Source organism: Paenibacillus sp. FSL R5-0470 (genome assembly GCF_037975205.1).
In the GTDB taxonomy this organism is placed as follows: domain Bacteria; phylum Bacillota; class Bacilli; order Paenibacillales; family Paenibacillaceae; genus Paenibacillus_AQ.
Genome location: NZ_CP150238.1, coordinates 634,385 through 692,055, shown reverse-complemented (window position 1 = coordinate 692,055; position 57,671 = coordinate 634,385). Strand labels below are relative to the sequence as shown.

Sequence of the window (57,671 nt, the reverse complement as noted above, 5' to 3'; positions counted from 1 at the left end):
GCAAGCTCTTCGGGGTTCGCAAACAGCGGTGGTAATTCAGCATCCGCTGCCCGATCCGCTGTAAAATCCACAGCCGCTATTCGCGCGATCCAGCCTGAAAGCGGCAAAATAGTAGGATCCGCTTCAGAGAGTGCTGATCCAATCGCTACGAAATACTGCGACCGCTCGGGGAAAAGAATATCTGACTCCGCAAGTTCAAGCGTCTCCGCAAAACGCTGACGCAGGGCTGGCAGGAAGGTTAGCGGTCCGCCAAGGAAAGCCACCCGTCCGCGAATCGGACGTCCGCAAGCGAGACCGCTGATCGTCTGATTAACAATACTCTGAAAGATTGAAGCCGCCACATCCTCCCGGCGGGCCCCCTCGTTTAGTAGCGGCTGCACATCGCTTTTGGCGAATACACCGCAGCGTGAAGCGATAGGATAGATTCGCTCATGCTTCTCTGCCAATGCGTTTAAGCCCGCTGGGTCGGTCTGTAGCAGTGATGCCATTTGATCAATAAATGCTCCCGTTCCTCCCGCGCAAGCCGTATTCATACGCTGCTCAATGCCGCCTCGGAGATAGATGATCTTGGCGTCCTCACCACCCAGTTCAATCGCCGTATCGCATTCTGGAATCAGCTCGCCAATCGCCTTTGTACAGGCGATCACCTCTTGAACGAACGGTACGCCTCCCAGTTTGGATAAAGATAAGCCCGAGGAACCGCTTACAGTAAGGGCTGCGCCTCTCTCAGGAAATCTGCTCTGTACATCAGATAGAAGAGAGAGGGCTGCTTTTTTTATATCGCTATAATGTCTTACATAGTCCTGATAAACAATAGTGTTACGCTCTATAACAACCACTTTCGCAGTAGTTGATCCGATATCAAGGCCAATACGCAGCATTATCACTACACCACCTCGTCTTGCTCCAAATTTGAAGCAATTATGAGGAAACTATATCATGACAACACCTTATGAAAGCTGTTAAAAATGTAACAGACTTTTACAAAAAGTTATTAACAAACTTTATGATTTGGAAATCCCTGCTATGGCAGATGCTACATGACCTTTCACTCGTACTTTCCGCCATTCTTCCACTAAGATCCCCTGCTCATCGATCAGAAAAGTAGAGCGTACAATGCCCATGAATTCTCTACCATAGAGCTTCTTAAGCTGCCATACACCGAACATTTCACTGACCTTATGATCCTCATCAGACAACAGTGGAAAGGGTAGACTGTTCTTCTCCGTAAATCTCATATGCGAAGCTAAAGGATCTGGACTGATGCCTAAAACAACCGCACCAAGCGTAGTAATCTGATCATGGGCGTCCCGGAATTCGCAGGCCTCCTGCGTACAGGCTGGTGTCATATTTTTAGGATAAAAATATAAAATGACCTTTCGGCCCAGGTAATCACTTAAACTAACCTCTTGCCCGTTGGAAGACGGAAGAGTGAAATGCGGTACTTTTTGTCCAATAGCTACTACGTTCAAGTTATATCCACTCCTTCTTGATATTGGAGGATCGAGCATGAATTGCGCGTATCCCCAAAAGAAATTATAATGTAGGGAATGTGAATGCGAAAGGAAGAACGAGAAATGCCACCTAGAAAGAAAAGGCACGCAAAGACTGGTAAGTCAAAAAAGAAACCGCTGCTTTGGACACTGGCCATTATACTCCTCCTTATTATCGGTGGAGCCATTTACTACTTTACATCCATCTACACTGAGCTTGGCAGCATGTCGAACACCGAGAATTCACCATTTAAGAATGCTGAAACTGTTGATGTCGACACGCCAGAACCTCCAAAATGGGAAGGTACAGAGCCTGTTAATATACTGCTAATGGGCGTAGATGCCCGCGGTGTCAAGAAGGGAGAAATTCCTCGTTCTGATACAATGCTCGTAGCCTCACTTGATCCCGTGAAGAAGAAAATCAGTGTATTCTCAATTCTTAGAGACACTTACGTTCCGATTCCAGATCACGGCGAAAAACGTATTAATTCAGCTATCATTTATGGACCTAACACGGCGATGCAGACTGTAAGCGATCTGCTCGGCATCCCGATTCAATATTATGTCTACACGGACTTCCAAGGATTCATCAAGCTAGTAGATGCCGTTGGTGGTGTAGATTATGAAGTCGAGAAAGATATGGTGTACAAGACCATTGCAGATGGTCCCGAGTATGACATTGATCTTAAAAAAGGATATCAGCATCTCGACGGTAATAAAGCTCTGCAATATGTACGTTTTCGACATGACGCTACCTCCGACTTCACTCGGACCGAGCGCCAGCGTGCTTTTCTCAAGGTTGTGGCTGACAAGCTGATCAAGACCACATCCATAATCAAGCTACCGAATATCCTGTCTCAAGTTACGCCTTATATCGAAACTAATCTGACAGTAAATGATATGTGGAAGCTTGCAACCGTTGGGTACGATAGTACCATGGGCGGTAGTGAGCAAATTCCGCCAATGGATCTGCTCAAAGAGGAAACTACAAGTGACGGATCGCAGGTTATAGGCATTCGCAGTGAGAAAAAATTAAAGGAATTTGTTCAGGATACCTTAAATGGCCCTGAGCCAACGCCTACACCTTCAAGTTCACCAGAGACTACTTCAAATAGTAACACTAGCGGAACCCAATAAAGATCTGACAAGCAACGTTCACAAGTAGACACTACAGGCAATGGTATAATACGGGCGGACAGCGGAAACACCGTTGTTCGCCCGTTGCCATGAGCACCAACAATCGAAAGGATGATCACATTATGAATCGTTCCACATCTGAGCAACTTTATCACGAAGCCCTTCAACATATCGTTGGAGGTGTAAATAGCCCTTCCCGCTCTTTTAAAGCCGTTGGAGGCGGAGCACCTGTATTTATGAAACGTGCCAGCGGATCTCACTTCTGGGATGTAGATGGCAATGAATATATCGACTATCTCCAAGCCTATGGACCGATCATTACCGGCCATGCTCACCCACATATAACGAAGGCAATTACCACTGCAGCTGAGAATGGTGTTCTTTACGGAACCCCAACAGAGCTCGAAATTAAGCTTGCTAAAATGCTTAAAGAAGCTATTCCGTCTATGGATAAAGTCCGGTTTGTCAATTCAGGCACAGAAGCGGTTATGACTACCATTCGTGTCGCTCGTGCTTATACAAAGCGCAGTAAAATCGTAAAATTCGCTGGCTGTTATCACGGCCACTCTGATCTAGTGCTCGTAGCAGCAGGATCCGGGCCTTCTACGCTTGGCATTCCAGATAGTGCCGGCGTTCCTAGCAGTATTGCACAGGAAGTAATCACTGTTCCGTTTAATGATCTGGAAAGCCTGCAAGAGGCACTAGAAAAATGGGGCGAAGATGTCGCCGCTGTAATGGTTGAACCGATCGTCGGTAATTTCGGTATGGTGATGCCGAAGCCCGGATTCCTCGAAGGGCTCTGTAAGCTGGCTCATGCTAACGGCTCACTCGTTATTTATGACGAAGTCATTACGGCCTTCCGCTTCCATTATGGTTCCACACAGACATATGCAGGACTGGATAACCATGAAGACATTACTCCTGACCTTACAGCACTCGGCAAAATCATCGGTGGCGGTCTACCGATCGGCGCGTACGGCGGACGTAAGCATGTGATGGAACAAGTAGCCCCACTAGGACCGGCATACCAAGCGGGAACAATGGCGGGAAATCCTGCTTCCATTTCCGCAGGGATCGCCTGTCTGGAAGTGCTGAGCGCAGAAGGCGTATATGATGAGATGGAACGGCTTGCGATCCGCCTTGTCGGCGGTCTTCAGGAATCCGCTGACCGTCATGGCATTCCACTGACGATCAACCGCATCCGTGGTTCATTCTCTACTCATTTCTGTAAGCATCCAGTTACAAATTACGATGAGGCACAGGATACAGATGGCGAATTGTTCGGTAGCTTCTTCCGTCACATGTTGAACCGAGGAATTAACCTCGCCCCTTCGAAATATGAAGCTTGGTTCCTAACGACAGCACATACCGATGCAGATATCGACGCTACGCTGATTGCAGCAGAAGAATCATTCCGCGCTATGGCGGCTGAGAAATAAGACGTTATTTACAGCCACTAAACATACTAAAACCTACCACCAAGCTTCTGGTGGTAGGTTTTTTTTGCATAGGCACTATTCGAAGTCAATTTGCTTGTCCAATATAATCTCTGTCATGGCAGGTCCAAACATTTGGTCTCCTCCGGGTATTAAGGCAAATTGAACCGTATCCAGATCCGCTGGCAGCGGTGGCGAGACCAAGAACTGCATTTGTGTATGAGCTCCTCCTCCGTGACCTCTATGCGGCTGGATTTCATAGGCTGCCTCACTCAAAATCTCCAATGATAGAGCCGGTCTAAGATGAACGTGCTCCACTGTTTCTTTTAAATACTTAATCTCCACAGTAACTATACTGAGCGTTTCATACTGCATAGCATGTGTAAGTGTATACTCGCAATCTTCGAGGACTGTCCGCTTCACAATTGGAAGTACGCCGAGCAGTAAACCGGGCTCTTCCCAATATTTCCGTCTGGGCACAGCCTCATTCAGACTGTGTATATACTGTACAATCTGAGAAGTGTCCATCTCGAATCTAGTTGACCATTCCTCAAGGAGCTCACTTTCGGGGGAGAACCGTTTTTTGCCTGTTATAGCTTTACGTTCCTGAATCAGAGTCAAAATATGCTCATCAATCTTCTTAACCTCATCATTGTATTCGTTGACCACGCCTCTTATTGGCATTCTACCCCAACCCATTTAATAACCTCCTTCTGATAATAAAGTTACTTTCTACCCATTAGCTATATGGTACCTCATGTGGATTAATTTGTAAAATATTCGAAATCTTTCAATCTTGCAGATAGCAAAAAAAAGCATGTGTCCCTCAGCTTTATGCTGCAAGACCACACGCTTTATGATTCAGAGATTTTCTTTTACTCGTACAAGTTACGGATTTCCACTCCCTGAGGAAGCTTGAATGGATTTTCCTTGTTGATTCGGTCGTAGAACATGATCCCATCGAGATGATCAATCTCATGCTGGATGATGATGGCTTGGTAGCCCTTAAATTTAAGGACCACTTCCTTCCCCTCAAGATCATATCCCTTTACCTTCACAGATTCATAACGAGGTACAAAACCATGCACCGGTCGATCAACGGACAGACACCCCTCGCTCTCCGGTAAGTACACCATGGTTAGTGAGTGACTGATGATCTTAGGGTTAACCCAAGCATGCTCTACAATCCTCCCTCTCTCGTCCGTAGAATACATCACGAACATACGCTTCAACAGTCCGATTTGATTCGCCGACAGACCTACGCCAGAGCGTAAATTGTATTCTTCGGAAATCTCCGGGTCCTGGCTGTTCTTCAGAAACTGAAGCATACATTGCAGAGTCTCACGATCCTCCTCCTGTAGAGGAAGCTCCACTGGTTGAGCTACTGTACGAAGTACGGGATGACCTTCCCGTACAATATCATCCATAGTGATGATATATTCAGCACTAAATTTTGAACTAGACAATATTCCATCCACCTTTGCCTTACGGGCTTAATTTAAAGTACCTATGATATATTATGCAGATTTATGGATTTATGAAAGCCGTTCGCAGTTTGCTACTATAATTAACATCAAATCCAAGTCCGGTCGCCAATGCGGCAAGGGGAAGATAAGTTTTATCTTCTTTGCCTACCTTTTGCAGAAAAGCAGGGGTATCAATGGCTACATTCTGTCCATTCACCTTAATAAATTTGCTACCGATCGTGATTACAACCGTCCGGCCACCGTATTCAATAGTCGCACTGGAGGTCTTATTATCCCACTTTCCGTTAGCGCCTACGGCATTTAGAATATCTTTAAGCGCCAAAAAGTTCTGACCATTCTTAAGGATGGGCTTATTCGGCGTATTTAACTCTACACCCTTTACAACAATCGACATCGGTAAAGTATCCGTAGCCATCGCCGCTACAGTGGGAATGCGGTATTCCCCCCATTGTAATTCAGCAAATACTTTTGCAATGGTCTCGTATCCAAGCTGCGTAGGGTGAAAATCCGCTTGTCCTGCCCCGATAATATGCGTGAGTGATCCCTCTGAGCCGGCAAACTTTGCCGCTACATGAGCTACTACTACCTTTGCTCCCTCTTGATTCATACTTGCAGCCACACGATCTGCCGAATCCGTAAATTTCGCTGCTGCGGTCATCAATTTAGTGTACATCGCACCAAGAGCGATCTTAGGAGCAGGCTGGTATTGGTCAGCCAATATAATTGTTGCTTGAGGATTTATCGCACGAATATTCTCAAGACTCGCCTTCACATTCGTATTGTAATCCGCTAGCTTCTGCTCCAGCTGAGATTCAAAATCTGTATCTGTCAGCTCCTTCACCTGTAAGAAAAGACGGCTTACATCATTCCCGCCAATTGTAATCGTAATCAGATCGGCTTCCTTCAGCTCTGATGCGATCTGCGGGGTTAACTTTACGAATTGGTCAATCCGCGGATCTGGAAGACCTGACTGAATACCTTCAGCGGTAATCGCTGAGCCGTCCTTGATGGCTCCAGTGTAATTACGTAATCCAGCAGTGGTCAATCCAAGAATACCATAATTGGTAAGCTCGCTCCGGCCATGATACCACCCCTGCTCCAGTAGTCGCTCCGCATAACCGTAAGGCTTGGTATTCACATCCGTCATTCCCGGCTCGTATCCGGCAGTAATCGAATCGCCAAGAGCTACGATGCGAAAGACATCCTGACTTGCATCTTGTGTTATAGACGTGTCAGCTGCATTTGCCGATCCGGCACCTACGCCAATCAGCACAGATAACAAAAGCATACTGCTTGTGCTAGCTGCTAAAATTCTTCTCCACTTACTTAGCATCGTATCCCTCCCAAAATGTTCTAATTCTCATTCTACCATCCCTGATAGCAACGCAAAAGAGCGGCCTCCCATATTCGGGAAACCGCTCTGAACATCACAATTATTATCACAGCTAGAAACGAATGTCTTATTCTTTATTTGAATCCTCTTGTGAATTCAAATGTTTCCCGGCACGTTCCAGATATTTATCATAACGATCGTCTAGTTCATGTCCAATCTTACGATACCGCAGCGTCTCCTCCACAATAGGATCCATTGTGGTCTGGATACGAATTTCATACTTCGGAGAGATCTCACGGATTTCTTTAGCTATACGGTCACCCTGTTCCATCTCACCATCAACCAACATTTCGCTTAGCTTGCGTTCCAGATCATCCTTCTCGCTCATGATGCATCGTCCTCCCTAAAGCTTATATCCTGTTGCTTCAGCATTCTTCAGTGACGAAACCAAGTATTCGTGAATATGACCATTACTTGCTACTATATGACGAGTGCCAATATCGTATGGACGCCCAAGCGTATCCGTAATTCTGCCCCCTGATTCAAGCACTAGCAGCACTCCTGCTGCGCAATCCCAAGGGCTTAAGCCTACTTCCCAGTATCCATCTACCCGACCTGCTGCCACATAAGCCAAGTGTAGAGCAGCTGAACCTCCTGCGCGAATACCACGAATCTGCGGAAGAATGCTCTGCAGTCCTGCCATATTTACAGGTTGCGCAAATTCACGGTCCGGCGGAAAGCCCATTGCAATCAAGCTGTCTCCAAAAACGTCCTCTGTAGAGACTGCGGTAGGAACACCATGCATGTAGGCTCCCTTACCTTTTTCTGCAACGAACATTTCATCACGAATCGGATCGTAAATTACCCCCACCGTTAATTCTCCACGAATCACTAAAGCAATGGAGACACAGTAAAAAGGAAATCCGTGTACAAAATTAGTCGTACCATCTACAGGATCTACAATCCACAGATATTCATGCTCACGAGCTTCTTCCAATGCAGCGGTTGCTGCTGCTGCTCCCGGGGAAACGCCTTCCTCACCGAGGATCGCATGATCTGGATAATGTGTCAGGATCAACCTGCGAATCATCTGTTCAACGCCTTTATCTACTTCCGTGACCAGATCCTGTGCCGATGTCTTTGTATTAAGTTCCTTCACCAGGCCCTGTCTGCTTTTTATCCATTCTCCTGCTTTGGCAGCAGCATTAATGGCTACCGCCGTATGTCCCTTGCTTGTTACTACATAGGGTTCACGTTCTTTCTTACCCTCTGGTTTTAAAGGACTCATATCTTCACTCCGCTTCCTTGAACATAATCGCCATTGGCATGAAATTTAAAGCAATCCTATTCACAATACCGTTCACTACGCCAAAACGTTCTCAAAGTTCCGCCATAAGGGATACCCATCTCTATGTTCCCTTGAATGTTAATCGTAATAAAGTTTCATTCAACGTACCCTATTTCAAGTTACATATCAAGTCATGATAGGGCCCGTATTCGGGACCTATCGCCTTATTTTCATTGTTTAAGGTTCGATATTCACACTTGCCCCATTTAATACAGAAATTCCGTTACCGGCATCAGCCAGCTCCTTCATTGCTTCCATCAATCCAAATAACGCACCATCTTTTAGTTTTGCCTCAATCATAACATCAATAGCAGGGGTATCTGCAGCTATCCGCTTTAAAAAAGCTACTAATGGCGCAGGCTCCACACCATCTGCATGGCTGCGTGGATCAGACGGACTGCGCGGACTAGATACATGAATCTTAGGCGGGAAAAGCTCTCCAGATGGAACATCCTTCTGTGCAAGCTCGCTCCGCCATGTCTGCTGAATGTCAGGCCACAGCTCCCAAGGGAGCTCTCCTTCATTATTCACCCATTGATGGTGAATATCCAGCACCATCGGCAGGCCTACGTTCTGGCAGACTGCCAGTGTCTCCGGGGCTGTGAAGGTCTTATCATCATTCTCCAGCGTAATACGTGCCTGCAGCGCTGCTGGTAGCTCGCGGAAATGCTTCTCAAACCGCTTGGCTGCCACCGGCTTGTCCCCATAGGCTCCGCCAATATGAATATTGTTCTTCGCCATAGCAGGAAGTCCCATGGCATTCAGCATGTCCGTGTGGTGCTGCAAATCCCGGATGGAACTTACTAGCACCTCAGGACGGGGTGTACTAAGCACTGTAAAGTGATCTGGATGAAAAGACACCCGCATCCCATGCTTTTTCACATATTGCCCCACTTCCGCGAATTCCTCAGCGAGCGCAGCAAACGGATTCCAATCCTGTAAATCAGGATGCGTCGCCAGAGGAATCAACTTGGAAGTGAGACGGTACACGAAGATGTCCGAACCCACATTATGCTTCATTAGTCGCAGCGTATTGTGCAGATTCATCCGAGCGAGGTTCTCCAAACGCCGAAGTGCCGCTTCACGGTCATCCAGCTTCTTGAAGGAGGCCATCGTCATAGTCTTGGATGGTGAGCAGTCTTTGATAACGGTGGACATCGCTACATATCCAAAACGGACAATCATCCCTGCGCTCCAAAAAACATTTCATCTGCTAGTGCAGTTTGCACTTTTGATTCTTCTTCATTCAATTTACGCACGAGTTCCATTTCGACCGCTGTAACCTCATGCCCCTGAAAATTAATCTCTGCGATCGAGGCTGAGATTTTGACGATCGCTACAGCTACATTCTCAGGTGTGTAGGCAATCACCTTCTGACCCGTCGGATACACGCGAAAGCCCTGCTTCACCATTTTGGTACGCCCATACTCCAGCAGCTCGTACAGCTCTTGTTCATTCTTGAACTTACAGACGGAATTGAATTCAGTTTGAAAACCCATATTTCGTCGCCCCTTTCCAGTCGGGATGAACCCGCTAGTAGCTTCAATTACTCGTTGTCATACTTAAGACCTTGTTTGAAATTATAGCGCTCTAAGGCTAACTCAATCATACGGTCTAACAGAGCTCTATAGGATACACCTGTCTCACGCCACAATAGCGGATACATGCTGTAAGGAGTGAAGCCAGGCATCGTATTCACTTCGTTAATTAGAATTTTACCATCCGATCTCCGCAGGAAGAAGTCCGCCCGGGTAATCCCGCTACCCTCAATCGCTCTAAAAGCGGTTATCGCGGACTCCCGCAAACGATCAGCAACTTCAGAATCTACTGACGCAGGAATCATCATTTGCGATTTACCGTCCGTATATTTAGCTGCGTAGTCATAATATTCTCCAGAAGAAACGATTTCACCCGGAACAGAGGCCTCTGGCTCATCATTTCCGAGCACACCGACCTCTACCTCACGAGCATCCACGAATTCCTCAATAATGACTTTGGTGTCATAACGGAAGGCGAAATCTATAGCTTTTACAAGACTTTCCTTATCAGAGGCCTTAGAAATACCTACACTTGAGCCCAGATTAGCAGGCTTTACGAATACTGGATATCCCAGTTTATCCTCTACACCCACAATCAACTCATGGCTTTTTCTTTTCCAAGCGCTGATGTTAAAATAACAATATTCACATTGATCCAGACCTGCATCAGCGAATAGCTTCTTCATAACAACCTTATCCATCCCTGCCGAAGAGGCAAGAACACCAGCCCCAATATAAGGAATATTCGCCATTTCGAACAACCCTTGAATTGTTCCGTCCTCGCCATACGTGCCGTGCAGCAGTGGGAACATAACGTCCACCGCTTTATCCGCACCGGATAGTCCACTAAATACTACATTCAGGGCTGTGCCCATATCTTCCGTTGCATCTGAAAGCTTGAGCTGCTCTACCTCACTATAAGGTGCCGATAACGTCTCTCCGACTTTCCACAAGCCCTGTTTTGAAATATAAAACGGGATAATCTCATATTTATCGTAATCAAATGAGTTCATCACGGCAAAAGCCGTCTGTAAAGATACCTCATGTTCTCCGGATTTGCCCCCGTACACCAGCCCTACGGTTAGTTTTGCGTTCCCCATACCTTTATAACCTCTTTCTGTCTTATAAATAGTCGTTAATATGAAAAAAACGGTATTTCGTTTGATCCGTCCATGCGTAGGAATCACGATAGTCCCAGAAGCGATGACGACTGCTAACTGTACGTGCATTCACAAGCGGCATGCCACCAGCATCAAAGGCTGTGACGATCGTGCTGTGCTGATATTGCCCGTTACCATCCCAGTCATATTGAATGATATCGCCCAGCATCAATTGCTCCGGCCGCTCCATGACTTCCGCACGCAAGCCACTGCTCCGGCTAACGCTCAAATAGCGCTGCAGACTGTCTGATACAGCCCAGCTATAACTCCACCATTCTTGTTTTCCTTGGTAGCCTTTGTACCACCAACCCGTTTCTCTTTTACCAGTATAGTTGATAGGCGCGCCCCCTGCAAAGAGGCATTGGGACACATAATTCGTACAATCTACCTCAAATGTTTCGAACTCCGGATTCCCGTCTTTCCACCAACGATCTGCATAAGCCACTGCTTCTTCACGGTTGTATCGAACCTCTCTTGAGCCCGAGATCTCACCAAGAATATTCCGGTTTAGAAGGGGCTGTGATGGCAGCGGAGCAGGCAAAGCTTCCCCCCATTTGGACAACCTGCCTGATAACTCCGCCTCAGCTCTATGAACTGTATTCCTTTCGGGAATGGTTCGTTCTATAGCAGCGATTTCCCAGCCCCCTCCGTCCCGCACAAAGGTCAACCGCTCCAGCTCAACCCTATCCTCGCGGTGGTTAACGCCTCCTTTTTCATAATAAAGTGCACTATGCAGCGTAACCTCTGCTACCACCTCAGTCGGAGTCTGCCGGACGGTCCGTAAAGTCTTTACACCTGTTTCCCCACGCAGCGGAGTGATCCCACGAGCGGTATACCATTCAGCGATGCGGCGTGCACGTTCCCCTTGCTCCACCAGAAAACGTGGATCTTTAACGGATACGGAAACTGTTTGTGATGAGGACTTAGGTTCCACCCTGGCCTTATTCACTTGATCTACATATACATATAGACTCTGCTTCCACTGCTGTTCCATTATACTCGCACCCCTTCATTCCCTTTTAACTACTGCTCTATGTATATGAAAGGAAACAGGCCGCTATACAGATCGCTTCAATTTACATGGTAGGGCATATGCTTTGCTTATAGCTTACGTTTTAGAGGTAACTCTAAATGGTTTCAGAAATGCGATATTCAGGCTTTATATATAGGAAAAAAAACTTTACTCCCCTCTTTGTAACCGTTATAATTAAATAACATGCAATGTGAAATTGAGTTTCAATAGATGAAACAAGGAGGCGCACATATGCCAAGCAAGGATCATTTCTCGTTGGCCCGCACCCTGGAATCAGGTGGCAAATCTTATCGCTATTATGATCTTAACTCCCTTGAGGAACAAGGATTGGGCTCTATCTCTTCCCTTCCTTTCTCGATCAAAGTATTACTTGAGGCGGCTGTTCGTCAATTTGACGGACGGGCGATTACAGAAGAACATGTGAAACAATTGGCTGATTGGTCAGGCGACATTGATCGCAATAAAGAAATTCCGTTTATCCCTGCTCGTATCGTACTTCAGGACTTTACCGGTGTTCCGGTAGTCGTAGATCTGGCAGCTATGCGTGACACCGTAAAGAAAGCCGGCGGAGATCCTAAACAGATCAACCCGCTCGTTCCCGTTGACCTTGTAATTGACCACTCTGTTATGGTTGATGCTTTCGGTACGGCAGACGCTTTGGAATACAATATGAACGTGGAGTTTGAGCGCAACGAGGAACGCTACCGTTTCCTTCGCTGGGCACAGACCGCTTTCAATAATTTCCGTGCAGTTCCTCCAGCTACCGGTATCGTGCATCAGGTGAATTTGGAGTATTTGGCTTCCGTAGCCACCACTAAAACTATCGATGGTGAAACTGTCGTTTATCCAGATTCCCTTGTTGGAACGGACTCCCACACTACGATGATCAATGGACTTGGTGTTGTGGGCTGGGGTGTAGGCGGTATTGAAGCTGAAGCAGGTATGCTCGGACAACCGCTCTATTTTGTTACACCAGATGTAGTGGGCTTCAAGCTTACAGGCAGTCTTATCGAAGGGGCTACAGCAACAGACTTGGCACTGACAGTGACTGAAATGTTGCGTAAAAAGGGCGTAGTCGGCAAATTCGTCGAATTCTACGGTCCTGGTCTTGCTAACATCAGTCTTGCTGACCGGGCAACGGTTGCTAACATGGCGCCAGAATACGGAGCAACGATCGGTTTCTTCCCTGTAGATGAAGAGACACTTGCTTATCTTCGCAGCACAGGTCGTCCAGATGATCTGGTAGAGCTCGTTGAGTCTTATTACAAAGCACAAGGCATGTTCCGCACTTCGAATACGCCAGATCCTGAGTTCAGCGATGTAATTGAACTTGACCTAGCTTCTGTCGTTCCAAGCTTGGCTGGACCAAAACGTCCGCAAGACCGGATCGAACTTACGCATATGAAAGAAAATTTCGAAGGTATTATCCGTACACCTGTAGACAAAGGCGGTTACGGTCTCAGCGATGAGAAAATCGCCCAAGCTGTAGAAATAGAACATAAAAATGGCACCAAAAGCAAGCTAAGTACAGGCGCGGTCGTGATCGCAGCGATTACAAGCTGTACGAATACTTCCAACCCTAGCGTTATGCTTGGTGCAGGTCTTTTGGCGAAAAAAGCTGTGGAACGTGGTCTGACCAAACCAGCTTACGTTAAGAGCAGCTTGACTCCTGGATCTTTGGTAGTTACTGAATATTTGGAAAAAGCAGACCTGCTGAAGCCACTCGAAGCACTGGGCTTCTACTTGGCGGGATATGGCTGTGCTACTTGTATCGGTAACTCCGGTCCATTGCCTGAAGAGGTTAGCCAAGCCATCACTGATAACGATATGACCGTAGCTGCTGTAATCTCCGGTAACCGTAACTTTGAAGGCCGCGTACATGCTCAGGTCAAAGCCAACTACTTGGCTTCACCGCCGCTCGTAGTTGCTTACGCACTGGCTGGCACTGTAAATATCGATTTACAGACTGAACCGCTCGGATTTGATCCACAAGGTGAACCAGTATTCCTGAAGGATATTTGGCCAACTACTGCTGAAATTCGTGAAGCAATCGGCCTCTCCCTTAGTCCGGAGATGTTCCGTCGTAAATACGAGAATGTATTCACTGCTAATGAACGTTGGAATTCTATCCCTGTTCCACAAGGCGAACTGTATGAGTGGGATGATAATTCCACGTATATTCAGAATCCGCCATTCTTTGAGCATCTGGCAGACGGTCTGGGAGACATCAAGGATATCAAGGATGCACGCGTTCTGGCGTTGCTTGCTGATTCCGTAACGACCGACCATATCTCACCTGCAGGTAATATCTCTACCTCTGGTCCTGCCGGCGAATATTTACGCGATCATGGTGTAGAACGTGCAGACTTCAACTCCTACGGCTCACGCCGCGGAAATCATGAAGTCATGATGCGTGGTACATTCGCTAATATTCGGATTCGTAACGCAGTAGCTCCAGGTACAGAAGGCGGAGTTACAACCTTCCTGCCAAGCGATGAAGTCATGTCCATCTATGACGCTTCCATGCTGTATCAGGACGCTGGACAGAATCTCATCGTTATCGCCGGTAAAGAATACGGCACAGGAAGCTCACGTGACTGGGCTGCCAAGGGCACGCTTCTGTTGGGTGTTAAAGCTGTTATCGCTGAGAGCTTTGAGCGGATTCACCGCAGCAATCTGGTTGGTATGGGTGTGCTTCCACTGCAATTCCAGGAAGGCCACGGCTGGAGCAGCTTGGGACTGACCGGACGCGAGACCTTCAACATTACCGGTCTCGATAACGAGGTGACGCCAAGCCAAGATCTAACTGTTACCGCCACCCGTGAAGACGGTACTCAGTTCGATTTCCCTGTCACAGCACGCCTCGACAGTACGGTTGATATTGATTACTATCGCAATGGTGGTATTCTACAAACTGTACTTCGCCAAATGCTGGCGGATGCCACAGATTCTTCGGCTGTATCTGTAGAATAGGTTTATCGCAAGACGCACAAGGGAGTGCTCTCTGGCCATTAAGGCTAGAGACACTCCCTTGTCTTATTATATTTGGATATTAAACGGCCAGCCTCCGATCATCCGGAGACTGGCCGTTTTTCTCATGTTGGGCTATGGAATCATCATGCCCATTTCACTTGCTGCTTCCTTCAAGATGGCGGCATACTCTACTAACGTATCCCTAGACAGGCGGCTGACCGGCCCTGACAGCGATAACGCCGCAATCACATTTCCACTACGGCCTGTGACTGGTACCGCCACAGCGGCCGCGCCAGACTCACGTTCTTCGAAACTCGTGGCATACCCCAGCCGGATGATCTCATTAAGCTGATCTTTGTATACACTCTTCTCAACGTAATCCGGCCACTCCGAACTCTCCAGCAGCTCTCTCAACACCTCAGGTGGTGCATACGCTGCTAACACCTTACTCGACGCCCCTACGGATAATGGCAGCCTCGCACCGATCTGTGCGACTCTACGAATCGCTTGCTGGCTCTGTACCGCCTGAATACGTACGCGTTCAATACCATCCCGTAAGTAAAGGCTGACCGTCTCTCCGAGTCGATCTCTCAGCCGTTCCATAGATGGCAGCAATACCGCTGCCGACTCGTCAAAAGCAGGCAGATGCGTCGACAACTCCCAGATTCGTATACCCAACCTATATTTTTCTGTCGCCGGATTGCGAATAAGAAAGCCCTTTTCCTCTAGTGTTGCCAGCAATCTGTGGACTGTACTCTTATGTAAGTCAATCTTTGATGCGATCTCCGTTAACCCTAAATCTCTGTCCTGCGTAAAACAAAGTAATATATCAAGCGCACGTTCTACCGCGCGTACCGTTAGCTTTCGGTCCTCCACAGTAATCCCCCTTCGTGTTTCATCAAATGAAACGCGGTTACATTATAACTAACTCTATCTTAGTGCAAAACTCTACGGAAAGTCCAGTATATTCACTGAGCCGAAAAAGACTGGTCCGCACTTTACAGTTACATTACAAAACGGTCCAATTCATTGACTTTGTAAGTGCTTCAACTTACGATAAACATATTAAATATACTAATGCTTTAGTATCATTTTCGACAAATTATCCTAGGCACTAGTACTCACATCATACTTAGGAGGGGACCTTATGGATCTGACAACCAGCCGAGCCGGCACGTCAGTCTCCCGTCGTCCTAAACTACCTAAACAGGGCAGTTCATCACGACTATCGCTGCGGATGATCCGTGTTAAGCATATTATCGTTGCATTGCTATTATCTATATTTTTCTTTTTAGCATTTTGTTTTGTCTCGCTCCATGGCTACATCGCTTGGGTACTATCCAATCCAACCGTCGCGCCACTGTACTCCAATCCTATGATGGCCAAAGGCCTCGCCTACGAGGATGTAACCTTCCCAGCTAAGGATGGCAGTCGCATGATGAACGGCTGGTATATTCCAGCCAAGGATGCCACTAAGACTATCGTGTTCAGCCATGGCTATGGTGCCAACCGCGAAGAGTCTTGGGTACCTATGTACGATCTCGCTCACTATGCACACAGTCTGAATTTCAATGTCGTAATGTTTGATTACGGATTTGCTGCCCAAGGTAATAAGGATATTGCAACCGGCGGCAAAAAAGAATCCCAGCAGCTTCTAGGCGCCATTGATTTCGCAAAGGAACGCGGGGCTAAAGAGCTCGTTGTTTGGGGCTTCTCCATGGGTGCTGGCACAGCACTGCAGGCAGGATTAGTATCTGAGGACATCGACGCGATGATTCTGGACAGCACCTTTTTGTTAGAACCAGACACGCTGTATCATAATATCAAGCAGAATATCGATCTGCCGCGCCAGCCTTCCCTGGCGATCATGGAAATGCTGTTCCCGGTACTGAACGGTACGGGACTAGATCAGATTCCATATGCAAAGGTTAAATCCAAAGATTATCCTTTCCCTATCCTATTCATGCATGGAACCAAAGACGATAAAGCCCCTTATCCTATTGCCGAAGAACTAGCAGCAAATCAGAACAATCCGTTCTCTGATTCCTGGATCATCGAGGGTAGTCATCATGAGCTGTTGTTCCGCGAGCATCCCCGTGAGTATTTGCGGCGGGTCTCCGCTTTTTTAGGGAATGTCCATCTGGCCAAAAATATTAATGGCGATCAGCCGGCGATGGCAAGTAATTAACTAAGCGCTAATAACCATACGAACAGCCTCTTCCAGGGACAGAAAGAAATGTATCCTAGGAAGAGGCTGTTTTCATCCCCTGGAAAGAAAGAAGCCAAAGAGCTCTAAGTTTATGTTCTTCATAACCTTCCAAGACCGTTCATATAATGGACTGATAAAGACATATCACGGGAGGTTTTCTTGGCATGCTATATGTATACGGGCCGATGCTGCCAGTACGTATCCTGGAAGAAATCGTATTTTGGAAAACACAAGAGAAAGAGCATACCGAAGTCATCAAAGCGATCGTCCCTAAATTAGAGGACCCTTATGTGAAACTCCTCGATGAATGGGCCGTTGTTTTTGGTGCAACTGAGCAGGCGGCACAGCAGCTATTGAATGCTGCCCTTTCCGCTTCTCCTCCGCCACAGGCAGAACTCACTGCGGAAACGGAGAAACTGCTACATATCTCCTGCAATCAATCCCAAGAGTTCGTCCGGCAGCTCTTTGCCATCATGGAGAGTAGCGCAGCGGTCAAAGCCGTCCCCCTTGCAACTACTGTGATTCTGCATATTATTCGCGAATCAGAATACTTCTTAGCCGTACTGCAGACACTCAGCTCGCCCGGAAAGCTATCACAAGTCATGCGCGATTACACAGAGGATTATGTCGTAAACATCGATACAGACGATACCATGCGGAATGATGGATTTTCTACTTTTACTGACACTGTTCCTGATATCCGCGATAAAAACGACGCGGTACCCATTGGCGGCCATACGCTACCTCCCTTGCCTTACGCCTATAATGCACTAGAACCTTATATTGACGAAAAGACGATGAGAATTCATCACGATAAGCACCATCAAAGTTATGTAGATGGATTAAACAAGGCTGAAGTTAAATTAGCAGATTCCCGTAAGAACGGTGACTTCGATCTCGTTAAACATTGGGAGAGAGAATTAGCCTTTAATGGTGCAGGCCACTATCTTCACACGATCTTTTGGAACGTGATGTCTCCGCAAGGTGGGGGCCGCCCAACAGGTGCTTTACTAGAAGCTATAGAACAAAGCTTTGGAAGCTATGACAGCTTCAAGAAACAGTTCACCGAAGCTGCGAATAAAGTAGAAGGTGGCGGATGGGCCATTCTCGTCTGGAGCCCACGTAGCCATAGACTAGAAATTCTCACTGCGGAAAAACATCAAAATTTATCGCAATGGGACGTTGTTCCGCTCTTGGCCTTGGATGTATGGGAACATGCCTACTATCTGAAACATCAGAATAATCGTGCGGATTATATTAACGATTGGTGGAAGGTCGTCAACTGGCCATATGTGTCAGAGCGTTATGCCGCTGCCAGTAAACTGGCATGGAAGCCTTACTGATCTCTTACCACTTCGTAGAAGACATCACTTCTATTCGCTTATATTGACCCAAAAGGACCCATCGTTCACAAAAAGTGAATGATGGGTCCTTCTAATTTCGAGGCATAGACACCTCTATATACTATTCTTTAATCAAGCTCAGAAACTCCGCACGAGCGGCGGCATCCTCTCGGAAGACCCCTCTAGTAGACATGGTTACCGTCTTACTTCCTGGCTTCTTCACTCCACGTGCGCACATACAAAGATGTTCACCTTCCACAACGACCATAACGCCGTGAGGGCTTAGTACCTCCGTCATAATATCCGCAATTTGCGTCGTAATGCGCTCTTGAACCTGCAAACGCCGACTCACTGCTTCAACTAGGCGAGCTAATTTGCTGAGCCCGGCAATCCGTCCGCTCGGAATGTATCCAATATGCACTTTACCGAAGAATGGAGCCATGTGATGCTCACATTGGCTGTAATAGACGATATCCTTCACGATCACTAGCTCTTCATGAGACTCATCAAAAGTAACACCGAGCGCCTCGCGGGGATCTATCGAATAACCGCCGAATATCTCCTCGTACATCCGCGTAACACGTGCTGGTGTTTCAAGCAGTCCCTCGCGGCCGGTATCTTCACCGATTAATTCTAATATTTTCTCAACGTGATACTCGATTTGCTCACGGTTCTCTGATACTTTACCGTTCACGTATTCATTGATGTTCCCCATGATGTCTCCCCCTTCCGCACCCGTATAATTTCTATCCGGACCCGGTTACTTACTTCTACGTTTATTCCCTTTAGCAGCTCCTGGTCGGGCGCCTGTCTGGTTCTGATTCTTCATCATCTGTTGGGCACGTTGCATTTGTTTCCCATTCAGGTTATAACCCATTTGTTTCGCAACCTTTTGCAGCATTTCAGGATCATTCTGCATAGTTGTCATTTGTCTGCGCAGATAATACACACCGATAAAAAATCCACCGATGAGACCTACGACCAATGTAATAATAGGTAATGCGATATTCATCTAAAGCCCACCTCTACACTCTATTGTCTGCATCGCCATATGGCACGCGAATCTATCATAGCATTTCGAGAACTGGACAGCAATTGGGAATATGCAACCTGTCTATGATCTTTTTCCTTCATTAAACATCGCTGTCCTCTCGTGCCTGCTTCGCAGTAAGGAGCACATCCTGTGCCCGGCTCAGCATTTCTTTTACCGTGTCATGCTCTTCGCGCTCTAAAGCCGATTCAACAGCAGCTAGAGCCTCCTCACCACCGATGCGTCCCAGCGCCCAAGCAGCAGTGCCTCGCATCTCAGGCCGCGACTCTTTCAGAACAATTTCTGTTAGCTTTGGCACCGCTTCTACTTCCTTGAAATTACCGAGAGCGATGATCGCATTTCGTTGCATCGGCTTTTTGCCTCTCCAGGCAGCAGAGCTATTTCCGAATCTCTCTTTGAATTCACGGTTGCTAAGATCCAGGATTGGCATTAACAATGGCTTCACGATCTCAGGATCAGGCAGCATCTGAGGGCGATGATTCCAGTTCTTCCCACGATTCTTGGGACATACAATCTGGCAGGTGTCACAGCCGTATAGACGGTTGCCAATCTTGGTCATGTATTCATCACTCAGAAATCCTTTGGTCTGCGTCAGAAAAGAAATACAAGCCTGCGCGTTAAGTTGACCCGGACCCACCAGCGCGCCGGTTGGGCAGGCATCAATACACTTGGTACATTCCCCACAGCCTTCTTCAACAGGCTCATCCGGAGCAAACGGAATGTTCGTAACCATCTCCCCTAGATAAATCCAGGATCCCCATTTGGGCGAGATGATGGAACAGTTTTTGCCGCTGAAGCCTATTCCTGCTCTTTCCGCAACCGCTCTATCTACCAGCACACCGGTATCGACCATACTTTCCAGTACAGCCTCCGGCACACGCTCATGAATAAAGTCCTCTAGCTTACTCAAGGCCTCCCTCAGCACATGATGATAATCCCTGCCCCATGATGCTCTGGCGAGAATACCTCTTCGTGCACCTGGCTCAGACTTCGGAGGATTCTCCATTTTGGAAGGATAGGCCACAGCAATTGAAATAATAGATAAGGGCTTGTCCCCAGAGCTCAGAGCGGGGATTGTCCTTTTATCCAGATCCGGTTCCTCGAAACCAGATTCATATCCTTTGTCTCGGTGGTCTTGCAAAATATTTTTCAGATATAAAAAAGGCTCTGCTGTAGTAAACCCGATATCATCAATACCGAGTGACGTCGCAGCCTCCTGAATCTCCGCTTTAAGCTGTGCCCACTTGGAAGGCGGGGGAGCATACGGTGACTGAAATGTATTGTTCATTTCCGCCTTCTCCTTTCATGTTATCGATATAATTCTTATAACCCTTTCAGTTTAGACAGCGGCCACCAGATATAATCCGCCCTGCCTACAATCATGTCCTGTGGGATGGAGCCGAAATAACGGCTATCTTTGCTTGCTGAAGCATGACGGTTATCTCCCATGACAAAATAGTTTCCGCTCTCCACAGTTAACGCAGCGAAATCCGGGTCTTCAATCTCAGTATCGATATAGGGCTCATTCACTATTTTTCCATTCACATATAACTGGTGATCCTTCACTTCTATGATATCTCCAGGTATACCAATGACTCGTTTCACTAAAAAGTCCTTCCGGCTAGGCCCCGTGCTAGGATCATGAAGAATGACGACATCCCCGTGTTTTGGGTTTACAAACATCAATGAAAGCTTATTAATAAAGAGCCTCTCACCTTCCACAAGCGTTGGCTGCATAGACTGACCTTTAACCGTTGATATATTGAACACAAAAATATTAAGAACCGACATTACCGCAAAGACAACTACCGCTGTAAGCAACCAATCCTTCAATTCCGCGGCCAAACGACCACCAAAGCCTTTCTTTGATCTGGAGGATCTATGTCTTTGCTTCCGATTACGTATGAACTCTACTTGGGACTCCTGACTCAATATGTCACCTCTTATTCTCAATTATTGATGTCTATACTTGCAGATATTATAACAATAAAAAAGCATATCTCCCAGCCATTAGTAATGGACTTCTGGAAAATACGCTTGAGTATGAATGAAACAGACTATATCATCAACTATAGTTCTATATTTAGTAAATGTTTCCGCTTACGCAGCTGAGTGATCAAAATTACCCAACAATGCTCAGCTTCCGGACAGATTTAAAAATTTGATTCTCGCTATATCCCATAGCTTCATACAATGGCAATGCAAAAGAATTATGCTCATCGACGGCTACGTAGATACCACTAACCTTACGAGCTTGAAACCTGGATTCCATAGCCGATACCAGACTTCTACCGACTCCTCTGCGGCGATAATCAGGATGTACAGCAATCCGGAAATAACAACCGTGGTTTTTCTCAATCGTACCAATCAGTGCTCCAACAATTTCTTCTTCATCTTCCGCAACTACAATGAGATCTGAATCCCATGAAAGCTGCCTGGAGAAAGGCTCGATAGTGTTCTCGAAACATTCTTCCGATAATGCGGTTTGCAGCAAATCAGTCACAGGGCTAACGTCGCTTAATTGAAAGGAACGAACGTGCATTCTTTAAAATCTCCCTTGTCTATGGCTTATGAATTTAACAAAAAGAAGGGGTTCCCTTAACATTGAGAAAATAAAAAAAAGCATCAAATACCGAGGAATACCTGCTTTTAAATCTATTAAAGCACACTTTTCTCGTGATATCATCATTTTTCTTTTGAAAGCGCTTAATATCAAGCGTTTACATTTTGGCTGAGATTCATTGTTTCATTATAAGGGTAATTATAAAGAGTTATGTCTATGGGGTGACGGCTCTTTATTTTAACATTTTAAATACAATTGATGATCCTGTTTACACTCCCATCATACTTTATAAACATTTATGTTTGTTTAGTGTTGCATTATTGATCCAGATACTGTTTAATTAAAGTATCCTATTGGGAGATACCCTATAGTACATATCAACAATAAAGAATTTTGACGATAAACCGCCGAAGTTCTTTATCTATACAAATTCTAATATACTCAGGAGGGATTTTTCCATGGCATTTCAATTACCAGCACTTCCTTATGCAAACAACGCACTCGAACCACACATCGACGCTTTGACGATGGAAATTCACCATGATAGACACCATAACACATATGTGACTAATCTGAACGCAGCTTTGGAAAAGGCACCTGAATTGCAAAGCAAAAGCATCGAAGAACTTCTTACAGATCTGAACGCTGTACCTGAAGCTATCCGCACTGCTGTTCGTAACAATGGTGGCGGACACGCTAACCACACCTTGTTCTGGGAAGTTATCGGACCAAACGGCGGCGGCGCACCAACTGGCGCACTTGCAGCAGCTATTGACAGCGAACTGGGCGGATTCGAAAAATTCAAAGAAGATTTCGCAGCAGCAGCAACTACTCGTTTCGGCAGTGGCTGGGCTTGGCTAGTTGTTAAAGATGGCAAACTGGCAGTAACAAGCACACCTAACCAAGACAACCCAATCAGCGAAGGCGCTACTCCAATCCTCGGACTTGATGTATGGGAGCACGCTTACTACCTGAACTACCAAAACAAACGCCCTGATTACATCAAAGCGTTCTGGAACGTAGTAAACTGGGAAGAAGTTGGCAAACGTTACGAAAGCGCGAAATAAGGAATTAAATTCGGCTTGAGCTTATAGCTTAATAGCCAATTTAAAAAGGTATCCTCTGGCCTAATAGGCTGCGGGATACCTTTTTTTATGTTGCTCTACTGGGCAGAATCCCCAAATAGCCTTCGTCTTACTATAATTAGGGAAAAACTCCCTGAAATTCAGCGATATTCTCCATAAACACTAGTAATAAGGGAAAACCTCCCTAAAAACCAGCGGTTCTGGAGCATAAATAAGATATTCACCGAATTTTTAGGGAGGTTTTCCCTAAAATGATTAAAAATAGGCGGAAAGGGCATGATTTCAGGGAATAATTCCCTAAAAACAATTTTGATCACTCTTGAGGTCATAAAACAACAGAAGCAATTAGATGTAAGCATAGTACATTCCATACTTCTACATCAAACATTCTCTACTTCCCCGACTTCGCCAGCTCTTCCTGCTCATCGAAATAAAGATTCAGCAGCTTCAAGAAGACATTAGGGAACGCATAATTAGCCATGTCCTCACGACTGATCCAGCGCACGGCTCCGCCATCCTCTGGACTAGCATTACCATCCTCAAATTTCTCGATGGACACGCTGCTGTCCATCTCTGGGAACAGGCCTGCATCCGCGGTGTAGGCTGCCCGTCCTTCTGCCGCTATTGGCAGCGGAAGGGCGTCCTCCTCCCTGCAGCGATACACCTGCAGGGTCCACACAATATGGCTGAAGATATGCTCAGCAGCCATCCAGTGCTCCTCAGGCCGGGCGGAGATCCCGGCCTGCCGCAGTGACCGGCGCAGCCGGTCCAGCGCCGCGGCCTCCGGCAGCCGCGCGCTCTTAGCGCCGCCTTCCGCTGGCGGCGCCTGCCAGTGCGGCAGCTCCCACATGCGGGCTAACAGCCCGCTTTGTGGCCGCTGCCGGATGAGCACTTGGCCCGCATGGGCACCGCGGCCCTCGATTAAGGCCGCCAGCCGCTCCTCTGGGCGCGGCGGCTTGGCCTTAGTCTTGACGGGCAGCGAAGTCTCGCAGCCCGCCAGGCGCGCAGCGCAATGCTCCATCACCGGGCAGGTTAAGCAGCTCGGTGATTTCGGGGTGCATACGAGCGCCCCGAGCTCCATAAGCGCCTGATTAAATGAGGCAGCTTCCCCCTCCGGGATCAGCTCAGCCGCCAGGCGCTCCATTTTCACGCGGGTGGGTCCCTTAGCGATATCATCCTCGATGAGGAAGTATCGGGACAACACCCGCATTACATTACCATCTACCGCTGGCTCTGGCCGATTAAACGCGATGCTGAGAATAGCCCCTGCTGTGTAAGGACCCACTCCCTTTAAGCTGAACACCGCATCACGGTCATTCGGCACCTGTCCACCATAAAGCTCCTTTACCTGCTTGGCTGCATGCTGTATATTACGTGCGCGGGAATAATATCCTAAGCCTTCCCAACACTTAAGCACGTCTTCTTCAGGGGCGTCAGCGAGTGACTCCACCGTCGGAAAGCGTTCAATAAAACGATTAAAATAAGGGATTACCGTATCTACCCTTGTCTGTTGCAGCATAATTTCAGAAATCCAAATATAATAAGGATTGCGATGCCTGCGCCATGGCAAATCTCGTTTCTGCCCTTGATACCACTCCAGCAAATGATAACTGAAATATTGCTTGGCCTCTCGCAGCTCCTGATCTTGTTTATCTTGTCCTTCTTTAAAATCCAGCTGTTTTGGTCGTTCATCTTGATTTTGCAGATCTTGTCCTTTTTTTAACTCTCGTCCTTCTTCTCGTTCCTGCAAATCCTGTCGTTCTTGTTGTTTCATTGTAACTCTCCTTGCCCTTCTATAATCACGGTTCAATTCATGAACCTAGCTCCTCCACCACCGCAAAAGCTGAAGCCAAATCACGGCCATGTGTTATCGTAAGATGAATGGTATACTTCTGTCCTTCAGGTAGATCTAGTCTGCTCCAGGCTTCGCATGATAAGGTTACTTCCGGCTTACCTTTACGGTCAGGTAATATCTCAATATCCTGAAAACCAACCACATTACCAATGCCACAACCTAAAGCCTTCACAACGGCTTCCTTGGCAGCAAAACGCCCGGCTACGAACTCAGCCAACCTTCCACCTCGTTGCTCAGCAAGCTGGTACTCTTGCTCCGTTAGGATGCGCTGGTTGAATTTCTTACCCTGTCCCCTGCGCATTACCTCTGAGATTCGCTCAATTTCTAACACATCATGTCCGATTCCGTAAATCAAAATTTCACGCTCCTTATGGACGTGTATCCTATACTACTTCAATAATGGTATGATCATTATACAGGTCATTCATTTCAATTTTAAATTATAGTCCTATAAGATTCTTTCTGCTATCTTAAAAGAAAATGCTTTGGAAGTCTATCTAGGCGCCTTCGTGATGGACTTGCTGATTTACTTCATTTATATATAGAGAGAGGGGATTACCCTATGCAGCATCGTAATTTCGAAATACCCGCTGGTGAAGACGCTGTTCTCCGCTGCTCACACTTTCCTGCCCAAGAAGCACCTAAGAGCCTTATCGTTATTGCACACGGCTACAAGGGCTTCAAAGATTGGGGGATGTTTCCTTACATAGCCACTACTCTCAGCCAAGATCATGAAGTGATCACCTTCAACTTCTCTCATGCTGGAATCGGAGAGGATCTGCTGCATTTTACCGAGCTTGAAAAATTCGCCCGCAACACCTTTCGTCGCGAGCTGAAGGACATGGAAATACTGTTGTCCTACCTTAGCCAGCACCCGAAATTCGGCAGCTTGCCCTTATTCCTTCTAGGACATAGTCTTGGAGGGGGCATTTGTCTAGTCTACACACTTGATCATCCGAGTGAAGTTAGCGGGGTCATCTCCTGGAACGGGGTTACGAAGCTCGATTTGTTGACGGAAGAACAAAAGCAGGAGATGAAGCAAACAGGACGAACCCATGTCCTTAATGCACGCACAGGCCAACAAATGCCGCTGGATGCTGTTATTTTAGAAGATATGGAGAACCAACAAGAACGTTATAATATCCTTGAACGCATGAAGACAGCGTCCTTCCCAGTTGTTCTTATTCAAGGCAGTCTGGATGGAGCGCACCTCCGGCAAGGATCTGAGCAGCTCACTAAACTCCGGCCCGATATTAACTGGGTTCATATTCCTGAGGGTAATCATACCTTCGGTACTGTGCATCCTTTTGCCGGCACTACCCCACAATTGGAGCTTGCGATTGCTTCGACCACTAATTTTATCGATCAAACGCTGGCTAACTAAGATTCTTGTAGCTTATCCATCTCACAAAAAACCGCCACGAGAGCTGCTACAACGCAGACCCGTGGCGGTTTCTACTTCTACCTATTCTAAATTCCAGGAATGACATTGCGCTTATGCGCCGTTCTCCGGTAGTAATTCTCGAGTTTCTCCGCTACCTCAGGGTCAACCTGTTTGCCTTCCAAATAATCGCTATTATCGTCATAAGTAATGCCCAGCTCTGTTTCATCCGTCTGCCCCGGCCATAAGCCTGCCGTAGGTGCTTTAGTAACAATATCCGCAGGCACACCAATATGAGCCGCTAATTGACGAACCTGACGTTTATTAAGTGTGGATAGAGGTGTAATATCTACAGCGCCATCCCCCCACTTGGTGTAGAAACCCGTAATGGCTTCTGAAGCATGATCCGTTCCTACTACAATCAGATTGTTCTCAAAAGAGAGCGCATATTGCATAACCATACGTGTTCTCGCTTTAACATTCCCCTTGCCTTGATGGGTCATATGACGATGTTGGCCCAAGGACTTCAGGCTATGCTCAACTTCAAGCGCAATCTCATTTACAGCTTCCTCAATGTTTGTCTCCACGGTATGGGTCAGATTAAAAGCTTTTGCGACATCATAGCTGTGCTGGATATCCTCTTGAACACCATATGGCTGGTATACGCCAAGCGTAATATACTCTGTGCCTTCTTGAGCCGACAGCTCGTCCGTAGCCCGCTTACACAGACCCGCAGCTACCGCGCTGTCCACCCCGCCGCTAATGGCGATCAATAATCCTTTGGCACCTGCCTTCAGCACGTACGACTTTAAGAAATCAACCCGTTTGCGTACCTCTGCTTCTACATCAATCGTTGGCTTCACACCAAGATCTGCAATAATTTCTTCCTGTAAACTCACAAACCACACCCCGTTCCATCAGAAATGGTTCCATATCCATCAAAATATCCATACCAAGTGAAGCTCTATGCTTCTAAGTATATTCTATCCCATTATCGCTCTTATATTTTGAAAAATCCCGCAACAGCCGAATTACCGACTAATGCGAGATTATATGGAATAACTTTTTTACTTGCAAAAACGATCAAAAACTTCTTTCAACTCAGCAGCAATTTCAGCAGCCGAACGATTCTCAACACTATGGCGCTCAATAAAATGAACGAGCTCTCCATCCTTCATCAATGCGATGGAAGGGGAAGATGGCGGATAAGGAGCAAAATATTCACGCGCTTTAGCAGTAGCTTCTTTCTCTTGACCTGCAAACACTGTGAACAAGTGATCAGGAGCGATCTCATTTTGCAAAGCCTGAGCTACACCAGGACGGCATTGTCCAGCGGCACAACCACAGACCGAATTCACGACTACAAGCGCCGTACCTTTTGCGGTAGGAAGAGTGGCTTCCACCTCTTCTGGAGTCATAAGCTCCTGAAACCCAATGCTTGTAAGGTCATCACGCATAGGCTGAATCGAATCTCTCATATATTGATTAAAAGACATGGACATTTCTCTGCACTCTCCTTCACTGATTACTGTTTTGTCAGATAACATTACAGCAGTACTTACTAACTTTATTATACATTCATACTCTGTGAAAGCAAGAGATGCTACAGTAACCTGATTCAATCCGCAAGCATGGCTTCGCTATATTCTTCCTTTACTAAAGGGAATGAGATGGTAAATACTGTACCCTCTCCTTCTACAGAATCTACAGTTATTTTACCGTTATGCCGTTCCACAATACTGAGACACAAGGATAACCCTAGACCCGTCCCCTCCCTTTTTGTTGTGAAGAAAGGGGAAAACAACTTCTCTCGTTGACTGTCCGACATACCTATTCCTCTATCCCTTACAATCAGCTCCACTTGTTCCTGAGTACTATGTGTTTCCAGTGTCAGAATCCCCTTGGATCCCATAGCCTCCATGCCGTTTCGGCCTAAATTAAGGATAAGCTGCTTGATTTCCCGAACGTTTAACTCCAATTCATGGATGGATGCGTTCAGCTTTAGCTCAACACTTTGACCACGAAGATTAGCATCCGCCCACAGCAGCGGACTGACTTCTTCTATAACTCGGTGTAATAACACTTTCTCCTTATCGGATATCCGGCTCTGCGCCAGCGATAGGAAATCATTAATAATGCTATTCGCCCGATCCAGCTCCTCCAATACGATCTGATAATAAGAATCCAAGTCATCCGAGCTCTTTTCTCTCATTAGCTGTAAAAATCCGCGAACTACCGCCATAGGATTACGAATTTCATGGGTAATTCCGGCTGCCATCTGCCCTACTAAGCTCAAACGTTCCACATGATCCAGCTCTGAGCGGAGTTTCACTTCATCCGTAATATCCTGTGCAATGAGTACCACTCCACTCGTTAATCCTGAGTTCTTATGCATTAGTGGCGCTGAATAAATTTGATAGATCCGCGTTCCATGAATCATTCGCTCATGGGAACGCCGTTTATGCTGAATGTTATCCCGTACCCTCATATATGCATCAACATCCGCTGAACCATTAAAAAATTCCCTAACCGGCTTGCCAATAATATCTTCCCTTTTCAAATTGGGATAATGAATTCGTGCCATTCCCAACATACAATCATTGAGGTCGGTCACAACTCCGTGATCATCCAGGGACATAATACTCAGAGGTACTACATTTGTAATCTGCTGCAGCTTCTCAGACTCCCACTGGAAATTATCACTTATACTTTCCATATGTATTTTAGCCCGCCAACTACTCCAGACCATTTCAACAAAATAAACAAAAATACCGCCTAGTGCGATACTGAAAAATAGATACAAAGTAATCAAAAGTGACTCGCCAGAATGAGCCTCATATATATTTTTTCCACCTATAATAGGCACAAGTGCAATGAACAACATATTCGGACAAAGAACCATCCATAACATACCTATCTTCTCTACCACTGTGCCTTTCTTAAAAGGCTTAGCTAGCCCAAACAGCAACGGATATAATAATATTCCTGAATTTAATATCATATTACTTATTCCTGCTGGCTCTGCAATGAATATATTACAGACAAGCAAAAAGATGGACAGCAGAATGCCTGAACGTACAGTTCCATATAAAATACCGATATAAGCAGGAATCATTCCTAAATTCAAATAAGCAATACCGAATAAAGTCGTCGAAAGAAGAGAGCATAGCATAAGACTTAACGCACACGCCAAAACCAAAAAAGTTTGATTATCCGGGAAACTACCTTTTTTTCGAGCCACAAGCCCTCGGTCCACCCACCACTGAATCAGAAAAAGAAAGGAGCATGCTGCCGATATTTGCAATAATATATCCTTAATTGCGCCAATAATTACAATCACACCCCAAAATGGACAAATTCCCCTACATGACTAGATTAAAGCACAGGATTACTCTCCTGACAACGATTATAACCAAGTGAGCGGACAAGACTGGTTACATGACAGTCAGAATGGTATGATTCCGTTAGGAAAACACGAAGTAACACCCGTGTCTTAACATGTAAAGGAGTAAAATTTCATGAGCAACTTCGATGTGATCGTCATAGGTGGCGGCCCTTCGGGATTAATGGCAAGCGTGGCCGCAGCAGAACACGGGGCATCCGTACTACTGATCGACAAGGGAGCTAAGCTAGGACGAAAGCTCGGAATATCTGGTGGCGGACGCTGCAATGTAACGAACGTCAAGGAGAGAGATGAGTTAATCTCCCATATCCCGGGAAACGGGCGGTTTTTGTATAGCGCCTTCGACCATTTTAATAATCAAGATATCATTGCCTTTTTTGAAGGCTTAGGCATTGCATTAAAGGAAGAAGACAACGGACGGATGTTTCCCGTCTCCGATAAGGCCTCCAGCGTCGTCTCCGCCTTAATCAACAAAGTACGGGGTCTAGGTGTGCAGATTATGACGGATAGTCCTGTTTCACGTGTAATATATGGAGAAGGGGCTGTTAAAGGCGTTCAGCTAGGCTCGGGCAAAACGATTTCCAGTGCTGCCGTAATCATCGCCACCGGAGGAAAGTCCGTTCCTCAGACCGGCTCTACTGGAGATGGGTACCCATGGGCTGAAGACGCAGGCCACACCATTACTGAGCTATTTCCGACAGAGGTACCGATTATTTCACGGGAAGAGTGGATTAAATCCGGTGAGCTGCAAGGATTGTCGCTACGCGATGTGGCACTTACTGTATGGAATCCAAAAGGAAAGAAGGTCATTTCTCATCGCGGAGATATGATCTTCACCCATTTTGGATTATCGGGGCCAATTGCACTGCGCTGCAGCCAATTTCTGAGACAGGTCCAGCGTAAATCAGGGAATGACACGGTTGAGATGTCCATCGATCTCTTCCCTGATCTGAACTTGCAAGAAGTGGAATCATCGCTGCAGGACAAGCTGGACCAGGAGCCAAAGAAAGCGATCCGCAATTCACTAAAGGGGCTGCTGCCAGAACGTCTCATTCCCCTCTTGTTAGCTAAAGCTGACCTGGATGGAGATATTACGGGTCATCATGTATCCAAGATTGGATTGCATGCGCTAGCAGGTATCTTGAAAAGGATGCCCGTTAATGTTCATGGTACCCGATCCCTGTCCGAAGCCTTTGTTACGGGCGGCGGCGTAAATCTGAAAGAGATCGATCCCAAAAGAATGGAATCTAAGCTTATGCAAGGGTTATTCTTCTGTGGAGAGGTACTCGATATCCATGGCTACACTGGTGGCTACAATATTACAGCAGCGTTCTCTACTGGATATACAGCAGGCAAACATGCCGCTGACCTTCGCCTTAGTTAATGCGTTGCAACTAAAAACAGCGTGACTTGAGAGGCTTCTCAAGTCACGCTGTTTTTTTTTATCTATCTATCAATCTTTGCCCAATCGGAACGTACCAAATATTCTGCTGATAAAGAGTCCAACCATGTATCCAACCGGTACGAACAAGATGATCCCCCACCATCCATATAAAGAGAGACAGATTAGTGCGGAGGTAATCATTGTAAAGGGAAGTAATAAAATAGGGACCGCATGCATACCCGCTTCAGCCTTTTGTTCTTTCGTAAATGGAAGTATCCCAATGTAATCATCTCCAACAAACAAAGACCAGAACGAAAACAGCCAAAAAGTCATAAGCGATGTTAATACTACAAATCCTAGCCATTTAAATCCCGATGGAATGATAAGGATCGCTACCGCGGACACGGCAGTGAAAGCCAAGTAAAGTTTTAAATGGGCCGGATTCCGTATGAGTGCCTTAATTGCTGCCGCAGAGAAACGGCTCTCGGCAGTCTTTGATTTAAGCAAAGGCTGCGACTTCCGGAAAATCCATGGCTTATGGCGAGTCGGGCGAGGTTTATCCAGAACATGGCGGAGCAGTATGGCCGCTATCTTCATTCGCTGCTTGTAGTCCTCGCGCACATCGTTCATAAATGTCCCACGCATCAATAAGCGCCACCGGAAAGCAAATATTGCAACGACTGTGAATACAATTGCACTCAGCAATATGATGAGCGGGCGATCATTCCAAAGGCTAGCTACTCTGAAATAAATAGCGTTCGGGACGGAGATCGCCAAAAATAGCCATAACCAGCGACGCCAACCTTGCTTCTGTACTTTTACAAGATGTCCAAGTAACTTAACACACCAACTGCACGCCAAGGTCAGAGCGAATAGCGCCCATACCTCCGATGACGTCATCTCAAATCCCCGAATCAGAAAAGGCAGTAACAGTGCAAAAGCTACACAGAACTTCAGCGAGGTTACAATCAGGCTGTAGAGCAACCCGCGAAATAAGATCGTATTCATCCATCGTTGCCGTTGTCTAAGAAATAATAGATCGCCTTCCTGCAATAACAGCACCAAGCCCCCGTTGCAGATCAAGAGCACTAATAATGAAGGAATGAGCATAAACGGCAAATTCACACTCCAAGCCGGTAGCGCCTCATTCCAGAACCCATAATACAAACGCCCTCCCAATAATCCCCCGGGAATAAGAATATATAAAAGAACAGTCCAATCAGCCGCCGTACGGATAATAGCGGATTGCTCACGCCAATGAGAGAATAGCCGCCGTCTGAATAGTTGTTTAGCGTTAGAAAAAGCAAACGCCCGCTGTCCCTGCTTACTCATGTTAATTCGTCGAAGCAATCAAACAACGACGCCTCCGGCAGTCCAGCATAATCACGTATATCTTCGAGTGTTCCTGAGGCGGCAACCTTTCCCCCGGAGATCAATACGAAATCATCGCATATCTTCTCTGCTGTATCCAGTACATGCGTAGACATTAATACACCAGCTCCGCGCTTCCGCTCCGCTTCTAGCAGCCGCAGGAAATCTTTAGTGGCGCGAGGGTCTAAACCAATAAATGGCTCGTCCACAATATAAACATCCGGCTGTACCAAGAAGCCAAGCATTAGCATCATTTTTTGTTTCATGCCCTTAGAGAATCCAGCTGGAAGATCATTGCGCACATGACCCATACCAAACTGCTTCAACAGTCTTTCTGCAGTTTCTTCGAACTGTTCGTACTTCAGTCCGTAGGCAGCGGCCGCTAAATCCAAGTGCTCCCACAATGTCAAATCCTCATAAAACACAGGCTGCTCCGGTACATAAGCGTAAGATTTATTAACTCCACTAAAAGACACCTTAGCCTTGGTATTCTTCAACAAACCAAGCAGGGTCTTAATGGTTGTACTTTTCCCAGCACCATTAGGTCCGATCAGTCCGAGCAGTTGACCTCGCTTCACTTGAAAAGAAATATCGAATATGCAAGGATCTCCCGCTTCATAGCCAGCTTCATCGATCTCAACATCGAGCACAATGTCGTCATAGCTCTCGGTATCCACTGTAGTTTCTTCTTTTTCCATACTCTCCATCTCCTAGTACTTCTAATAAATACTATTATAAATTGCATTCCCTATTGCGTATATGAATGATATTCAAATGATCAACAGAGGCAATCGTAACTTATCTAATCGTACTATATATTTTTCCTGAAAATAATCAAGCTGCTTTTTTCACAATAATAACTTAAGCCCTGCGCAATAGCGAATAAAAGAAACCTCCCATCAAAGGGAGGTCTGTCCTACAAAGTCCATGTTATTTGTTGCAGCTATTCCTTCCTGCTTCTTGATCGCCGCTTCATCCCTGCGCTCGATTTTACCACGCAGCATTAACAGCCCTAGTCCTAGCAATCCTGTAAGCAAACCAGATAGAATAAAGGCAGATACCGGCCCCGATGCTGTCACTAAGGCTCCACCGGCTACAGGTCCTAGAATAACAGCTGCGCTTGTCAGGCTGCCTATGGTTCCAAATACACGACCCGTGTATTCCGCAGGTGTCCGCTGCTGGAGCATTGAATTGAAGGGGATAAACGCTAGTCCTGCACCCACACCAGCAAACATGAAGGACCCAAACAAAGCAATGTTCATCCAGATTCCGGCTTGACCATGAGCAGTTACGATCCCTGCACTTGAGAAGACAACGCCCATGATTACAGCCCCTAATCCCATAAAAATAAGCGGATGCTTACCACTGCCTAATCGGCTTACAAGCAGCGCAGATAGCAAGGTTCCAAAGCCACTGGCTGCTACACACCACCCCAGCAGATCTCCGTTCACACCTGGAATCTCCCGGAATAACGTTACAATCTGAGAGTCTCCGATCTGTAGCATTAGCAGCACCAGTACTAGCATAACAATGCCACACAGCACTACAGGCATTCCTGCAATCACATGCAGACCTGCCAACATTTCTTGGCGGAAGGATTTACGCACATCCGTATCCCCCGAGCTTGCTTCCGTATCTTCCTTCTTTATCACAGCTGTACGCGGTAAGCCAAGCAAAATAATCGCCGATAAAACGAATGTAGCAGAATCGATCATATAACAAACAGATATGCCGAAGGCTGCAACTAGCAATCCACCAAGCGCTGGACCCACAATTTTAGTTATCTGCTCTATAGATGAGCTAAGCGCCATTGCTTTATCCATCTGAGCCGCAGGAACAAGTTCCTTAATCTTTCCGCTTTTGGCCGGAGAGAACAGCACATCCATACATCCCTTAGCCAGCAGCAGCACATAAACCTGCCACAGCGAGCCTGCAAATACCAAGCAAATAACAACCGCTGCACGGGCTATATCCGAACCAATCATTAGTGCCTTGCGGTTAAAACGATCACTTAAGTAACCTGCAAACGGTCCTCCTAAGAGCAAAGGCACTGCCATACATAAAGATATAGCCGTAATTTCCCACGGTGTGGCATTCCATTTAAACCCTACCATTGTCAGTAGCGCTAGTATATGCAACCAGTCTCCTACATTCGATACAAGCTGTGCCGCAATAAGCAGCATGAATGGTTTATTTGCGGTTAGCTTACTTTCTTTTAAATCATCAATATGATGTTCCTCCATCCTTCCTTCACTCCCCGTTACTATTTCTCAATGAAATAATAGTAAAATATTGGGGATTGTCATTCATCCGTCTGGAGGCGTAAATAACACTGAACCGGGGGATGAAATTGATATCCTTTCAGAGACTGAAGTAAAAAAACATTCAATTTCAGCGTCTTCAAAAAATTGTTTGATTTTTAATAATTAAAAGTTGCTCATTGTGACAAATCACATGTTCTTCATTCGATCTTTCACGTATTCTATTGTTATCTCAAAGTTCGTTGCACAGGTAAACCGTGCACTAATTAATATGATTACAGACGTGCGACGAGTTCACATGATTAACGATAGAGGGTGGAGAAGCATGATACAATCTTATGAACGTGATACACAATTAACACTACATTTGTACCGGGTATTTGCCAAATCATTCAAGAGTATTAATGAGCATGCTGTTACCGGCAGCAAAATTGAAGGTTTTAACCCTACTGCCTTTGCCGTCATGGAAGTGTTGTACTATAAGGGACCACAGCCCATTCAACAAATTGGTGCCAAACTACTGCTACAGAGCGGCAACGTGACTTACGTTATCGACAAGCTCGAAGAACGCGGCTATTTGCAACGCAAGCCTTGTCCAAGTGATCGTCGTGTGATTTTCGCAGAGTTGACCGCGGAAGGCGAACGTCTCATGAATGAGATGTATCCGAAATACTCAGAGCGTCTTCATCTTGCTTTCAGCGGACTGAATGATGAAGAGAAGGAACAAATGATCACTCTGCTCAAGAAGATGGGTCTGCAAGCTGAGAAGCTTTCCCCTCTTCCCCGTAAGTAGAGCTAGAGGTTAGGCTGCTTTTTACTTCATATGTGTTAGACAAGCTGTTATTGCACGAAGAAGCCCGACCGGTAAATACCCGGTCGGGCTTCTTTATGTGATTTAGAGAATGAGTTATGCCTTTTTCAAAGACGACGTAGCATCCTCTACCGAAGGTACACCCTTGCGCAAACCCCAAGATATAACTAGTGACAAGACTGCGAAAACTGCCATCACAATAAATAGTGAATGAAGTCCCCCTTCTAGTGCACCACGTAAACTGTTTGATACTTCGCCGGAGAGGTTAGTGCCTGTATGCGAGCCTAGCAGCTTATTAATATCATCACCTGTAACGTTTGAATCCGGTTGTTTTCGCAACAGCTGATCAATATTCAAGTTCAGCCAGGAACCGAAAATAGCCACCCCAATGGTCTGACCTAGGGACCTTGTAAATGCATTAAGTGCTGTGGACGCACCGCGTTGATCATACGCAACCGACGACTGAGCGATAATCGTGAAGACCGTAGAGGAGTATCCGAAGCCTACCCCACAGACCAGCATCAAGCATAAGAGGATTACCTGTGAAGACTCTCCAGTCAAGAAAACCAGACCAATAGCTCCGGCAGCAATCATCATCAATCCAAGCATTGCCGTTCGGCGAGAACCCGCTCGCAGAATCATTCGTCCGCCTGCGATTGACCCAAACATCCAGCCTACAGACATTGGCGCAAGCAGCAAGCCTGAGATCGCAGCGCTTTTTCCAGAAACGCCCTGAACCCATAAAGGGATATACGTAGAAAGTCCAATAATTAATGTGCTTACAAGCAGGTTAGCACCTGTTGATACTGCGATATTACGATTTGAGAATAGGTTCAGCGGAAGCATAGGCTCTGGTGCACGGCGCTCCACAAACAAAAATAAGATTAGCAGGATAACTGCTGCACCCAGTGTTGCGAGTAGTAAAGGAGAGGTCCATGCCAGGTTCTGCCCTCCCGTGGAGAGTCCAAAGAGTAGAGCACCCATGCCTGCCGCGAACAGAAGGACGCCTGGCACATCGATCTGTGTCTTCCGACGCACCTTTTCTTCCTTCAGGTAGCGCGCAATAAATACCATTGCCAACACGCCAAATGGCAGATTGAATACAAATACCCAGCGCCAGCTTAAGTAATCTACCACATAGCCACCAAGCAGTGGCCCTACCAAAGAGGAAATCCCCCATACAGAGCTTAGCAACCCTTGTGTCTTTGCTCTTTCTTCAATGCTGTAAATATCACCGATAATGGTAAAGGTCATTGGAATAAGTGCACCCGCACCGATCCCCTGTATCGCGCGAAACAGGATCAGCTGTTCCATACTTTGAGATATGCCGCATAATAATGAGCCTAGTAAAAAAACAGCCGCTCCCCACATGAATACAGGCTTACGTCCGAACAGATCACTGATTTTGCCGAAAATAGGTGTAGTAATAGCCATTGCCAGTAAATATGAAGTAAATATCCAGCTCAGCCACTGCATTCCCTGAAAGTCGCCTACAATCGCCGGCCCGGCTGGTCCTGTTACAGTTCCCTCAATAGCCGCTAGAAACGTGGCCAGCAGTACCCCTGTTAATATTAGTTTACGCTCTAAATCCCCTGTTGACTTCAATGTTCCAAACCCTCTCTTTATGTATTAAGTGGATTGCCACTCCTCGCGCAGTAGAGCATGGAGAGCAGTATCCTGAAAGCCGGAAGCGATCTGCCTGTATTGACGCAATACGCCTTCCTTCTGAAATCCAAGCCTATGAACCAGCCTCTCCGCACGGATATTATCAGGATGACAGAGCGCTTCAATCCGATTCAAGCCCATAATATTGAAACCAAAATCGAGTACAAGCCCAAGCGCTTCTTTCATATATCCAAGCCCCCAAAAGGCAGGCGACAGATCACAGCCTATTTCACCACGGTAAGCTCCCTGAAGCTGCCAATGGTTATATCCACAGCTACCTATGACTTCCTCCCCTGGTCCAATAATACTCCAACGTAAGCTCTCCTCTTCCTGAGCCATCTGTGATAGAAGGTCGATAAGCTGCTTCGTCTCTTCTATAGAGGATAATGCCGGTGCACCCAGCCAGAGAGAAACTTCCGGATGTGACCAAACCTGAAATAACGCTGAAGCATGTTCAGTAGTCATAGCACATAATTTTAATCTTCTACCGATCAGTGTAGGTGTCACTCCATTGCATAGATACAATTCTCCGCTCCCCCTTCAACTTATCAATTATACATCATTCAAGAGTATATCCTTAAGCTAAAAGTTCTAATTTCTTCAACTTTGAAAAGAACAAATTGTATCCTCTCACGTAAAAAGCGCCTGCATCAGAAGGGTAATTCTCCCTTGATACAGACACTTTTATGGAACTTTGCTTTAAATGATTTCATTCTGCTCCCTGAATAACTTCACTACACAGCACCTGAAGTTTGGCTCGAATATCCTTGAACTCTTCAATACCCGTGCCAGTAATACTGTACCCTTCACTATGTGCAGTCAGAAAGTTGTCTAGCGTCAGCTTTTCCAATTCCTGTTTCACTTCGCGTTCTCCTACACGATACCCCATGTCTTCCAGTCCGAGCAGCATCTCCGAGATCGTCACATCTTTATCATGAGCACAATAAAGCATGTGAATTCCTATGAACAAGTTCTGTACATCAGCGCGCATATTCCACTCCTTCTGGCAACAAAGCCTTCGGTATTTACTCTTGCATTACCCTATGACAGTTCATTGGAAACATCATCACAAGGGTTCAGTGCTACAGAGGGATCATAGCCCATCCCAAAATATTACAAAACAACGTTGTGTCTTGACGTACCCCTCATAGCTGTACTATGTTGTTAGTTACAGTTATGGTTTCATATTGAATTTAAAGTACAGGAAGGTGATGCTTCATGTTTCAAGCTATGCCATATGATGGAACGCGCAGCGAGCAGTTTGAAGCCGTTCTAATCCAACTCGAAGCATTGATAAAGGACGAACCAAGTGCTACAGCCAATCTGGCTAATGCTTCGGCACTACTTAAACACGCTCTACCGGATACGAATTGGGCCGGTTTTTATTTATTTGACGGCAAGGAGCTAGTACTTGGACCTTTTCAAGGCCTCCCTGCATGCATTCGAATTCCGCTATCTCGCGGGGTGTGCGGAACGGCAGCCGCCGAGCGGCGCACACTTGTAGTTGGTGATGTGCATGCATTCCCAGGTCATATCGCCTGTGATGCAGCCTCCAACAGCGAGATTGTTGTTCCTTTAATAAAGGATGATCGCTTGCTTGGCGTACTTGATATCGACAGTCCGCTCAAGGATCGCTTTGATGATGAAGAACGCCGGTTTCTGGAGCGGTTCGCAGCTTTAGTATCGGAAGCTATCTAAAAATTTCTTCGTTTTATATCCCATAAGAAAAAAGGCTGTCTTATTTGTAGGGGTACCTACTTATAAGACAGCCTTTTTATGTTGATCCTACAGTCGAACTGGACTAATGTTCCAAATCTCAGCTGCATAGCGACTAATTGTGTTATCGCTGGAGAATTTACCGGAATGACCAATATTAATAATGGACTTCTTCAGCCATTCTTGCCGGTTGCGATATGCCCGATCAATTTCGACGTGCGTCTCAACGTAACTAGCGAAATCCTTCAGGACAAAAAACTCATCGTTATTATCCAGAAGTGAGTGGAAAATGCTCTCAAACTCCGTAGCGTGACAACATATAGGTCCTGGTTTGATTAACTGATCCAGCACTTCTTTCACACGACTATCCCCGTTGTAAATATCACGCGCATGATAACCGCCATGCTGGTAGTAATCCATGACCTGCTCAGCACGAAGTCCGAACAGGAACATATTGTTGTCTCCCACCATTTCATGCATTTCTACATTTGCGCCATCCATCGTTCCTACCGTCAATGCCCCGTTCATCATAAACTTCATATTCCCGGTACCGGATGCTTCTTTGCTGGCTGTAGAAATCTGCTCACTGATGTCCGCTGCAGGAATGATCTTTTCTGCTAGGGATACCGAATAATTTTCAAGGAAAAAGATACGAATCTTCCCTTTAACATCCGGATCTTTATTGACTACCTCCGCAACTGTATTAATCAGTTTGATAATCCGCTTCGCCAGATGATAACTTGGCGCTGCCTTTGCTCCGAATATAAACGTGCGTGGAACCATATCCATCGAAGGATTATCTTTGATTTGATTGTACAAATGCAGAATATGCAAAATATTAAGCAACTGGCGCTTGTAGGCATGTAGACGTTTCACCTGTACATCAAAGATAGAGTCAGGATCGACATGTACTGAATGCTTACTGTAGATGTACTCTGCAAGACGAAGCTTATTCTGGCGCTTAATACTGGCTACTTGTTCCTGGAAGGAAGCATCCTCACAATATTTAATCAAGCCAATCATTTCTTGAGGATGGCTCACCCAACGGGTCCCTATCGATTGATTGATTAAATTAGCCAGATCTGGATTGGCATGCAGTAACCATCGCCGATGGGTAATTCCGTTCGTCTTATTATTGAAACGGTGTGGATACATTTCATTAAAAAGTCGCATCTCGCGCTTCATTAATATTTCTGTATGCAGCGCCGCTACTCCATTGACACTATGGCTCGCTACAATCGCCAGATGAGCCATTCGAACCTGATCATCATGAATAATCGCCATCTGCGCAATTCGATCCTGATCCCCCGGATAACGACTCATAAGCTCGCCACAGAAACGCGCATTGATCTCTTCAATGATAAGAAAAATACGTGGCAGTAGCTCCCTAACCATTTGAATAGGCCATTTCTCAAGCGCTTCGCTCAGAATAGTGTGATTAGTGTAAGAGACCATACGCGTCGTGATACTCCATGCCTCATCCCATCCTAAACCATGTACATCCATCAGTATCCTCATCAATTCAGGAATCACCAACGTTGGATGTGTATCATTAATATGAAGAGCAACCTTGTCTGGCAGCGATTCTATAGGAATCCCAAGCTTGGCATAGGTACGCAGAATACTTTGCAGCCCCGCGCTACAGAGGAAATACTGTTGCTTCAGGCGAAGCAGCTTGCCTTCGTATTGAGAGTCATCTGGGTAAAGGAACTCCGAAATGGATTCTACTGAACGCTTATACTCCAGAAACTTATGATAGTCCGTCCCGGCAAAAGAACCAAAGGTTCTTGAGGGCTGGGTGATGGATTCCGCACTCCAATTACGCAGTGTATTCACATGCCGGCGATCAGCACCAATGATAGGGACATCGTAAGGCACTGCACGAACAGCCTCATATTGCGTATGATCGAATACGAGTCGTCCGTTCTCTTCGCGGGTCTCAATAGTCCCCCAGAACCTAACTTCAACCTGCTTGTCTTCGCGGCGCACTTCCCATACATTATCATTCTGCAGCCAGTAATCAGGAAGTTCCACTTGATACCCATCAACGATCTTCTGCTCGAACAGGCCATATTTATACCGTATACCACAGCCATGTCCCGCATATTGCAGGGAAGCGAGTGAGTCCAGGAAGCAGGCGGCCAAACGACCGAGACCTCCATTCCCTAACCCAGCGTCCGATTCCTCCTCCTCTATATCCTGCAAACAAAAGCCAAGGTCCGCTAAACCTTCACGTACTACTTCCAGTACACCCATATTCAACAGATTGTTCCCCAGAAGCCTACCGATCAAGAACTCCATTGAAAAATAGTAAACCTGCTTATCTTTATCGAGCTTATATTTCTGGTTCGTTTCCGCCCAATTTTTCCCGGCGTTCTCACGAATCATGTTGCCCAGTATTTTATAGACATCGGCATTCGAGGCTTCCTCAAGCGGTTTACCTAATTTACCAATGAGGGTCTCACGGAATACCTGTTTGAAAGATTCTTTATCGTTAAACAACAGTAGGTCCTCCTGACAAATGCTTTTATTAGAAGTGCAGCAGACTGTGCCATTAGATCAGATAGGTTAATACTGCTTTGTTCATCTAATCCAGTCGTTAGATCTTGCTGCTCTTGGCGATGACGAATGGACGTTTGCTATCTCCAACAAGAATTCGATTCTTACTCAAATGTACGTCTTTATCCATAATTACATTCTCAATGACCGCATTTTCTTCGATGACGCATTTTTGCATAATTACTGAGTTGATGATCTTCGCTCCCTTACGTACCTGAACCCCCCGAAAGATCACGCTGTTCTCTACCGTTCCAGCTATAATGCAGCCATTAGCCACCAACGAATTACTAACATTAGCACTTTCCAAGTATCGGGTCGGAGCCTCATATTTTATCTTCGTCTGTACCGGGCTTTCTTTGAACAAACTGAAGTAATTCTCCTGCTGGAGCAGTTCCAAACTGTTCTTATAATAACTCTCTAATGAATTAATTACGGCATGATAGCCATGATATTCGTATGCGGCGATATTAAATTTGTGTCGGTTCTTCTGAACTACATCTCGGAAAAAATAACTCTCTCCATGCGCAATGCAATGCTCCACCTGCTCCAAGAACAGTTTTTTCTCCATAATGAAGATATCCAGATATAAATTAGGATGGTCTTTCTCATGATGGATATTAGTCACCTTATTCTCTTCGTCTACTTCAATACGCTGGCATAGATCATGTTCTGGCTGCAGTTCTTCAATCTTTTTATACACTACTGTAACGTCGGCACCCTTCTCCAGATGGTAACTGTACAAATCCTGAAGATCGATCGTATTGATATGCTGGCTGCCGGAAAACACGATATATTTAGCAGATCCCCGTTTAAAAAGATCCAGATTGTTATGATAATGCTGTAAGTCCCCGAGAGAAGTATCCGTTGGATCGTTCCAGTCTGGAGGCAAAATGAATAATCCCCCATGCTTGCGGTTCATATCCCACGATTTCCCGTCACCCAAATGGTCCATTAGAGAACGGTATTTACGGCGGACGAACAGGCCAACGCTCTCCAGGTCTGCACGCATCATATTAGAAAGCACGAAATCAATCAACCGATAACGACTGGCAAAAGGTACGGCTGCACCACAGCGGAAATAAGTGAGTTCATTTAGTTTGTCGAGTTCATGATCCAGATTAATTACACCCATGAGTTGCTTCATCGGAATCCACCGTCCTCTTATAATTTATAAGAAAGTATAAGTTTCACGATATACTTTATCCTTATAAATCTCGCATAAACGCTTACCGTCCCTAGAAGGACGCCGAAGGCATTTTAGCTTGATTATATGGTTTTGGCCACAGCTGATTTACGTTTTTTGCTTTTATTGTCGATCAGCAGAATTTCGTTCTCGTTCTCCCGTTCGATGCCTATTTCCATATAATCGTCGATTACCGTATTCTCACTAATAATCGCTTTATGAATGCGTACGTTCTTGCCAATCTTGACCTTAGGCATAATCACGGAGTCCGTAATTACACTTCCTTCACCCACTTCTACCCCATAAAAGAGAACCGAGTGATTCACTTCTCCGTGCACTATGCAGCCTTCATTAATAATGCAGCCTGACACTTTCGCCCCAGGGGCAACATATTGGGCAGGTTGATTCGGATTACGTGTAAAAATGCGCCAGCTGGGATCATTTAGATTAAGTGGCGGAGTATCGCTTAGCAAATCCATATTTGCTTCCCATAAGCTAGTTACTGTACCTACATCTCTCCAGTATCCTTCAAAAGGGTACGCAAATAAGGAGTTTCCGTCCTCCAGCATCAAAGGAATGATATCCTTGCCGAAATCGTGGGATGATCCTACATTCTCCCCATCCTCTAGTAAATGCTTGCGGAGAACCTCCCATTTGAAGATATACACACCCATAGAAGCTAATGTACTTTTTGGCTGAGCGGGCTTTTCCTCAAATTCGTAAATTTTTAGATCGTCCTCCGTATTCAAAATTCCAAATCGGCTTGCTTCCTCCAGCGGAACGTCAATGACAGAAATTGTGCAATCAGCGTTTCTTTCCTTGTGGTATTGAAGCATAGCGTGATAATCCATTTTATAAATGTGATCACCGGACAGAATAAGAACATGCTCTGGATCAAACTGATCCACAAACTTAAGATTCCGATAAATCGCATCGGCTGTTCCCCGATACCAGCTGCTTCCATTCTCACGTTCATGCGGTGGCAACACGAATACCCCACCGTTCTTACGGTTCAAATCCCAATCACTGCCTACTCCGATGTAAGAATGCAGTATGAGTGGCTCATATTGAGTCAGCACACCAACTGTATCAATACCTGAATTGGAGCAGTTACTTAAAGGGAAGTCGATGATCCGATAGGTCCCTCCAAAATAAACAGCGGGCTTGGCAAGCGATTTGGTTAAACCTTTCAATCTTTTGCCTTGGCCTCCAGCCAATAGCATGGCTACCATTTCCTTTTTCTTCATGGAAAAGCCTCCCTTGACTTATGGGTAATATGAAGTTCAGCAAGCACAGGTTGAATGAACAGAAGTTCCAAAAAGAAATGAATGAACAAGAAATACACTTGAAAGAAATGAGCCTTGATAGGAAGATGGACAAAGATGAGAAAAACGTGGAAGGAAATGTAACACGGTCGAATGATCTTTCCTAAAATGGGTAACTTTCACCAAAATCAGGAGATTATCCTTATTGTAAAGTGTTCTATATCCGCCGTCAAAACCCTTTATCACATTTTCGAAAATCCGATTTTTTTAACCTTGTTTGTTATTAAACACATTAATATTACTTATAACTAAATTAACCGCTTTGAATCATCATGAAATAAGAAAAGGCTCCTTTAATCGTAAAGCAAAGGGACTCATCTTCAGCAAACATTCAACCGAATATGTCATAATGTAGCTATCTATCACTGATTTGGAGGTACCTATGATGAAAGCAGCTCAAGGCGTTCGACTACTGCTCGTAGATGATGAGCCTCATATATTACAATTTCTAGAGCTGGGTCTCCTTAACGAAGGATTTGAAGTCAGAACCGCACCCGACGGAATCACAGCCATCTCGGTCGCTGCTGAGTTCAAGCCACATGTAGCCATCCTAGATGTCATGATGCCTGGCATGGATGGATTCGAGTTATGTCATTACCTTCGCTCGGAAGAGACGGAACTAGCCGTTATTATGCTAACTGCAAAGGATGAAGTGGACGATCGAGTCAAGGGTCTCACTATTGGTGCTGACGATTATATGGTCAAGCCCTTCAGCTTCGACGAATTGCTTGCCCGAATTCAAGCGCGGCTACGGAATCAGTTTCCAGGTCTGCTCGGCGAGGTGCGCTGCGGTCCATTCCGAATTGATAGCCGTAGAAAAGAAATTCGCTTCAAGGAAGAAGTCCTTGAACTCTCACCCACGGAATACGAGTTATTACAGTATCTCGTTATTAATCACGGCCTTGTACTAAGTAAACCCATGATTCTTGATAAAGTGTGGGGCTATGACTTTGGTGGTGAGGAAAATATCGTTGAGGTCTATATCCGTTCGCTTCGCGAGAAGCTCGGGGATAAGGAGCACCGTATTATCCGTACCCTGCGGGGAGCAGGCTACCGGGTAGATCTATGAGTACGCGCTTCTCTAAATGGTTTCGTAAGCTGCCCGCACCACGTTCTCTACGCAAACAGCTGCTAGCCATTTCGCTGCTCATTCTATCAGGATTGCTTCTTCTAATCGGAGTATTACAATATATACTCATGCGGGATTTCATATATAGCAATAGAGCAGAGTCTATGGAAGCGCAAATACGTTCTGTTCCCCGTGAGATGTTTTTCAACTTTTTCAATTCCTATGACGAGGAAACCACAACTCCGAATGAGGGAAACACCGAGTATAACGGCAATTTGCCGGGGGAAAGAAACGGCGAGAATAAAATCCCAAATGGTCAAAGAACCGGTGAGAATAGGCGTCCACTCCTGCTGGATGCCCATACAACCCTCGCTATTTATAGCTCAGATGGCACCTTCAGGGACTTACAGCAAATGACTTTATCTGATTCAGCCGCGCCTAGATTAACGAATGAGCAATACAATAATCTGCTCATTCATACCACGGATAGAGCAACAGGAAATTACAAGCTCATAGAGGCCGATGACGGCACTGAACATCTGGCTATATTCGTGAATCTCTATAGACCTGGAAATACTCGATTGCTTCTCCAAATGAGCGTGAATACCGGACCTCTTACGGATGTAATCTTACAGCAATTGATGATCTACGCAGGTTTGTCAGTGATTGCTTTATTGGCTGGCTTCTTCCTATACTTGCCTGCCCTTCGAAAGACGCTGGTCCCTCTTTCAAATATGGGAGAGTCCGCCGAGATCATTGATGCCGGTAATCTGGATATCCGATTTCCAATTAACCAAGGCCAGACTGAGATCGACAAGCTGGCCCATTCATTCAATGGTATGCTCGAGCGTCTCGAAATATCCTTTCATAATGAACGGGAAGCCAAGGAACAGATGCGCCGCTTCGCTGCCGATGCTTCTCACGAGCTGCGAACGCCGCTGACCTCAATCCACGGTTTTTTGGAGGTCTTACTGCGTGGCGCTGCGGACAACAAAGAACAGTTATACAATTCATTGCGAAGCATGCATGGCGAATCGAAACGGATCAATAAGCTGGTGGAGGATTTGCTGTTGCTCGCTCGGATGGACGGCGCCCCTCAACTGCGGATGACGGATCTGCTGCTCGGTGAGGTCATTTCCGAAATGAAGCCGCATCTACTCTTGTTAGCGGATCAGCGCAAAGTTACTTTTGATATCTCGTATGGCATCCATGGTAAATATGAACCCAATAAAATCAAACAGGTAATTCTGAATCTGTTCCACAATGCAGTTCAGCATACGGATACAGAATCTGGCACCATTCATCTCTCTTTACATGCTAGAGGAAATGAGGCCATTTTAACGGTGCAAGACAACGGCTGCGGGATTTCTCCAGAGCATATCCCACATATCTTTGATCGCTTCTACCGCAGCGATTCCTCTCGCACACGAAAATATGGTGGATCTGGACTCGGCCTTTCTATTACCAAGTCTATCGTGGAGGCACATCACGGCAAGATTAGTGTAAGCAGCACTCTCGGTGAGGGAACAACGTTTAGGGTTACCCTTCCTTGCGAGGAAGGATTAGCCAAGAGAGAGTAACAACCGTTATAATAGATGATAGACTTAAGCCTATGTCTATGATGCCAGTTTTGCTTCACAAAACTTTGAGGAGGTCAAAAAATGTACGAAATCGCCGTAATTGGAGCCGGTCCTGCCGGTGCAAGCGCAGCCCTGTTCGCCGCCAAGGCGGGCAAAAAAACGCTGCTGATCGACAATGATAAAGGCATGACCCGTAGAGGATGGTTTGAGAACTTTTATGGAATTTCCGAAGTAGGCGGTCCTGATCTCGTAGAAACCGGACATAAGCAAGCCGTCAAATTCGGCGCTGAGCTGGTAGCAGAACAAGCTATTAACCTCACTTCCAGCGGCAATGGATTTGTCATTGAGACCGAAGATGGAATCATTTATGAAGCCAAAAATGTTATTCTTGCAACAGGCGCCCTTACCGATCTAGCCGCCAAAGCAGGGGTGGAAACTAAGGATGGTACAGAGCCAAGAATCAAAACAGTTGTCGCTGTTAATCCAGAAGGCAAAACAAATATTGAAGGCATTTGGGCTGCAGGTACCGTTGCCGGAGTAAGTGTACATGCCATTATTACGGCAGGCGATGGCGCGAAGGTAGCCATTAATGTGATTAGCGAGTTAAATGGTACGCGTTACGTGGATCATGATGTACTAAAGGCTTAATCAATGACTGAAAATATAGATCCGGAGACGATTCTTAGGAATCTGTCCTCCGGATTTTTTATATCGCAAAAAATAACTGCACTTGGTGCAGTTATTTCATACTTTAGCCCCCTTTATGACTTTTTTAAGTGTAGTTTATGCAACTAAAAACAGATGGAAAGAGTATTTCCATTGGATTATGAAGAAATAAGTGTATCAAGTGCAACTAAGTCGATACATAGCAGTCTGATGCGTTTTTTAATTGTATAAAGAACACTTATTTGTTCATCCCCAACTGCCCTGTAAACGCCCCACGCGCAAAAAAACTGCCCCAAACATCATCCCACCGCCGCCGAAGACGATGTTAGGATCGTTTGAAACAGTCTCTTTTAATCACTAGCGTATACCCCAAGGTAACGCCCCCACTTCTTCACTTTCCTTCAGACTCGCAGCCAGCTTTTGCAAATACGGAACCAGTAATGGACGCAACTCCTCCCGCATCAATCCGACCTCCAGCGTAGCCTGAATGTAGCCGAATTTATCACCAATATCATAACGTTTGCCGATCAAATCCAGGGCCAGCAAACCTTCATTACGGCATACCTCATGCAATGCATCAGTCAGTTGATATTCACCGCCTGCTCCCCGTTCAAGGTTAGCCAGCACTGAAAATATCGAAGACTCCAAAATGTAACGCCCCATAATCGCATGCTCTGAAGGTGCCGTATCCGGGGAGGGCTTCTCCACCAAACCTTTAACTTCATGGACGCCTTGTAGAGAACCGCTTGATGAAATAATTCCGTATTTATGAACCTCCTGCCGTGGTACCTGCTGAACACCGACGATGGTCTTCTCCTCTTGTTCATACAATCGCATCATTTGCAGCAGCGCCGGATCCTCCGAGACCATGATATCGTCACCGAGCAGAACAGCGAAGGGCTCATCGCCAATGAACTGTTCCGCACAAAGGATGGCGTGACCTAGTCCTAGCGGCTCTTTTTGCCTAATGTAATGAATGCTGGCCAGTTCGCTAATCGCTTGGACTTCACGAAGCAGCTCCTCTTTTCCTTTTTCCAAAAGCGTCTGTTCCAGTTCCACTGATTTATCGAAATGATCTTCAATCGACTTCTTGTTGCGACCCGTCACGATAATGATGCTTTCAATGCCGGATCGAACAGCTTCTTCTACGATATATTGAATCGCCGGCTTATCCACAATGGGCAGCATTTCCTTGGGCTGAGCCTTAGTTGCAGGCAGGAAACGAGTGCCTAAACCCGCGGCGGGAATAACCGCTTTTCTAATCTTCACAACGAATCCCTCCCTTGCATTTATTGACGATGTAGAACTTGCTGCTCACGAACATCCTGCTGTTTCTTACCTTCATAGAACTCTTGAACAATATAGAGCGGACGTCCCTTGGTCTCATCATAAATCCGACCGACATACTCACCCAGAATCCCTAACATAATGAGCACAAAGCCATTAAAGGTCAGTGTGATTCCGATCATCGATGCCCAGCCCTTAACGACTGAATCCGTAAAAACCACCAGATATAGCACATACATCAGATATAGAAAGCCGGAAGCCGACAGCAGTGCGCCAAGGTATCCTGCCAGCTTTAGCGGCTTATAAGAGAAGGAAGTAATTCCATCCAGAGAGAGCTTGATCATCCGTTTCAGCGGATATTTAGTTTCTCCTGCCAGACGTTCATCGCGTTCATATTCAATGGCTTTTTCCCGAAAACCGACCCAGCTGACTAGCCCGCGTACGAACCGATTTTTCTCCGGCAGGCGTTTGAGCTCCTCACAGACTTTACGATCGATGAGACGAAAATCGCCTGTATCGACAGGGATAGATATATCGGTTGAATAACGAAGTACTCTATAAAAGAGACTGGCCGTCCACTTTTTGAATAAGGATTCTCCGTTGCGCTTTATCCTTTTGGCATATACAACTTCATACCCCTGCTTCCATTCCGCAATCATGTCCAGAATCAGTTCCGGCGGATCTTGCAAATCGGCATCAATAATGACAACTGCATCCCCTAGGGCGTAATCCATTCCGGCAGTAATAGCGATCTGATGTCCAAAGTTACGAGACAAGTCGATCAGCTTCACACTTTCATCCCAGTAGCTATATTCCTCAATCATTTGGGCGCAATTATCTGTGCTGCCGTCATTCACAAAGATCAGCTCATACACTTCATTAGTTAAACCCATTACTTTTTTGATACGTCGATACGTCTCTTGAATGACCGCCTCTTCGTTAAACATTGGTATAATAATGGAATAGCGCACGTTGGTACTCATGAGCAGCTCCTCCTTAAATTTGAATAATGAAGCGTGCCTGATCTATCTCATAACACGCCTCATAGGATTAACATTCGCCTAGTTTACAGTAACTCTGTATAATGTCCCGCTGTTTCCTCCATCGCTTCCTGCCCAATCGGCTGCTGGAACTTCTGTACCATTCTCTGTGATCCAAGTCGTCAACTCGGAGCTTCCCCCGCGTCCACTACCCATACCACCGCTATTGATCAGGAAGTACTTCACCTTTCCGCTCTCTACAAACGCCTTTAGGGTATCTGGGGTATACACAGTGTCTGAGTTAGAAAATCCGTTCAAAATAACAACCGATGCGCCCTTGTCAACGATATAAGGAGCTGCTGTGCCATAATCCAATGTAGCAAAAAGATAAGGCTCCCCAGTATTGTTCTCCTCCAAATAGGACAACAGACTCTCATTCGCACTTGCGACGCTATTACGTCCAAAATTGCTTGGACTTCCTCCCATTCCCCCTCTACCCTCACTACTAGTCGGGCCCGCCTCAGGGGTTTGACTGTTCAAGCCATAAGTAATGGGGGTAGCTGCCCAGTAAAGCGGCCCAATTAACAATACTAATACGGCTGCAATGCCTGTCGTATAAATAAAGGATTTCTTCTTGCCTTTAAGAACTACCAGTACCAGCGAAACCACTATGCCTGCAGCTAAAATCCCAATGGACCAGCCACTGCCAATCGTATCGTTATAAGGATGAACAATGTACCACTGGAAACCTGCTGTAACCAGCGTTGCGGCTGGCAATAACCAAGACAGCCAACCAGAGTGCTCGCGATATAGCGTCCAGAGCTTTGACCATCCTGCACCGACTAACGCTGCAACTGGCGGAGCCATCATCACCAGATAATATTGATGGAAGAACCCTGCGATACTAAAGAACCCCATAACGGGCACCAGCCACGCTAACCAGAAGAGAGCTTCTTTATGAGCTTGGGTAAAGTTCTTTCTCCGCAGATTGGCGAACAATCCAATGATGCCTAACAATACGAAAGGCAGCATCCAGCTAGCTTGACCTGACAGTTCTGATTGGAACAGGCGCAGTGGGCCTGCTGTTCCTGTATTGAACATTCCGCCTCCGCTTCCACTGCCATTCATGCCGCCGCGATTTCCTCGCCCGTCGTCGCCACCAAATTGCCGACCTTGACTGTCTGTTCCACTAGGAGGCTGACCTGGTGCACCTCCATCATCGTCACCAGTCTGGCTATTCGAGGTCGAATTTGTGCCTTGCCGGCCCGGAAATGCTGCACGTCCACCATCAGTGCCACTATTACTGCCTGACCCATTCATAGCTGGCATCTCGCCGTTCATGTTCGGCATCTCACCATTCATAGCGGGCATTTCACCGTTCATGTTTGGCATCTCACCGCCATTCATTCCTGGCATTCCACCGCCACCACCACCTGCCCCACGATCCCCTGTTAATCGGGCAACGCCATTGTACCCAAAAGCAAGATTCAGCACTGAATTGGTACCACTACTGCCGATATAAGGCCGTTTGCTGGCGGGAATCGAATCCACGATCACTGCCCAGGATAAGGAGACTACAAGCAATATTGCTGTGGAGGCGGCCAATACTCCCGTCTTCCGCTTCCAGTTCACTTTGGCAGCTAAGACATAAAAGAGATAAAAAGCCGGCAGAACCATGTACGCCTGCAGCATCTTCTCGTTAAACCCAACACCGATTAACGCAAATGCGGTAAGAAGGCTACCCATCTTGTTGCTCTTCGTCCCTTTAAATAAAAACCATGCCGCGAGCAGAAGGGTGAATACAAGCAGCGCATCAATATTGTTCGTCCGACTGACTGCCGCTGCTACCGGAGTAGTCGCCATGACTAGAGCTGCTATACGTGCTGCCGCTCTGCCAAAGGTAGGCTTCACCAGCAGGTATACAAGTAACACGGAGCCCACGCCGCCGAGTGCCTGTGGCAAAATCACACTCCAACCATGCAGCCCGAAGATAAGTGCGCTAAGTGTCTGAATCCAAAAGGTAACTGGTGGTTTATCCACCGTTACTGAACCCGCGGAATCCAGTGAAGCGAAGAAGAAATTATGAAAGTTCTGCAGCATACTTCCCACCGCGGTAGTGTAGTATGTATTCACATAGTGGTCATTCCAAACTCCATAACCGTACAAAAAAGCGGCAATTAATAAAATGAGCCACAATATAAGATCCGAGCTTATTTTTTTGAACCTACTCATCTCCATCCACTCCTATCCTTTGATCTTCTATATTCCGGCAGTTCTGTGCCCCCGGTTCAATCTTTCTGTAGGTGTATTATTTCACCCTTACCTTAACTCTCAATGAGTCCAAGCTGAATGTTTGCTGAATATACAAGGCCGCCAGAACGCAAAAAAAGCCCCACAACTGTGGAGGCTTTCTGTTCAAATCCCAACCCAAGCAAATATTTTAAAATAGACTATTCCATTCTGCCCATAGTAACGAGCTTATTCACCGTATTCCAATTACGTGCTGTAAGCGTCATACCCAATATTCTGTCAAAAGGAACCTTGAAAAGCGGCGACTGGCTCACACTGACCTCATATAACACGTACATCTCTCTGCCGACAAAACGCACTTTATCTCGTCCATCCTCATAAGTGCGCAGTTTATCCAATGCTTCCGCTGAAGGCTCGACTGGTAAAAAAGTAACATACCATCTTTTGAATTCCTCTGGCTCGGAGAGCTGAAAGGGATCGTTAGCGATCACGTTCTCCATCTCAGCCAGTGTACGAATCATAACAGAGACCTCGAAACCAAACACCTCATGAATCTGGCGTTCAATGACTCCAGTAAGCAGACTCTCCGAACCTTCATCACTCTCAAATACAACATTTCCGCTCTGAATATACGTTCGTACATTTTCAAATCCAAGAGTCTGAAACATCGCCTTCAGGTCCAACATTTTAATAATTTTGTTCCCGCCGACGTTAATTCCACGCAGCAGCGCAATATAGGTAGTCATAGAATACACTCCGTTTCTTGTTATGATCAAGTTAGTCCCACGGTTAAGGTCTGCAGACGTTTACGCACTTCTTTTACTAGAAGCTCCTTCTCCGGTGGCGGAAGTCCTTCCACCAGACGCGCAGCAGCGATCGGCAAAATCCAGTGGTCTACGTCCTCATAGGTGAGTCCTGATAAACGGAGATACTCCTGAATATATCCCTTGGTTAATTTCTTTCTAATAAAACCTAACATCATTCTCGATAAGGCAGAGGCTCCAGGGGGCATGGCTCCCATACTGAACATCACTACAGATCGCGCAGCATCGGCCGCTGGTTCTCCCACCACACCTGTCATCCAGTCGATTACCCAGAGCTGATCATCCATAAGTACATTGTCAGGATGGAAATCTCCATGACATAAATAGGTTCCTTGTGGTAACTTCTCCAGATAGCGCAGGATGGCTGACTTCTCATCTTCACTAAGCATTGGAGCCCCCATGATATTCCACTTCAACATATCCTTCTGCTGTCCAATCTCCTCAGTAATTTCAAGTTTATGCAAATCGTAGTGAAGCCTAGCCATCATTCTGGCATACTTACTAACTTTCCAAGGCTTCTCACCCATCACCTTTAGCAGGGAGGGACCTTTAATTTGTTGAAATACAATACCTTGTCTTGATTGTTCAGAAATGAGTTCAAAGGGCTGTGGTGTCCGGACGCCCTGCGAGTGCACAAACTGGCTGATCTTATATTCTCGGCTAATATTCTGTTCTGAAACATCCTCTAGGTACAATTTAAGAATCCTCTGATCATCATGCTGCCAGATCTCCGCTGTTCTGCCTTTCCCAACAAGCTTCGCCTTCATTCGGCAGCCTCCAGTTAGTCCAGATTAATGCGGGTAAAATGCTCAACAACCGGAAATGGATCGTAGTAATGGTGAAGTAGCGCCTTCCATTCCTGATACTGGCTGGATTCTCTGAATCCTATGGTGTGATCTTCAAGCGTTCTCCACTTCACAAGCAGCAGATACTTATGATCATCCTCCAAGCAATGTTGCAATTCATGCCCTATGTAGCCTTCGATCGAAGAAATTAAGCTTGATGCCTCCTTGAAGCTTTTTTCAAATTCAGTAGTTAAACCAGGCTTCACTTGCAGCATCACAGCTTCCAAAATCATAATCAGCATCCTCCAAAGGTTATGTATTTAAAGCATCACGGAAAAATTCATGATAAAAATTAATAATAACAAGCAGAATGGCTAGTGACTCGTTGACCAGTTCTACCTCAAGGCTATGATTAGCATCATCGATTCTATACACTTTTAAATGATGAAGCCCACTAATTTCACCAGAAAGCTGTTCGCTAAATAAAGGGTCGCTTCCGCCATAAATTACAGTCCCACGACTCTGCTGTATCAAAGGGATCGCCTCAGGTAATGGTGTTATATATAGATGAGACGTCTTTTTCTGTATTTCTAGCTCTTCTGCAATTCTCCCTGCTATGACCGAACCCACGCTTTTGCTAATGAATAGAATCTTTTTGTATTCAGGAAGAGATGCAATGGCCGCCTTACATTCCTGAATGAGAATAATCATTTCATCACGTTTAAAACCTACTCTAGCACTCTGGTAGCCATATTCAAGCAGCAGGACATCGCAATTATGTTCCCGAGCTGCTTTGGCCGCATAATCTAGCAGGGGGCGTTCAGCCGAGTAATTTTTACCTGGAAAAATAACAGCCAATGCCTTAGATCCTTGAGTAATATATTTATGTCTAACCTCTCTACCCCAATAAGAGGACATAATGATGTTGCTGACGTTCATACCTGTTTCCCTCTTTTCTAAAACAACCATTCTATATATATCTATCATTATAGCTAACTTATGTTTAGTTTTAAAATCAAAGAATTCCTAATCTTTACTAGAGATCAGGAATGTTCGAAAGTAGGTCTATTGCTGTGATGCCACCTGCTTATTTTTACTTTTACTAACCTTAATTTCAGCACAAATCCACAATATCAACGGAATAATCACCTGAAAAGGAAGCGCATATATTGGATAAATAGTATAGGCAAAATGCTGCATCTCCATAATATCCTTGAAGATAAATCGAGAGAAATAAACCATAATCAATCCCAGCTGAAGCACAACGGATCGGTAGCTCTTCAGTTTGAATAATTTAGCGACTCCAACACTAGCCACATATAAACATAAGCTAGCCTTTATGAATATCGTGATGACAAATCCAAGTGCTGATGATGCCTCCATTCGGGTCAAAAAATCCCCTATATTAATCCGACTAACCGCTACATAAGAGGGGAAGTATAAACTTTGAACAATATCAGGATTGAGAATCAGCAAATTCCGCAGAGAAACGAGCAAAATCACCCCACCAGAAATCAGCAATCCGCTTAGCAGAATCTTTTTGGCTGAGTCTTTTGCCGGTAAATGACTAAATACGCCCATAAAAAGAACAATTTCAGCAAAAGGAAAAGTAAATGATCCAAATGTATCTGCAAATATTGGTGACCATCCGCTGGCAAGAAAAGGCTTCAAATAGTGATACTTGAGCTTGGGAATGGCTAAGATTTCAATAAATAGAACCTCAGCTAAAAGAAGCAGCAGAAATAGCTTAGCACATCTCCCAATCACCTCAATTCCTGCCTTAACCACCCAAATACATAACAGACCTACGCATAACATGGGTGCAATCATAGGCGTCTCTGTCAAGGCAACCGTTTTACTAAATTCCCCAAAATTCCGTAGAACGAGAGCCCCCATATGCAGCGCGTACCATATATACATACAAGAAACTACTCTCCCAAAGATAGATCCAAATACGATGATCAATATATCAAATAGATTCTTACCCCGAAAAAGAACATGAAATCTGGCGTATATAAACAGCAGGGGAACCGTTAAAGATATGGCAAAAAGTAGAGCAATCCAGCTACTGTTGCCCGATTTCCCCGGCAGACCCATGAATAGTGAAGTCCCAATAATAAATAGAACAACAATACTTATAGAATGCCCTGTGGGTATGATCTCTTTTTTCATGCTTAAATCTCCTCTTGGACTTGTAACTAAAATAACTTGCTGATCCAGCTTACAATTAAAGGTGAAGGACTAGGAAGCTGCCATTTCATGGCCAATGCAAAAGCAATACAGAAAGAAAACAGACATAGTGTACAACACACATAAAAATCCCGTTTTATCCCTTGCTTTAACAATCCGTAAGGATCCATCAATACAACAAAAAAGTAGATCAACACAACGATAACAACCAATTTTATCACCTATTCTTGATGGATCTGGATAGATCTTGAGTTTTGAGCACTGCTCTCAATAATTACTGTTGAATTTACAACCACATCTAGATCAGAGAATTCCCGCTCCCAATCTTTATCTAGCTCGGTCCAGGTCTTAGGCATATTCTCAAAGATAATCTCTCCGAATCCAAAAATATCGGAATGATATTCCTGCTGCAACTTTTTAATTACAGAGAGAATATGCTTCTGTAATTCCTTAGCGGCACGCTTCTCTATAACATTCTTACTATTCAGACTAGTGAATCCTTCAGTAGTCATTACCTCATCAAGCCCGGTATGTGTGACCATATTTATCTGTAATTGGAGCTTACCGTTTACCCAAACAGGCTTTAATTTTGTTTTATTGGAAAAAATCTCAAGTGTGAAGTCGGGGGCTCCCTTTTCGTTATTCACGGTTAACACCCCACCCTTTATCTCATCTTTAATAAACAACATGTACTTGGTCTCTTCGCCACTCAGTTTGCCAATCATTTTGTCCATTTTGAATATAGCAGTTCCACTAACACGCGGATTTTTCTGACCATTTTTTTCGTGAATATAAATAAGAGGAGCTATAGCACAATCCCCGGGCGTCTCCAGCTTTTCAATGAAGTCCCAAATCTCCACAACCGGGGCCGTACTAACATTTTGTTCAATTGCCATCTGCTGAGCAAGACCATAAGACATAATAGTTTCTGTTGAGCTATTCAAATTAATTACTTCCTGAGCCGTCTTCTCTTTAGAAACAAACACGTATACATCCGATCGAGTTTCTGTATCTCTGTTGTACCAATCAATCACTTTTACAACCCCTTCCTTCGCTATCTCCTCACTGAGGATGATCGCCTTGGAATGACTCCAAAATAGTTTCTTTCCCGTGATTGAAATCATGCTTCTTACAATATCAAACATCGTTTTTCCTGAAAGACTAACCATCTTATAACCCGCTTGACTAGATTTCATCCCCTCTTTCGTATCCACAATTTCGACCGTTGCTAGTAGCTTCCCGTCAGAATCCTTATCGATGCCCACGCCTGCTACAACTGCCCTATCTTCAATTTCGGCGTAATCCCAACAACCCAAGGTACTTACCAGAAGTAATAGCGATATACAAGCTAGCAACCCTTTTTTGATTTTTTTCATGACCGATTCCTTACTTTATTGGTCGCTTTTCTCTTTCGGTTACGCGCTCCAATCATCGCCGGACGTAAATACATATGCCACCACGGCGCCCTTATAGCTGTATCCTTAATGTCCTGCGGATGAATAGAACCTACTCCAAGCATGTACTGAACCCCAAAGGAACGTAAACTCATCAAATGAATCACTAAACCGATCACACCCAAAAAATACCCATATAATCCCATAAAAAAGGTTACGAACAGCAAAAGCGACCTTACTACGATTAGAGGACCTGTCAGTCTTGGGTTAAGCAAAGCCATAATTCCTGTTAAACCCACTACAATAATCATAGGAGCGCTAACGATTCTCGCTTCCACAGCCGCCTGACCCAGTACAAGCGCACCTACGATGCTAATCGCCTGACCAATGTAGGTCGGTATTCGTTCTCCTGCCTCTCGCAGAATTTCAAATATCGTTAGCATGAACAAGACCTCCACCACAGTTGGAAAAGGAACGGCTACTCTCGACGTTGAAATACTAAGTAACAACATGGTAGGCAGCATTTCCTGACTATAGGTAACC

The 57,671-nt window shown here is 45.7% G+C and carries 54 protein-coding genes and 1 pseudogene (2 of these 55 running past the window's edge); 14 read left to right on the top strand and 41 right to left on the bottom strand.

The window, feature by feature from the left end; translation table 11 throughout:
- Together MKY99_RS03120 and bcp are read right to left on the bottom strand one after the other, a co-directional pair.
- A protein-coding gene (locus MKY99_RS03120; RefSeq protein WP_339268606.1) for an acyl-CoA dehydratase activase-related protein crosses the window boundary here: on the bottom strand, positions 1 to 881 show its 5' portion. The gene continues 3,403 nt to the left of window position 1, outside the view; only the first 881 of its 4,284 coding nucleotides appear in the window; its start codon is at positions 879 to 881; the stop codon falls past the left edge of the window.
- A gap of 123 nt (positions 882 to 1,004) precedes the next feature.
- On the bottom strand, positions 1,005 to 1,511 hold the full coding sequence (gene bcp / locus MKY99_RS03115; protein WP_339268604.1) for a thioredoxin-dependent thiol peroxidase: 507 nt from the start codon (positions 1,509 to 1,511) through the stop codon (positions 1,005 to 1,007).
- A gap of 66 nt (positions 1,512 to 1,577) precedes the next feature.
- Between bcp and MKY99_RS03110 the strand changes: the two genes are divergently transcribed.
- Together MKY99_RS03110 and MKY99_RS03105 are read left to right on the top strand one after the other, a co-directional pair.
- The gene (locus MKY99_RS03110; protein WP_076301084.1) at positions 1,578 to 2,630 is read left to right on the top strand and encodes an LCP family protein; all 1,053 of its coding nucleotides are present in this window, start codon (positions 1,578 to 1,580) and stop codon (positions 2,628 to 2,630) included.
- A gap of 122 nt (positions 2,631 to 2,752) precedes the next feature.
- Positions 2,753 to 4,069, top strand: a complete 1,317-nt coding sequence (locus tag MKY99_RS03105; RefSeq protein ID WP_339268602.1) for a glutamate-1-semialdehyde 2,1-aminomutase — start codon at positions 2,753 to 2,755, stop codon at positions 4,067 to 4,069.
- Between the two features lie 75 nt (positions 4,070 to 4,144).
- Here the strand turns inward: MKY99_RS03105 and MKY99_RS03100 are convergent, their stop codons facing one another.
- The 9 genes from MKY99_RS03100 to MKY99_RS03060 form a co-directional block, all read right to left on the bottom strand.
- A complete protein-coding gene (locus tag MKY99_RS03100) occupies positions 4,145 to 4,765 on the bottom strand; it encodes a hypothetical protein (RefSeq protein WP_339268600.1) in 621 nt (206 codons plus the stop codon).
- 176 nt (positions 4,766 to 4,941) lie between these two features.
- The gene (gene def / locus MKY99_RS03095; RefSeq protein ID WP_042193240.1) at positions 4,942 to 5,493 is read right to left on the bottom strand and encodes a peptide deformylase; all 552 of its coding nucleotides are present in this window, start codon (positions 5,491 to 5,493) and stop codon (positions 4,942 to 4,944) included.
- 100 nt (positions 5,494 to 5,593) lie between these two features.
- Positions 5,594 to 6,886, bottom strand: a complete 1,293-nt coding sequence (locus tag MKY99_RS03090; protein ID WP_076300172.1) for a stalk domain-containing protein — start codon at positions 6,884 to 6,886, stop codon at positions 5,594 to 5,596.
- 127 nt (positions 6,887 to 7,013) lie between these two features.
- Positions 7,014 to 7,274: a hypothetical protein gene (locus tag MKY99_RS03085; RefSeq protein WP_076285870.1), complete on the bottom strand. Its 261-nt coding sequence runs from the start codon at positions 7,272 to 7,274 to the stop codon at positions 7,014 to 7,016.
- 15 nt (positions 7,275 to 7,289) lie between these two features.
- A complete protein-coding gene (locus tag MKY99_RS03080) occupies positions 7,290 to 8,174 on the bottom strand; it encodes an inositol monophosphatase family protein (RefSeq protein ID WP_042184672.1) in 885 nt (294 codons plus the stop codon).
- Between the two features lie 237 nt (positions 8,175 to 8,411).
- Positions 8,412 to 9,419 carry a UV DNA damage repair endonuclease UvsE gene (uvsE, locus tag MKY99_RS03075; RefSeq protein WP_339244634.1) on the bottom strand — a complete coding sequence of 336 codons (1,008 nt, stop codon included), beginning with the start codon at positions 9,417 to 9,419 and terminating at the stop codon, positions 8,412 to 8,414.
- Complete coding sequence (locus MKY99_RS03070; protein WP_042123954.1) at positions 9,416 to 9,733, bottom strand: hypothetical protein; 318 nt, start codon at positions 9,731 to 9,733, stop codon at positions 9,416 to 9,418. Before MKY99_RS03070 ends, uvsE begins: the two co-directional genes overlap by 4 nt.
- A gap of 47 nt (positions 9,734 to 9,780) precedes the next feature.
- Positions 9,781 to 10,872 (bottom strand): D-alanine--D-alanine ligase, encoded by a 1,092-nt coding sequence (locus MKY99_RS03065; RefSeq protein WP_339268597.1) that lies wholly within the window; start codon positions 10,870 to 10,872, stop codon positions 9,781 to 9,783.
- 22 nt (positions 10,873 to 10,894) lie between these two features.
- Positions 10,895 to 11,929: an amidase domain-containing protein gene (locus MKY99_RS03060; protein WP_339271476.1), complete on the bottom strand. Its 1,035-nt coding sequence runs from the start codon at positions 11,927 to 11,929 to the stop codon at positions 10,895 to 10,897.
- A 267-nt stretch (positions 11,930 to 12,196) separates the two neighbouring features.
- Here MKY99_RS03060 and acnA point away from each other — a divergent pair, with 267 nt between their 5' ends.
- Positions 12,197 to 14,938: an aconitate hydratase AcnA gene (acnA, locus tag MKY99_RS03055; protein WP_042184665.1), complete on the top strand. Its 2,742-nt coding sequence runs from the start codon at positions 12,197 to 12,199 to the stop codon at positions 14,936 to 14,938.
- 132 nt (positions 14,939 to 15,070) lie between these two features.
- Here acnA and MKY99_RS03050 read toward each other — a convergent pair whose 3' ends face one another.
- Positions 15,071 to 15,814, bottom strand: coding sequence for an IclR family transcriptional regulator (locus MKY99_RS03050; protein WP_042184662.1), 744 nt, complete (start codon positions 15,812 to 15,814; stop codon positions 15,071 to 15,073).
- A 271-nt stretch (positions 15,815 to 16,085) separates the two neighbouring features.
- On the opposite strand from MKY99_RS03050, the gene MKY99_RS03045 reads away from it, so the two are divergent.
- Together MKY99_RS03045 and MKY99_RS03040 are read left to right on the top strand one after the other, a co-directional pair.
- Positions 16,086 to 17,126: an alpha/beta fold hydrolase gene (locus MKY99_RS03045; protein ID WP_339268595.1), complete on the top strand. Its 1,041-nt coding sequence runs from the start codon at positions 16,086 to 16,088 to the stop codon at positions 17,124 to 17,126.
- Positions 17,127 to 17,311: 185 nt separating this feature from the next.
- A complete protein-coding gene (locus MKY99_RS03040; protein WP_094877189.1) occupies positions 17,312 to 18,490 on the top strand; it encodes a Fe-Mn family superoxide dismutase in 1,179 nt (392 codons plus the stop codon).
- Between the two features lie 121 nt (positions 18,491 to 18,611).
- On the opposite strand, the gene folE is transcribed toward MKY99_RS03040, so the two are convergent.
- From folE to MKY99_RS03015, 5 genes and pseudogenes are all read right to left on the bottom strand, one after another.
- Positions 18,612 to 19,205 carry a GTP cyclohydrolase I FolE gene (gene folE / locus MKY99_RS03035; protein WP_042123940.1) on the bottom strand — a complete coding sequence of 198 codons (594 nt, stop codon included), beginning with the start codon at positions 19,203 to 19,205 and terminating at the stop codon, positions 18,612 to 18,614.
- A gap of 45 nt (positions 19,206 to 19,250) precedes the next feature.
- The gene (locus MKY99_RS03030) at positions 19,251 to 19,502 is read right to left on the bottom strand and encodes a YneF family protein (RefSeq protein ID WP_042123938.1); all 252 of its coding nucleotides are present in this window, start codon (positions 19,500 to 19,502) and stop codon (positions 19,251 to 19,253) included.
- A gap of 172 nt (positions 19,503 to 19,674) precedes the next feature.
- A pseudogene (gene queG, locus MKY99_RS03025) lies at positions 19,675 to 20,829 on the bottom strand (tRNA epoxyqueuosine(34) reductase QueG); the annotation flags it as partial.
- A 35-nt stretch (positions 20,830 to 20,864) separates the two neighbouring features.
- The gene (lepB, locus tag MKY99_RS03020) at positions 20,865 to 21,473 is read right to left on the bottom strand and encodes a signal peptidase I (protein ID WP_339268590.1); all 609 of its coding nucleotides are present in this window, start codon (positions 21,471 to 21,473) and stop codon (positions 20,865 to 20,867) included.
- Positions 21,474 to 21,663: 190 nt separating this feature from the next.
- Positions 21,664 to 22,083, bottom strand: a complete 420-nt coding sequence (locus MKY99_RS03015) for a GNAT family N-acetyltransferase (RefSeq protein WP_036676822.1) — start codon at positions 22,081 to 22,083, stop codon at positions 21,664 to 21,666.
- Between the two features lie 479 nt (positions 22,084 to 22,562).
- Between MKY99_RS03015 and MKY99_RS03010 the strand changes: the two genes are divergently transcribed.
- Positions 22,563 to 23,171 carry a superoxide dismutase gene (locus tag MKY99_RS03010; RefSeq protein WP_042184652.1) on the top strand — a complete coding sequence of 203 codons (609 nt, stop codon included), beginning with the start codon at positions 22,563 to 22,565 and terminating at the stop codon, positions 23,169 to 23,171.
- A 409-nt stretch (positions 23,172 to 23,580) separates the two neighbouring features.
- Here MKY99_RS03010 and mutY read toward each other — a convergent pair whose 3' ends face one another.
- Positions 23,581 to 24,963: an A/G-specific adenine glycosylase gene (gene mutY / locus MKY99_RS03005; protein ID WP_339268587.1), complete on the bottom strand. Its 1,383-nt coding sequence runs from the start codon at positions 24,961 to 24,963 to the stop codon at positions 23,581 to 23,583.
- Positions 24,964 to 25,000: 37 nt separating this feature from the next.
- Positions 25,001 to 25,399, bottom strand: a complete 399-nt coding sequence (gene acpS / locus MKY99_RS03000) for a holo-ACP synthase (RefSeq protein WP_076300164.1) — start codon at positions 25,397 to 25,399, stop codon at positions 25,001 to 25,003.
- A gap of 207 nt (positions 25,400 to 25,606) precedes the next feature.
- Between acpS and MKY99_RS02995 the strand changes: the two genes are divergently transcribed.
- Entirely contained in the window at positions 25,607 to 26,428 is an 822-nt protein-coding gene (locus MKY99_RS02995) for an alpha/beta fold hydrolase (RefSeq protein ID WP_339268585.1), read from the top strand.
- Between the two features lie 86 nt (positions 26,429 to 26,514).
- On the opposite strand, the gene nadE is transcribed toward MKY99_RS02995, so the two are convergent.
- The 3 genes from nadE to MKY99_RS02980 all read right to left on the bottom strand — a co-directional run bounded on the left by nadE (position 26,515) and on the right by MKY99_RS02980 (position 29,765).
- Complete coding sequence (nadE, locus tag MKY99_RS02990; protein WP_339268583.1) at positions 26,515 to 27,324, bottom strand: ammonia-dependent NAD(+) synthetase; 810 nt, start codon at positions 27,322 to 27,324, stop codon at positions 26,515 to 26,517.
- Between the two features lie 168 nt (positions 27,325 to 27,492).
- Positions 27,493 to 27,927: a BrxA/BrxB family bacilliredoxin gene (locus tag MKY99_RS02985; RefSeq protein WP_042184644.1), complete on the bottom strand. Its 435-nt coding sequence runs from the start codon at positions 27,925 to 27,927 to the stop codon at positions 27,493 to 27,495.
- Between the two features lie 116 nt (positions 27,928 to 28,043).
- On the bottom strand, positions 28,044 to 29,765 hold the full coding sequence (locus MKY99_RS02980) for an ATP-binding protein (RefSeq protein WP_339268581.1): 1,722 nt from the start codon (positions 29,763 to 29,765) through the stop codon (positions 28,044 to 28,046).
- Positions 29,766 to 29,943: 178 nt separating this feature from the next.
- On the opposite strand from MKY99_RS02980, the gene MKY99_RS02975 reads away from it, so the two are divergent.
- On the top strand, positions 29,944 to 31,212 hold the full coding sequence (locus MKY99_RS02975; RefSeq protein WP_339268579.1) for an NAD(P)/FAD-dependent oxidoreductase: 1,269 nt from the start codon (positions 29,944 to 29,946) through the stop codon (positions 31,210 to 31,212).
- A 69-nt stretch (positions 31,213 to 31,281) separates the two neighbouring features.
- On the opposite strand, the gene MKY99_RS02970 is transcribed toward MKY99_RS02975, so the two are convergent.
- The 3 genes from MKY99_RS02970 to MKY99_RS02960 all read right to left on the bottom strand — a co-directional run bounded on the left by MKY99_RS02970 (position 31,282) and on the right by MKY99_RS02960 (position 34,826).
- Positions 31,282 to 32,544: an ABC transporter permease gene (locus MKY99_RS02970; RefSeq protein WP_339268577.1), complete on the bottom strand. Its 1,263-nt coding sequence runs from the start codon at positions 32,542 to 32,544 to the stop codon at positions 31,282 to 31,284.
- Positions 32,541 to 33,281 (bottom strand): ABC transporter ATP-binding protein, encoded by a 741-nt coding sequence (locus tag MKY99_RS02965; RefSeq protein WP_042184638.1) that lies wholly within the window; start codon positions 33,279 to 33,281, stop codon positions 32,541 to 32,543. Before MKY99_RS02965 ends, MKY99_RS02970 begins: the two co-directional genes overlap by 4 nt.
- Positions 33,282 to 33,482: 201 nt before the next feature.
- Positions 33,483 to 34,826 (bottom strand): MFS transporter, encoded by a 1,344-nt coding sequence (locus tag MKY99_RS02960; protein WP_339268575.1) that lies wholly within the window; start codon positions 34,824 to 34,826, stop codon positions 33,483 to 33,485.
- Between the two features lie 343 nt (positions 34,827 to 35,169).
- Here MKY99_RS02960 and MKY99_RS02955 point away from each other — a divergent pair, with 343 nt between their 5' ends.
- Positions 35,170 to 35,637 (top strand): MarR family transcriptional regulator, encoded by a 468-nt coding sequence (locus tag MKY99_RS02955; protein ID WP_042123913.1) that lies wholly within the window; start codon positions 35,170 to 35,172, stop codon positions 35,635 to 35,637.
- 114 nt (positions 35,638 to 35,751) lie between these two features.
- On the opposite strand, the gene MKY99_RS02950 is transcribed toward MKY99_RS02955, so the two are convergent.
- From MKY99_RS02950 to MKY99_RS02940, 3 genes are all read right to left on the bottom strand, one after another.
- Positions 35,752 to 37,260, bottom strand: coding sequence for an MDR family MFS transporter (locus tag MKY99_RS02950; protein ID WP_076285887.1), 1,509 nt, complete (start codon positions 37,258 to 37,260; stop codon positions 35,752 to 35,754).
- A gap of 24 nt (positions 37,261 to 37,284) precedes the next feature.
- Positions 37,285 to 37,845 (bottom strand): GNAT family protein, encoded by a 561-nt coding sequence (locus tag MKY99_RS02945; RefSeq protein ID WP_339268572.1) that lies wholly within the window; start codon positions 37,843 to 37,845, stop codon positions 37,285 to 37,287.
- 184 nt (positions 37,846 to 38,029) lie between these two features.
- Positions 38,030 to 38,311, bottom strand: a complete 282-nt coding sequence (locus MKY99_RS02940; protein WP_094874766.1) for a hypothetical protein — start codon at positions 38,309 to 38,311, stop codon at positions 38,030 to 38,032.
- 227 nt (positions 38,312 to 38,538) lie between these two features.
- On the opposite strand from MKY99_RS02940, the gene MKY99_RS02935 reads away from it, so the two are divergent.
- On the top strand, positions 38,539 to 39,018 hold the full coding sequence (locus MKY99_RS02935; RefSeq protein WP_042184630.1) for a GAF domain-containing protein: 480 nt from the start codon (positions 38,539 to 38,541) through the stop codon (positions 39,016 to 39,018).
- Positions 39,019 to 39,105: 87 nt separating this feature from the next.
- On the opposite strand, the gene MKY99_RS02930 is transcribed toward MKY99_RS02935, so the two are convergent.
- The 3 genes from MKY99_RS02930 to MKY99_RS02920 form a co-directional block, all read right to left on the bottom strand.
- The gene (locus MKY99_RS02930) at positions 39,106 to 41,538 is read right to left on the bottom strand and encodes a glycogen/starch/alpha-glucan phosphorylase (protein ID WP_149644652.1); all 2,433 of its coding nucleotides are present in this window, start codon (positions 41,536 to 41,538) and stop codon (positions 39,106 to 39,108) included.
- Positions 41,539 to 41,635: 97 nt separating this feature from the next.
- Positions 41,636 to 42,739, bottom strand: a complete 1,104-nt coding sequence (glgD, locus tag MKY99_RS02925) for a glucose-1-phosphate adenylyltransferase subunit GlgD (protein WP_042184625.1) — start codon at positions 42,737 to 42,739, stop codon at positions 41,636 to 41,638.
- A 122-nt stretch (positions 42,740 to 42,861) separates the two neighbouring features.
- Positions 42,862 to 44,025: a glucose-1-phosphate adenylyltransferase gene (locus MKY99_RS02920; protein WP_042184623.1), complete on the bottom strand. Its 1,164-nt coding sequence runs from the start codon at positions 44,023 to 44,025 to the stop codon at positions 42,862 to 42,864.
- A gap of 29 nt (positions 44,026 to 44,054) precedes the next feature.
- On the opposite strand from MKY99_RS02920, the gene MKY99_RS02915 reads away from it, so the two are divergent.
- The 4 genes from MKY99_RS02915 (at position 44,055) to MKY99_RS02900 (ending at position 47,400) form a co-directional block, all read left to right on the top strand.
- Positions 44,055 to 44,210, top strand: a complete 156-nt coding sequence (locus MKY99_RS02915; RefSeq protein WP_339268568.1) for a hypothetical protein — start codon at positions 44,055 to 44,057, stop codon at positions 44,208 to 44,210.
- Positions 44,211 to 44,488: 278 nt separating this feature from the next.
- The gene (locus tag MKY99_RS02910) at positions 44,489 to 45,172 is read left to right on the top strand and encodes a response regulator transcription factor (RefSeq protein ID WP_076116779.1); all 684 of its coding nucleotides are present in this window, start codon (positions 44,489 to 44,491) and stop codon (positions 45,170 to 45,172) included.
- The gene (locus MKY99_RS02905) at positions 45,169 to 46,752 is read left to right on the top strand and encodes a HAMP domain-containing sensor histidine kinase (protein ID WP_339268566.1); all 1,584 of its coding nucleotides are present in this window, start codon (positions 45,169 to 45,171) and stop codon (positions 46,750 to 46,752) included. Before MKY99_RS02910 ends, MKY99_RS02905 begins: the two co-directional genes overlap by 4 nt.
- 81 nt (positions 46,753 to 46,833) lie before the next feature.
- Positions 46,834 to 47,400, top strand: a complete 567-nt coding sequence (locus MKY99_RS02900) for an FAD-dependent oxidoreductase (RefSeq protein WP_339268564.1) — start codon at positions 46,834 to 46,836, stop codon at positions 47,398 to 47,400.
- A 375-nt stretch (positions 47,401 to 47,775) separates the two neighbouring features.
- Here MKY99_RS02900 and galU read toward each other — a convergent pair whose 3' ends face one another.
- The 10 genes from galU to MKY99_RS02850 all read right to left on the bottom strand — a co-directional run.
- On the bottom strand, positions 47,776 to 48,687 hold the full coding sequence (gene galU, locus MKY99_RS02895) for a UTP--glucose-1-phosphate uridylyltransferase GalU (protein WP_339268562.1): 912 nt from the start codon (positions 48,685 to 48,687) through the stop codon (positions 47,776 to 47,778).
- 20 nt (positions 48,688 to 48,707) lie between these two features.
- Positions 48,708 to 49,688: a glycosyltransferase family 2 protein gene (locus tag MKY99_RS02890; protein ID WP_339268560.1), complete on the bottom strand. Its 981-nt coding sequence runs from the start codon at positions 49,686 to 49,688 to the stop codon at positions 48,708 to 48,710.
- 78 nt (positions 49,689 to 49,766) lie between these two features.
- Entirely contained in the window at positions 49,767 to 51,917 is a 2,151-nt protein-coding gene (locus MKY99_RS02885) for a glycosyltransferase family 39 protein (RefSeq protein WP_339268558.1), read from the bottom strand.
- 218 nt (positions 51,918 to 52,135) lie between these two features.
- Positions 52,136 to 52,681 carry a DUF1697 domain-containing protein gene (locus tag MKY99_RS02880; RefSeq protein ID WP_339268556.1) on the bottom strand — a complete coding sequence of 182 codons (546 nt, stop codon included), beginning with the start codon at positions 52,679 to 52,681 and terminating at the stop codon, positions 52,136 to 52,138.
- A 26-nt stretch (positions 52,682 to 52,707) separates the two neighbouring features.
- A complete protein-coding gene (locus tag MKY99_RS02875; RefSeq protein WP_339268554.1) occupies positions 52,708 to 53,526 on the bottom strand; it encodes a phosphotransferase in 819 nt (272 codons plus the stop codon).
- A 14-nt stretch (positions 53,527 to 53,540) separates the two neighbouring features.
- Complete coding sequence (locus MKY99_RS02870) at positions 53,541 to 53,837, bottom strand: antibiotic biosynthesis monooxygenase (protein WP_339268552.1); 297 nt, start codon at positions 53,835 to 53,837, stop codon at positions 53,541 to 53,543.
- Positions 53,838 to 53,856: 19 nt separating this feature from the next.
- A complete protein-coding gene (locus MKY99_RS02865) occupies positions 53,857 to 54,483 on the bottom strand; it encodes a hypothetical protein (protein WP_076285896.1) in 627 nt (208 codons plus the stop codon).
- A 126-nt stretch (positions 54,484 to 54,609) separates the two neighbouring features.
- Positions 54,610 to 55,716: an endospore germination permease gene (locus MKY99_RS02860; protein ID WP_339268550.1), complete on the bottom strand. Its 1,107-nt coding sequence runs from the start codon at positions 55,714 to 55,716 to the stop codon at positions 54,610 to 54,612.
- A gap of 239 nt (positions 55,717 to 55,955) precedes the next feature.
- On the bottom strand, positions 55,956 to 57,110 hold the full coding sequence (locus MKY99_RS02855; protein ID WP_339268548.1) for a Ger(x)C family spore germination protein: 1,155 nt from the start codon (positions 57,108 to 57,110) through the stop codon (positions 55,956 to 55,958).
- Positions 57,107 to 57,671 carry the end of a spore germination protein gene (locus tag MKY99_RS02850; protein ID WP_339268547.1) on the bottom strand. 986 nt of this gene lie beyond the right edge of the window, so 565 of the gene's 1,551 nt are visible here — the last part of the coding sequence; the start codon falls outside the window, past its right edge; the stop codon is at positions 57,107 to 57,109. The genes MKY99_RS02855 and MKY99_RS02850 overlap by 4 nt, the downstream gene beginning before the upstream one ends.

Coding starts and splice junctions, on each gene's coding strand:
- MKY99_RS02940 (WP_094874766.1), bottom strand. CDS start 38,311: ATGCGCGCTGATGTACAGAACTTGTTCATAGGAATTCACATGCTTTAT.
- MKY99_RS02860 (WP_339268550.1), bottom strand. CDS start 55,716: ATGAAAAAAGAGATCATACCCACAGGGCATTCTATAAGTATTGTTGTT.
- MKY99_RS02875 (WP_339268554.1), bottom strand. CDS start 53,526: ATGAAGGCGAAGCTTGTTGGGAAAGGCAGAACAGCGGAGATCTGGCAG.
- MKY99_RS03010 (WP_042184652.1), top strand. CDS start 22,563: ATGGCATTTCAATTACCAGCACTTCCTTATGCAAACAACGCACTCGAA.
- MKY99_RS02880 (WP_339268556.1), bottom strand. CDS start 52,681: ATGACTACCTATATTGCGCTGCTGCGTGGAATTAACGTCGGCGGGAAC.
- MKY99_RS02885 (WP_339268558.1), bottom strand. CDS start 51,917: ATGAGTAGGTTCAAAAAAATAAGCTCGGATCTTATATTGTGGCTCATT.
- MKY99_RS03040 (WP_094877189.1), top strand. CDS start 17,312: ATGCTATATGTATACGGGCCGATGCTGCCAGTACGTATCCTGGAAGAA.
- MKY99_RS02965 (WP_042184638.1), bottom strand. CDS start 33,281: ATGGAAAAAGAAGAAACTACAGTGGATACCGAGAGCTATGACGACATT.
- MKY99_RS03110 (WP_076301084.1), top strand. CDS start 1,578: ATGCCACCTAGAAAGAAAAGGCACGCAAAGACTGGTAAGTCAAAAAAG.
- MKY99_RS03105 (WP_339268602.1), top strand. CDS start 2,753: ATGAATCGTTCCACATCTGAGCAACTTTATCACGAAGCCCTTCAACAT.
- MKY99_RS03030 (WP_042123938.1), bottom strand. CDS start 19,502: ATGAATATCGCATTACCTATTATTACATTGGTCGTAGGTCTCATCGGT.
- MKY99_RS02855 (WP_339268548.1), bottom strand. CDS start 57,110: ATGAAAAAAATCAAAAAAGGGTTGCTAGCTTGTATATCGCTATTACTT.
- MKY99_RS02955 (WP_042123913.1), top strand. CDS start 35,170: ATGATACAATCTTATGAACGTGATACACAATTAACACTACATTTGTAC.
- MKY99_RS03015 (WP_036676822.1), bottom strand. CDS start 22,083: ATGCACGTTCGTTCCTTTCAATTAAGCGACGTTAGCCCTGTGACTGAT.
- MKY99_RS03065 (WP_339268597.1), bottom strand. CDS start 10,872: ATGGGGAACGCAAAACTAACCGTAGGGCTGGTGTACGGGGGCAAATCC.
- MKY99_RS02865 (WP_076285896.1), bottom strand. CDS start 54,483: ATGAACGTCAGCAACATCATTATGTCCTCTTATTGGGGTAGAGAGGTT.
- MKY99_RS02905 (WP_339268566.1), top strand. CDS start 45,169: ATGAGTACGCGCTTCTCTAAATGGTTTCGTAAGCTGCCCGCACCACGT.
- mutY (WP_339268587.1), bottom strand. CDS start 24,963: ATGAAACAACAAGAACGACAGGATTTGCAGGAACGAGAAGAAGGACGA.
- MKY99_RS03070 (WP_042123954.1), bottom strand. CDS start 9,733: ATGGGTTTTCAAACTGAATTCAATTCCGTCTGTAAGTTCAAGAATGAA.
- MKY99_RS02985 (WP_042184644.1), bottom strand. CDS start 27,927: ATGTCCATGTCTTTTAATCAATATATGAGAGATTCGATTCAGCCTATG.
- MKY99_RS02870 (WP_339268552.1), bottom strand. CDS start 53,837: ATGATTTTGGAAGCTGTGATGCTGCAAGTGAAGCCTGGTTTAACTACT.
- acnA (WP_042184665.1), top strand. CDS start 12,197: ATGCCAAGCAAGGATCATTTCTCGTTGGCCCGCACCCTGGAATCAGGT.
- MKY99_RS02900 (WP_339268564.1), top strand. CDS start 46,834: ATGTACGAAATCGCCGTAATTGGAGCCGGTCCTGCCGGTGCAAGCGCA.
- def (WP_042193240.1), bottom strand. CDS start 5,493: ATGGATGATATTGTACGGGAAGGTCATCCCGTACTTCGTACAGTAGCT.
- MKY99_RS03045 (WP_339268595.1), top strand. CDS start 16,086: ATGGATCTGACAACCAGCCGAGCCGGCACGTCAGTCTCCCGTCGTCCT.
- MKY99_RS02995 (WP_339268585.1), top strand. CDS start 25,607: ATGCAGCATCGTAATTTCGAAATACCCGCTGGTGAAGACGCTGTTCTC.
- MKY99_RS02890 (WP_339268560.1), bottom strand. CDS start 49,688: ATGAGTACCAACGTGCGCTATTCCATTATTATACCAATGTTTAACGAA.
- bcp (WP_339268604.1), bottom strand. CDS start 1,511: ATGCTCGATCCTCCAATATCAAGAAGGAGTGGATATAACTTGAACGTA.
- MKY99_RS02960 (WP_339268575.1), bottom strand. CDS start 34,826: ATGGAGGAACATCATATTGATGATTTAAAAGAAAGTAAGCTAACCGCA.
- MKY99_RS03080 (WP_042184672.1), bottom strand. CDS start 8,174: ATGAGTCCTTTAAAACCAGAGGGTAAGAAAGAACGTGAACCCTATGTA.
- MKY99_RS02915 (WP_339268568.1), top strand. CDS start 44,055: ATGAAGTTCAGCAAGCACAGGTTGAATGAACAGAAGTTCCAAAAAGAA.
- glgD (WP_042184625.1), bottom strand. CDS start 42,739: ATGAAGCAACTCATGGGTGTAATTAATCTGGATCATGAACTCGACAAA.
- MKY99_RS02975 (WP_339268579.1), top strand. CDS start 29,944: ATGAGCAACTTCGATGTGATCGTCATAGGTGGCGGCCCTTCGGGATTA.
- uvsE (WP_339244634.1), bottom strand. CDS start 9,419: ATGATTGTCCGTTTTGGATATGTAGCGATGTCCACCGTTATCAAAGAC.
- folE (WP_042123940.1), bottom strand. CDS start 19,205: ATGGGGAACATCAATGAATACGTGAACGGTAAAGTATCAGAGAACCGT.
- MKY99_RS03090 (WP_076300172.1), bottom strand. CDS start 6,886: ATGCTAAGTAAGTGGAGAAGAATTTTAGCAGCTAGCACAAGCAGTATG.
- MKY99_RS02970 (WP_339268577.1), bottom strand. CDS start 32,544: ATGAGTAAGCAGGGACAGCGGGCGTTTGCTTTTTCTAACGCTAAACAA.
- MKY99_RS03085 (WP_076285870.1), bottom strand. CDS start 7,274: ATGAGCGAGAAGGATGATCTGGAACGCAAGCTAAGCGAAATGTTGGTT.
- MKY99_RS02910 (WP_076116779.1), top strand. CDS start 44,489: ATGAAAGCAGCTCAAGGCGTTCGACTACTGCTCGTAGATGATGAGCCT.
- MKY99_RS02920 (WP_042184623.1), bottom strand. CDS start 44,025: ATGAAGAAAAAGGAAATGGTAGCCATGCTATTGGCTGGAGGCCAAGGC.
- MKY99_RS03100 (WP_339268600.1), bottom strand. CDS start 4,765: ATGGGTTGGGGTAGAATGCCAATAAGAGGCGTGGTCAACGAATACAAT.
- MKY99_RS02935 (WP_042184630.1), top strand. CDS start 38,539: ATGTTTCAAGCTATGCCATATGATGGAACGCGCAGCGAGCAGTTTGAA.